Source organism: Streptomyces sp. NBC_01092 (genome assembly GCF_045039535.1).
Classification (GTDB): Bacteria; Actinomycetota; Actinomycetes; order Streptomycetales; family Streptomycetaceae; genus Streptomyces.
On the sequence record NZ_CP108659.1, the window covers coordinates 1,772,329 to 1,828,627 of the forward strand.

The following is a 56,299-nucleotide window of genomic DNA, read 5'->3' on the forward strand; positions in this document are numbered from 1 at the left end:
GCCCGCGCCACCGACAGCCGGCCGGCGTCGGCCGCCCTGCCCGCGGCGGCGCCGAGTTCCGCGGCGAGCCGCCCGCTGGGGCCGAGCGCGCCCGCGCCCCGGTGCCAGGAGCGCGACGGCGTCTCGCCGGCGCCGCGCAGCACGCGGGCCAGCAGCCGATGGATGTCGCGGCGGTCGGCCGGGGTCCCCGTCTCGTAGGCCGCGATCCGCGTCCACGGGTCGCGGAACGCCACCCCGCCCGCGCCGGAGTGCGCGAGCCCGGCCGCTTCGGCGGCGTCCAGGCACCGCGTGTCGAGGTGGGCCGCCACGACGGCACGCAGGAAGGCGTCGGTGGGGACCGGGTACTGGTCGGCCGCGGCGAGGAGCAGCAGGAGGCGGGTGTTGTCCGGCAACGCCTGTATCTCCGCGCGGCGTTCACGCAGCAGCACCGGGGCCAGTTCGGCCGGCGCGGTGGGAAGCGGGTCGACGCCCGTCGCCTGGCGGTCGGTGAGGCGCGGGACCAGCTCGGCGGCGGCGCGCGGATCGCCGCACACGGCACGCAGCACGCGCACGCGGACGCCCTCGGGGAGGGTGGCGGCCAGCTGCCGCCACGCGTCCGTGCGCTGCGGTGGCGAAGTGCGGTCAAGAGGTGGGGGGTTCACCGGAGTCACCACACAAATGACGTTACTGGCGGGTTACTTGAATCGTAAAGACCGGCGATTTCACCGATGCGGCGCGCGTAGACCCGGCTCGACACTCCTGACAACCCCACACGTTTCAGGAGGCATCATGCAGCGCTCCACGCGTCGCATCGCCACGGGTCTGACGGCCCTGGCGACCTCGCTCCTTCTGGCACTGTCCCTCTCCCCCACACCCGCGAACGCCGCCACCCACAACCCCGTCGTCTTCGTGCACGGCCTGAGCAGCTCGTCGAGCAGCTGGGACGACTGGGCCGGCTACTTCGAGGCGGACGGCTACTCCTCCGGTGAGCTGGACGCCTGGTCGTACGACTGGGCCCAGTCGAACGCCACCACCGCCCAGCAGCTCGCGACCGAGATCAGAAACGTGCTCGCCCGGACCGGCGCCTCGAAGGTCGACCTGGTCGTCCACTCGATGGGCACGCTGAGCGCCCGCTACTACCTCAAGAACCTCGGCGGGACGTCGTACGTGGACGACTTCGTCTCCACGGCCGGCGTGAACCACGGCACGTCCACCGCCTCGTGGTGCGCGTGGCTGTACACCTCCTGCGCGGAGATGAACACCGGCAGCTCGTTCCTGACCTCGCTGAACTCCGGCGACGAGACCCCGGGCAGCGTGTCGTACGCCAGCTACTGGTCGAACTGCGACGACGCGCTCACGCCCGACACCACGGCGGTCCTGAGCGGCGCGACGAACGTCGAGGTCGGCTGCGTCTCGCACACCGACATGAACAACGACCAGGGCGTGTACGAGCAGGTCCGGGCCTTCATCGGCTGAGGCCGGGCCCGCCCGGACGACAGCCACAGCGAACAGCGGGGGTGCGCGGACCCGGTAAGGGGGACAATCAGGGTGAGTCCCGTCCTGCCCGGGAGGTCCCCATGGCCCTGCGGTCCGCCGGTTCCGGCAAGGTGTCACGGGATGCCGTGCACCATCCGCTGTTCGCCCGTTTCTACGCCCGGATCAGCGTCAACGCCGAGACCCGGATGGGCATGGCCGACATCCGCGACCGGATGCTGGCCGGGCTGTCCGGCCGGGTGATCGAGATCGGCGCCGGCAACGGTCTGAACTTCGCCCACTATCCGAGCTCGGTCTCGGAGGTCGTCGCCATCGAACCGGAGCGTCTGCTGCGCACGATGGCGGTGGACGCCGCCCTGCGCGCCGATGTTCCCGTTGACGTGGTGCCGGGCGCCGCGGAGGCGCTGCCGGTCAAGAGCGAGGCCTTCGACGCGGTCGTGCTCTCGCTGGTGATGTGCAGCGTGCGGGACGTGCCGCGGGCCCTCGGTGAGGTACGGCGGGTGCTCAGGCCCGGCGGTGTCGTGCGGTTCTTCGAGCACGGCAGGGGCGGCGGGCGCGCGATGCTCCTCACGCAGCGGGCGCTGGACCGGACGGTGTGGCCGCTGGTGAGCGGCGGCTGCCATGTCTCGCGCGATCCGCTCGCCGCGCTGCGCGAGGCCGGGTTCGAACTCGGCCCCGTCCGGCGGGTGATGATGCCGGAACAGGGGCCGACGCTCCCGTCGTCGTACTGCGTGCTGGGCACGGCGTGGCGGCCGCCGGTCAGCGAGTAGTCACAGGCTCCATTGGCGCAGTTCCTGCGCGATGTCGTGCACGGTGGCCTCACCGCTCTTCACCAGCCGGGCCAGGTCGCGCACCTGCTCGGCCGAGGTGACCACCTTGAGGCCGCTGGCGACGAGGTAGGCGTAGGCGACGGCCGAGGCGAACATGGCGTTGGAGCGCTCCAACGCGGGGACGTGGAGCAGCAGTTGGAGCAGGGAGGCCGCTCGGGCGTGCGGGCTGTCGTATACGGGGACGTCGAATATCCGGGCCTCATGGCGTGCGACAGCGGCGACGAGGGCTCCCCAGTCGGTGACCTGGGGGTCCCCCGGCGTCCTCTTCTCGGCGAGCATGAGCAGCCAGGCAAGGTCGATGTTCAGTTCGCTCAACGGATCAGTGGCGACCTTCGCGCGTGCCCTCACGGTCGGCGCCGAACTCCTCGACGAACACCGACTCGTACTGCTTCATGAAATCGGCGGCGGCCTCCACGAAGGTGTGGCCGACCTCCCCGGTGTCCTGCTGGACCAGTTCCTCGATGTAGCGGTTGACGCTCATGCCGCGGGCCAGGGCACGCTCGCGGGCGGCGCGGGCCGTGCCCTCGTCCACTCTCACGTTCAGCTGGGTCTTCGCCATACCTCGAAGCTAGCGCGGTAGTGCTAGCACCCGCAAGGGTGTCGTCACGAAGTAGCACCCGCAAGGGCGTCGCCCCGAAGTCGGAGGGTGCCCCTTACACCGATGCCAGGGGCCCGACCTGGGGCGGAGAGCGACCGGGACCTCGGGGGGATACCCGGTGTGTGGTGGATCACATTACGCTCGACGGAACGAGAGTCGTCACGTCTGTCACGACGCCAGGAGGCGGTCTTGTCCGCAGCAGCTGCCCAGTACGTCCCCGGCCCCGCCCCGGCGGACGGGATCGCGGCCCGCGCCCGCGGTCTGACCAAGGCCTACGGCTCGGGCGAGACGACGGTGCTGGCCCTCGACTCGGTGGACGTGGACATCGCGCGCGGCCGCTTCACGGCGGTCATGGGGCCGTCGGGCTCGGGGAAGTCCACGCTGATGCACTGTCTGGCGGGCCTCGACAACGTCTCGGCGGGGCAGGTGTGGCTCGGCGACACCGAGATCACCGGGCTGAAGGACCGCGAGCTGACCCGGCTGCGGCGGGACCGGATCGGGTTCATGTTCCAGTCGTTCAACCTCATCCCGACCCTGAACGCGGCCGAGAACATCACCCTGCCCATGGACATCGCGGGCAAGAAGCCCGACGAGAAGTGGCTCGACCAGGTCATTGACACGCTGGGGCTGCGAGACCGGCTGAAGCACCGGCCGTCCCAGCTCTCCGGCGGCCAGCAGCAGCGCGTCGCCTGCGCCCGCGCGCTCGCCTCCCGGCCGGAGCTGATCTTCGCGGACGAGCCGACCGGCAACCTCGACTCGCGGGCCGGCCTCGAAGTGCTCGGCTTCCTGCGCGAGGCCGTCGACCAGCTGGGGCAGACCGTCGTCATGGTCACCCACGACCCGGGCGCCGCGGCCCACTCCGACCTGGTGCTGTTCCTGGGCGACGGACGGATCGTGGACGAGATGGAGCGGCCGACGGCCGAGGCCGTGCTGGAAAGGCTGCGCCTCTTCGCCGGCGGCGGCGCGTCCGCGTCGTCCGAGGAGAGCTGACCCAGTGCTGAAGGCGACGCTCAGGAGCTTCCTCGCCCACAAGGGACGGCTGCTGCTGTCCGCCCTCGCGGTGATCCTCTCCGTGGCGTTCGTCGCGGGCAGCCTGATCTTCTCGGACACCGTCAGCCGCACCTTCGACCGGCTGTTCGCCTCGACCGCCGCCGACGTCACCGTCACCCCGAAGGAGACCCTCGACGAGACGATCCCCTCGGGACAGACACTGACCCTGCCGGCCTCCCTCGCCGACCGCCTCGCCCAGGTCAACGGAGTCGCGACAGCACGCGCGGACGTGGACGTGGAGGGCATCACCGTCGCCGACAAGGACCGTGAGTCGGTGGGCCCGACCACGGGCGCCCCCACGATCGCCACCGCGTGGAACCCGACCGAGCGCAGCCCCGTGGAGCTCACCTCCGGCCACGCGCCGAAGGGCGACGGGCAGGTGATGATCGACGCGGACACCGCCGACGACAAGGACGTGCGGATCGGCGACCGGCTGACGGTGATCGGGCAGCAGGGCTCCTTCCCGGTCGAGGTCGTCGGCATCGTCACCTTCACGACCACCAACCCGGGCGCCGCACTGGTCTTCTTCGACACCCCGGCCGCGCAGACGAGGCTGCTGGGCGACCCGAAGGCGGCCACCAGCATCTCGCTCGACGCGGCCGACGGCGTCAGCGACCCGGAGCTCAAGCGGCGCGTGGCCGACGCGCTCGGCGGCGACAGCGGCGCCTACGAGCTGCGCACCGCCGATGAGCAGGCCGAGTCGGACGTCGAGCAGCTGGGCGGATTCCTCGACATCATCAAGTACGTCATGCTCGGCTTCGCCGGGGTCGCGGTCCTCGTCGGCGTGTTCCTGATCGTCAACACCTTCTCCATGCTGATCGCCCAGCGCACCCGCGAGCTGGGCCTGCTGCGGGCGCTCGGCGCGGACCGGCGCCAGGTGCGGCGCTCGGTGCTCACCGAGGCGCTGCTGCTCGGCCTGGTCGGCTCGACGGCGGGCCTCGCGGCCGGCATCGGGCTGGCCGCCGGACTCATCGAGCTGATGGGTCTGCTGGGCATGAACATCAGGACGGACGAGATGGTCATCGGCTGGGGCACGCCGGTGACCGCGTACGTCGTCGGCCTGGGCGTCACCTTCGTGGCGGCCTACCTGCCGGCCCGGCGCGCGGCGGGCGTCTCGCCGATGGCGGCCCTCGCGGACGCCGAGATCGCCGAGATCGGGCGGCCGCTGCGGCTGCGCGCGGTGGTGGGCTCGGTGGTCGGGGCGGCCGGGGCGGCGGCGCTGGTGGGCTGCACCGTGGCGTCGAAGACGTCGTCGGCGGCGTCCCTGCTGGGCCTCGGCGTCCTGCTGACCCTCATCGCGACGGTGATCGCGGGACCACTGCTGGTCCGGCCGGTGATCCGGGTCCTCGGCGGCGCCTTCCCCGCGCTGTTCGGCTCGATCGGCCGGATGAGCCAGCGCAACGCCCTGCGCAATCCCCGCCGCACCGGGGCCACCGCGGCCGCCCTCATGGTGGGCCTCGCGCTGGTCGGCGGGATGTCGGTGGCGAGCGCCTCCATGACGAAGTCGTTCGACGAGCAGATCGACAAGACACTGGGCGCCGACTTCGTGGTGCAGAACGGCAACTTCGTGCCCTTCCCACGGGAGGTCACCGAGCGAATCCGCGACACCGAGGGCGTCGGGCTCGTCGTACGCTCGCAGTTCACGACGATCGCCGTACGCCTCCCGGACGGCGACCGGGTGAAGACGACCGCCGCGGCCTACGAACCGCAGCTCGACAAGGTCGCCAACATCACCTACGCCCAAGGCGACTCCGCGGCCGCGCTCGCGGACGGACGCCTCGCCATGGACAAGGACTTCGCCGAGGACCACGGCGTCCGCATCGGCAGCACCGTTCCCGTCGAGTTCCAGGGCGGCCGCACGGCCGAGCTGACGGTGGGCGCGCTCACCGACCAGGAGTCCGCCGACGGGTTCGGCAGCCAGGGCGGCATCTACTTCGGCCTGGCCACACTCCAGAAGTACGCGCCGGGCGGGCAGGACGCGGCGGTGTACGTCAACGCCGCGTCCGGCACGAGCGCGGACGACCTGCGGGCCGCCCTGGAGAAGACGCTCGATGCGTACCCGCAGGTGCAGGTCCGCGACATCGCCGACTACAAGGACCTGGTGCACGACCAGATCGCCGTGCTGCTCTACCTCGTGTACGCCCTGCTCGGGCTCGCGATCATCATCGCGGTGCTCGGCGTCGTCAACACCCTCGCCCTGTCGGTGGTGGAGCGCACCCGGGAGATCGGGCTGCTGAGGGCCATCGGGCTGGCCCGGCGGCAGCTGCGCCGGATGATCCGGCTGGAGTCGGTGGTGATCGCCGTGTTCGGCGCGGTCCTGGGTCTCGCGCTCGGGCTGGTGTGGGGGGTGTGCACCCAGCAGGTGCTCGCCCTCCAGGGCATGACGGCACTGGCGATCCCGTGGAGCACGATCGTCGCGGTGATGATCGGCTCGGCCGTCGTGGGCGTGGTGGCGGCGCTGCTGCCGGCGTTGCGTGCATCGCGCATGAATGTGCTGGCGGCCATCGCGCACGAGTGATGAAATCGCGGCAGGCGCTCAAGTCCCGTGCAGGTGAGGAGAGTTCATGTCGCAACCAGAGTTCGCGTCGCAGCCGGTGAGCCCGCGGCCGTTCCGCTTCGGCGTCAACCTGATGACCCCCGCCCCGGCCGACGAGTGGCGGGCCAAGTGCCGCCGGGCCGAGGAGCTCGGCTACGACGTGCTCCTGGTCCCCGACCACCTCGGCATGCCCGCGCCGTTCCCGGCCCTGGTCGCCGCGGCCGAGGCGACCGAGCGGGCGCGCCTGGGCACGTTCGTGCTCAACGCGGGCCTGTGGAACCCTGCGCTGCTCGCCCGGGAGGTCGCGACCACCGACGCGCTGACGGGCGGGCGCCTCGAACTCGGGCTGGGCGCGGGGTATGTACAGGCGGAGCACGACTCGGCGGGTCTGCCCTTCGGCACTCCCGGCGAGCGTGTGGACCATCTGCGGCGCACCGTCGAGGAGCTTCGGCGACTGCTGGGGTCCGAGTCGTACCTGCCGCAGCCGGCACAGAAGCCCCGGGTGCCGTTGCTGGTCGGCGGCAACGGCGACCGGGTCCTGCGGCTGACCGCCGAGCACGCCGACATCGCGGCGTTCGGAGGCGCGTACCCGGACCCGCGGAGCACGACCGGCCGGCTGATCCCCGTCACGGCCGAGCGGCTCGACGAGCGGGTGGCCCGGTACCGGAAGTTCGCGGCGGACCGTGCGCAGCCGGCGGAGCTGAACCTGCTCCTGCAGATGGTGGCGGTGACGGAGGACCGCGAGGCAGTGCTCCAGCCCCTTCTCGACCGGGTGCCGGAGGTGACCCCCGAACAGGCCCTGGCCCTGCCCATCCTCCTGATCGGCACCCTGGACCAGATCACCGCCCAGGTGCTGGCCCAGCGTGAGCGGTACGGATTCTCGTATCTGACCGTCCTGGAGCCGTACATGGAGGCGTTCGCGCCGGTGATCGAGGAGTTGCGCGGCAAGTAGCCGTCCGGATGGTGGAATTCGGCGTCCCGCCGCGCCGCCCGTGATGGGATCACGGCATGACTGATCTGCGGATACGGGCCGCGACGGCCGACGACCTCGATGCCGTGCTGGCCTTCTGGAAGACGGCCGCCGAGGGCACCAGCATCAGCGACGACCGGGCCGGCGTGGAGCGGCTGGTCGCCCGCGATCCAGAGTCGTTGATCCTGGCCGAGTCGGACGGCGAGCTGGTCGGCACGGTGATCGCGGGCTTCGACGGCTGGCGCTGCCATCTGTACCGGCTGGCGGTGCACCCCGAGCGCCGGCGCCGGGGCATCGGCGCGGCGCTGCTCGCCGCGGCCGAGGAGCGGTTCGTACGGCTCGGCGGGCGCCGGGGCGACGCGATGGTGCTGCGGCGCAACGAGACCGCGCATCATGCCTGGCGCGCGGCCGGGTACACACCCGAGGAACACTGGCGACGATGGGTGAAGCCCCTCACCGACTGACCGCTTTGCCGATCCTTTACTATTGGGTGGACCGCTTCGGTCCTCCAATGAAAGGTGTGAGCGTCCGCCCATGGGCGAGCCTCCCAGTAGCAGACATCGAGCGATCCTCCCCACCCTGTCCGACCATGGGACGGAGGTGACCCGATGACCGAAGTGCTCCTCCTTCTGGTGGCGATCCTGCTGTCGCTCGCCTGCGGTGCCTTCGTCGCGGCCGAGTTCTCGCTGACCACCGTCGAGCGGGGCGAGCTGGAGCGGGCCGTGGAGCGCGGCGAGCGGGGTGCCGCCGGCGCCCTGAAGGCCGTACGGAATCTGACGTTCCAGCTCTCCGGCGCACAGCTCGGCATCACAGTCACCAACCTGGTCGTCGGCATGCTCGCCGAACCGTCGATCGCCGCGCTCATCGCGGGCCCGCTGGAGTCGCTCGGCATCTCCCGCTCGGCGGCGAGCACGATCGCCCTGGTGATCGGTACGGCCCTGTCGACGATCGTCCTCATGGTGGTCGGCGAGCTGGTGCCCAAGAACTGGGCGATCTCTTCGCCGCTGGCCGTGGCCAAGCGGGTCGGCAACGCCCAGCGCTGGTTCAGCGCGGTCTTCCGCCCCTTCATCTCGCATCTGAACAACACGGCGAACCGCATCGTGCGCCGCTTCGGCGTGGAGCCCACCGAGGAGCTGGCGGCCGCCCGCGGCCCCCAGGAGCTGGCCGCGCTCGCCCGGCACTCCGCCCGCGAGGGCGCCCTGGAGGCGGACACCGCCGAGCTCTTCGTACGGACCCTGAACCTCGCCGACCTGACCGCGGAGAACGTCATGACCCCGCGCGTCCAGGTCGTCGCCCTGGATGCCCAGGCGACCTGCGAGGACGTGGCGAACGCGACCCGGGCGACCGGCCTGTCCCGGTTCCCCGTCTACCGCGGCGGCCTCGACTCGGTCGTGGGCACCGCGCACATCAAGGACGTCCTGGCGGTGCCCGCCGAGCGTCGGCCCCGCGTCCCCGTCTCGGAGCTGATGCGCGAGCCGCTCCTCGTCCCCGAGACGCTCACCGTCGACCGCCTCCTCGACCGGCTGTCCGGCAAGCGCACCATGGCCGTGGTCATCGACGAGTACGGCGGTACGGCCGGTGTGGCCACGCTGGAGGACATCGTCGAGGAGGTCGTCGGCGAGGTCCGCGACGAGCACGACCCGCACGAAACGCCCGACCTGGCGCCCGCGGGCAGCGACGACGAGGGCCGGGCGCTGTTCTCGGCCGACGGTTTCGCGCGAGTGGATCAGCTCGCGCGCGTGGGGCTCAGGGCACCCGAGGGGCCGTACGAGACGCTGGCCGGTCTCGTCGCGAACGAGCTGGGCCGCATACCGGCCGAGGGTGACCGGGTCGAGGTCGCCGGCTGGCGGCTCGACGTCGTGGACGCCGCCGGCCGCAGGGCCGCGCGGGTGCTGCTGCACGCGCCGCTCCACGACGCCGCCGACAGCGAGAAGGAGGACGGGCGATGACCGCCGTACAGCTGTTCATCGGCTTTCTGACGCTGGTCGTCAACGCCTTCTTCGTGGGCGCCGAGTTCGCGCTGATCTCGGTGCGCCGCTCGCAGATCGAGCCGTACGCCGAGCAGGGCGACCGGCGCGCCAAGAGCGTGCTGTGGGGTCTGCAGCACGTGTCCGCGCTGATGGCGGCCGCGCAGCTCGGCATCACCCTGTGCACGCTGGTCCTCGGTGTGGTCGCCGAACCGGCGATCGAGCATCTGCTGGAGCCGGTGTTCCACGCGGTGGGTGTGCCGGAGGGCGCCGGGCGCGCGATCTCCTTCGCGATCGCCCTGGTGCTGGCCACCTATCTGCACATGCTGCTCGGCGAGATGGTGCCCAAGAACATCGCGCTGGCCGAGCCGGTGCGCAGCGCCCTGGTGCTCGGTCCGCCGCTGGTCACGCTGTCCCGGGCGCTGCGTCCGGTGATCTTCACGATCAACGCCTTCGCCAACGCGCTGCTGAAGCTGCTGCGCGTCGAGACCAAGGACGAGGTCACGGCGACCTTCTCGGACGCCGAACTGGCACGGCTCGTGCGGGACTCCGGCGAGGCCGGCCTCATCGACGACCGCGCGCGGGAGCGGCTGCACGACGCCCTGGAACTGGGCCGTCGGCCGGTGCGTGACGTGGTGCTCCCGCTGGAACGCGTCGTCTACGCGCGCGTGGGCGTCACGCCGGAGGAGCTGGAGCGGCTGTCGGCCGAGTCGGGCTTCTCCCGCTTCCCGGTCGTCGACGACGGTCGCCGCATCGTCGGCTATCTCCATGTGAAGGACGCCCTGGACGCCATCGAGCAGGACGTGCCGTTCGAGGTGGCCGACATGCGGCCCATCGCCCGCGTGCGGGAGAGCACACCGCTGGACGACGTGCTCACCGCGATGCGGGGCAGCCGTACGCATGTGGCGGCCGTGCTGGGCAGCGACGGGCTCCTGTCCGGGCTGGTGACCATGGAGGACGTGCTGCGCAAGCTGTTCGGCCGGCGGGTCTGACAGCCGGGCCGAGTGGGTGGCGTGCCCGGCTCCATGCCCGACCGACCGACGGGTATGGAGCCGGGATACCATTTCTGTCGCCATGGAGACGAACCCCACCTACAGCAGCCTTGTCGCGGTCGGCGACTCCTTCACCGAGGGCATGTCGGACCTCCTCCCCGACGGCTCCTACCGGGGCTGGGCCGACCTCCTCGCCGGGCGGATGGCCGCCCGCGCGCCCGACTTCCGGTACGCCAACCTCGCGGTGCGCGGGAAGCTGATCGGGCAGATCGTCGAGGAGCAGGTCGACGTGGCGGCCGCGATGGGCGCCGATGTGATCACCCTCGTCGGCGGGCTCAACGACACCCTGCGGCCCAAGTGCGACATGGGGCGGGTGCGCGGCCTGCTCGAGGAGGCCGTGGAGAAGCTCGCCCCTGCGTGCCGACAACTGGTCCTGATGCGCAGCCCCGGGCGCCAGGGCCCGGTCCTGGAGCGGTTCCGGCCGCGCATGGAAGAGCTGTTCACGTGCGTCGACGAGCTGGCCGAGCGACACGGCGCGGTCGTCGTCGACCTGTACGGCGCGCCCTCGCTCAGCGACCCTCGCCTGTGGGACGTGGACCGACTGCATCTGACGGCCGAGGGCCATCGCCGGGTCGCCGAGGCGGTGTGGCAGGGGCTCGGCCACGACCCCGAGGACACCGAGTGGCGCACGCCGATGCCGGCCGCGGCGCCGCCGGGCTGGGTCACCCGGCGGGTCACTGACGCGCGGTTCGCGCGTCAGCACCTGCTGCCGTGGATCGGCCGGCGGCTGACGGGACGCTCCTCCGGAGACGGGCTGCCGGCGAAGCGTCCCGAGCTGCTGCCGTACGAGGGGCCGGCAGCGTAGGTCCGCTCGATCCTGGACCTACGCCACCTCAACGGGCCGCCCCCGGACCCTGTGCGCTACCGACGGGACGCGGCCCGGCTTCGCCGGTACAGCACGGTTCCGGCGACGAGCAGCGCCCCACTGGCGGCAATGCCGCCGATGATGCCCTCGGCACCGACGCCGGTCTCGGGCATGTGGGGGTGGTCCGGCTTCCCCGGCGGCTTGGTCGGCGTGGGAGTGTGCGAGTCGCAGCCGTAGCCATGGCCATAGCCGCAGTCGTCGTCGTGCCCGTAGCCGTGGTCGTCGGGCTCTTCGGATCCGTAGCCGTGGTCGCTGGGCTTCTCGGAGCCGTAGCCATAGCCATGGTCACTCGGCTTCTCGGAGCCGTAGCCATAACCGTCGTCGCTCGGCTTCTCCGAGCCGTAGCTATAACCGTCGTCGCTCGGCTTCTCCGAGCCGTACCCGTAGCCATGGTCACTGGGCTTCTCGGAGCCGTAGCCATAACCGTGGTCGCTGGGCTTCTCGGAGCCGTAGCCGTGGTCGGTCGGCTTCTCGGAGCCGTACCCGTAGCCGTGGTCGCTGGGCTTGTCGCTGCCGTAGCCGTGGTCACGCGGCTTCTCGGAGCCGTAGCCATAACCGTGGTCACTGGGCTTCTCGGAGCCGTAGCCATAGCCATGGTCCTTCGGCTTCTCGGAGCCGTAGCCATAGCCGTGGTCCTTCGGCTTCTCATAGCCGTAGCCCTGGGAGCTCGGCGCGTCGGTGCCGTAGCCGGAGTTGCCATGTCCCGAGGTGTTCTCGTCGGAAGTGCTCCCCGGCAGATTCAGGTTGTCGAGCTTGTCCTTCACCCCCTCGACTTCCTCATTCGCCTCGCCGATTTGTTCGTGCACCTTGCCGAGTTTCTCGTCCAGCCCGTCCGAGTCCCAAGGGTCCTTGTGGCCCGGCAGCGCGGCGGCGGAGTTCACCATGGTCCCCTGCACGCGCGGGGCCGCGGACGCGCATGTGCCGTACAGGGACAGGGCGCTCGTCGCGGCGGCGGCCACGATCAATCCCCTGGTCAGAGCCTGTCGCATTCTCGTTTTCTTTCTCTCATGCGGAATGGGGAAGCCGACGTCGGTCATTGACGTGATGTTGTCGATTGCCGGGATTGGCGAGATCGTCGCAGGAGTTGTGATGCCGGGCGTTCACACTCGCCACGACTTGCAGACTATGAACGAAATGTGGAGGCCCGAGGAAACCGGGACGCGTCGACAGCCGGGGAATTCACCCGATCGCCCGCCGAAGACGTCCGTCTCGCGCAGCGGCGGCAGGACGGCGCGGACGGCACCTCTGACCTGGGTTGCTCCGCAGGGCACGGCCGACCGGGGGCCCCAGGGCGCCGGGTAAACTCCGTACACGTGACTTCTGCGCCCGCCAAGCCCCGCATCCCGAACGTCCTCGCCGGACGCTACGCCTCCACCGAGCTCGCCACGCTCTGGTCCCCCGAGCAGAAGGTGAAGCTGGAGCGCCGGCTCTGGCTCGCCGTACTGCGCGCCCAGAAGGACCTCGGCATCGAGGTGCCGGACGAGGCGCTCGCCGACTACGAGCGCGTCCTGGACACCGTCGACCTGGCCTCCATCGCCGAGCGCGAGAAGGTCACGCGCCACGACGTGAAGGCGCGGATCGAGGAGTTCAACGACCTCGCCGGGCACGAGCACGTACACAAGGGCATGACGTCCCGCGACCTCACGGAGAACGTCGAGCAGCTCCAGATCCGGCTCTCCCTGGAGCTGATGCGCGACCGCACGGTGGCCGTGCTGGCGCGTCTGGGCAAGCTGGCAGGTGAGTACGGCGAGCTGGTCATGGCCGGCCGCTCGCACAACGTCGCCGCGCAGGCCACGACGCTCGGCAAGCGGTTCGCTACGGGCGCCGACGAGCTGCTCGTCGCGTACGGCCGGGTCGAGGAGCTCCTTGCCCGCTACCCGCTGCGCGGCATCAAGGGACCGGTCGGCACCGCCCAGGACATGCTCGACCTGCTCGGCGGCGACGCGGCGAAGCTGGCGGAACTGGAGCAACGGATCGCCACGCACCTGGGCTTCTCGCAGGCGTTCACCTCGGTCGGCCAGGTCTACCCGCGCTCGCTGGACTACGAGGTCGTCACCGCGCTGGTGCAGCTGGCGGCGGCGCCGTCCTCGCTGGCCAAGACGATCCGGCTGATGGCCGGGCACGAGCTGGTGACCGAGGGCTTCAAGCCGGGCCAGGTCGGCTCCTCCGCGATGCCGCACAAGATGAACACGCGCTCCTGCGAACGCGTCAACGGCCTCATGGTCATCCTGCGCGGCTACGCCTCGATGACCGGCGAACTGGCGGGCGACCAGTGGAACGAGGGCGACGTGTCCTGCTCGGTGGTGCGCCGGGTCGCGCTGCCGGACGCGTTCTTCGCGCTGGACGGCCTGCTGGAGACGTTCCTGACGGTGCTGGACGAGTTCGGGGCGTTCCCGGCGGTCGTGGCCCGTGAGCTGGACCGCTACCTTCCCTTCCTCGCCACCACCAAGGTGCTGATGGGCGCGGTGCGCGCGGGCGTCGGTCGTGAGGTCGCGCACGAGGCGATCAAGGAGAACGCCGTCGCCTCGGCGCTGGCGATGCGCGAGCAGGGCGCCGAGCGCAACGAACTGCTCGACAAGTTGGCCGCCGACGAGCGCATCCCGCTCGACCGCGCCGGGCTGGACGCGCTGATGGCCGACAAGCTGTCCTTCACGGGCGCCGCGGCCGACCAGGTCGGCGTCGTCGTCGGCCGTGTCGAGGAGATCGTGAAGCAGCGCCCGGAGGCTGCCGGTTACACCCCCGGGGCCATCCTCTGACGCGCCTGCGAGCATGACGCGCTTCACGCCGGAGCAGCTGGAGGCCGCCCGCGACCGTCTCGTCCCGGACGTCGTCGCGGACGGTCTCCACGTGCTGTTCTGCGGCATCAACCCCGGCCTGATGACGGCGGCGACCGGCCATCACTTCGCCCGCCCCGGCAACCGCTTCTGGCCGGTCCTGCATCTGTCCGGCTTCACCCCGAGGCTCTTGAAGCCGTCGGAACAGGGCGAGTTGCTGTCGTACGGGCTCGGCATCACGAACGTCGTCGCGCGGGCGACCGCACGGGCCGACGAGCTGAGCGCGCAGGAGTACCGGGAGGGCGGGCGGCTTCTCGCGACGAAGGTGACGCGACTGCGGCCGCGTTGGCTGGCCGTCGTGGGGGTCACCGCCTATCGGGCGGCCTTCGACGCCCCCAAGGCCCAGGTCGGTCCGCAGGAACGGACCATCGGGGACACGCGGCTGTGGGTACTGCCGAACCCGAGCGGGCTGAACGCGCATTGGACGGCGACGACGATGGCGCAGGAGTACGGGCGGTTGCGGGTGGCGGCGGCCGGGGATTGAGAGGTCACGGTGGGGCCGTCTCCGTGGACATGGCGATGAGTTTCACGTCGTCCGTCTCGTCACGGTCGGCGACGGCCACCGCGACCCAGCGGCCCGTGCCCACTGCTTCCCAGACGTAGGCCACGCGGACGCGTGCGCTGAGGGAGGCCCAGGGCGCGGGTATGTCCTCGTGTTCGGTGCGCAGCAAAGTCGTCTGCCCGTTCCACGGAGGGCTGTCTCCCCAGCGGGCGGCGAGCGGGTCGTAGAGGGCGTCGCGGTACTTCTCGAACTGCTCCACCGTCGCAGCCCGGGTCGCACGGTCGCCGTGGCTCCTCTCTAACACCACGACGTGATACCCGGGTCCGCCCTCTCCGGCCTCCCACGGGCTGTGCTCCGCCCCGAACGGGCGGAGGCACAACTCGTCGATGAGGGCGATGTGCCGCGCGATGTTCATGTGGTCCAGTAAACCCGGAGGCACTGACATTTGGCGTGCCGTCAGGCGTCCCGGCGTCGCACGCTCCAAGCCCCCGCCAGCAGCGCCGTCGCGGTCCACAGCGCGGTCACCGTCAGGCCCGACCACGGGCCGAGGGTGCCGTCGTACGTCTGGTGCAGGGCGATCTGGCCGGCCTTGTCGGGGAAGAAGTCGGCCACGGTGCCCGCGGCGTCGCCGATGACGAAGGAGACCACGAGGATGAGCGGGATCAGGAGGGAGAGTGTGGCCACCGAGCTGCGGAGCACGGCGGTGAGGCCCGCCGCGAACAGGGCCATGAGCATGAGGTAGACACCGCAGCCCAGGACGCCACGCACCTGCTGCGCCGCGGTGAGCCCGCTCGCCGCCGTGCCGAGTCCCGCGCGTCCCACGACGAGTGCCGTGAGGGCGGTGACCAGGCCGACGAGCAGGGCCGGCACGGCGATGGCCGTCACCTTGGCGGCGAACCACGGCCCGCGCCGCGGCACGGCGGCGAGCGTCAGCCGGAGCGCACCCCCGTGGTACTCCGAAGAAACCGCCATCGCGCCGAAGGAGACGGCGGCGATCTGGCCCGGCAGGACCCCGGACAGCACGGTGAAGAGCGGGTCGAAGTCGGGGTCGGAGCCTCCGTCCGCGCCGGCCAGCGCGGAGAACGCGGTGGTCACGGCGAACAGCGCCAGCAGCGCGCCCGGCAGCGAGCGGAGCGTGCGGATCTTGAGCCACTCCGAATGGAGTGCGGGCGCGAATGCCATGGGTCAGGCCTCCTGGGGCTGTGCGGTGAACTCGGCCTCGGTGGCCGTCAGATCGAGGTAGGCCTGTTCCAACGTGCCTTCCTCCGCCGCGAGTTCGAGGATGGGGACGCCCGCCTGCGAGACGAGCCGGCCGATGTCGTCCACGCGCGCGTGGCGCACCGTCCAGTGCCCGTCCTCGTGCTGGACGGCTTCGTGCCCGTGCCGGGCGAGCGCCGCTGTGAGGGCGGTGGCGTCCGCGGTGCGGATCCGGACGCGGGGTTCCACACGCGCGTGGATGAACTCCCGCATCGGGGTGTCGGCCAGCAGGCGTCCCCGGCCGAGGACCACCAGGTGGTCGGCGAAGGACGCGGTCTCGTTCATGAGGTGACTGGAGACCAGGACCGTGCGCCCCTCCCCCGCAAGACGGCGCAGCAGCCCGCGGATCCAGATGATGCCTTCCGGGTCGAGGCCGTTGGACGGCTCGTCGAGCAGGACGACCTCGGGATCGCCGAGGAGCGCCGCCGCGATACCGAGCCGCTGGCGCATCCCCAGGGAGTACGTCTTCACCCGGCGCCGGGCCACCGACACCAGCCCCGTCTCCTCCAGCACCTCGTCGACCCGGCGGTTCGGGATGCGGTTGCTCGCCGCCAGGACGCGCAGATGGTCACGGCCGGTACGGGAGCCGTGCGCCGCCTGCGCGTCGAGCAACGCGCCCACATGGCGCAGGGGTTCTCGCAGGGTCGCGTAGGCGCGGCCGCCGATCGTGGCGGTGCCGGCGGTCGGCCGGTCGAGGCCGAGCACGAGCCGCATGGTGGTGGACTTTCCGGCGCCGTTGGGGCCGAGGAAGCCGGTGACCCGGCCGGGCAGGACGGTGCAGGTGAGGTCGTCCACGGCGCGCCGGTTGCCGTACTCCTTGGTGAGGGCCTGGACTTCGATGCTGGTCATGGCATCAGCCTGGCCGTCGAGGGTGGTCCGGGCCCTCCCCCGCCGGTGGAGATCGTCTCCCCCGTGCGGGGGAGGCCCGTTGTCAGTGGCGGCTGGCACGATGACGAAATGGTCCGCTTGCTGCGCCCGTTCGGTCGGGCGGTGACGTACACACGATGGCTGCATCTGTCGATCGGCATCGTGTGGCCGAGCTTGTGGCTGTTCATCCGGGAAGACTGGTGGATCTGGTTGGTGGCCGCCGCGGCGCTCGCCCCGGCCGGCCTGGTGCCCGCGATGCGGACCGCGGAGGGGCTCCAGGCACGCCTGCTGCTGACCGGTCACCGGCCCGACCGGGGCAGCACCGACATCGTCGTGGCACCGTCCGCGTCCTGGGGCGACCGGGGACGGGTCGTCGTGTGGCTGGAGGCACGGCTGCTGATCGGCTGTGTGACCGCGACCCTCACCGCCCAACTGCTCTTCGCCATGGTGGACTTGCTGTCGGCGCCGTTCGCCCGTGACGTCGAGGAGGCCGGGCCACTCCTCCCCGCCGGTCACCCCTGGTGGCAGGTGCTGCTGGTGCCCTTGGTGCTGGTCGCACTGGCGGTGACGGTGCTCGCCCCGGGCCACCTCATCACCGCGCTCGCCCTGCGCCTGCTCGGCCCCTCCCCCGCCGAGCGCCTCGCCGCCCTGGAGGAGCGCACCGAGCAACTCCTGGAGCGCACGCGTATCGCCCGCGAGCTGCATGACTCCATCGGCCATGCCCTGACCGTGGCGGTCGTGCAGGCGGGCGCGGCCCGCGCGGCCGGTGATCCGGCCTTCACCGACCGGGCGCTGAGTGCCATCGAGGAGACCGGCAGGGCGGCCTTGGAAGACCTGGAGCGGGTCCTCGGCATCCTGCGCGAATCCGAGCGGCCGGTCAGCAGCCGGCCGACGCTCACGGACGCCGACCGCCTGCTGGAGTCCGCGCGGGCCTCCGGCGCCAAGGTCGACGCTGACATGACGGGCCCGTTGGACACCGTCCCGGGGCCGGTCTCCCGGGAGGGCTACCGCATCCTCCAGGAGTCGCTGACGAATGTGCTGCGGCACGCGGGCTCCGTCCCGGCCCGGGTGCACATCGCCGTCGCGGACGGCACCCTCACCCTCGACATCCGCAACGCGCTCACCGCCGACATACCCGGGCCCGGCAGAGGCAGCGGCCTGCGCGGCATACGTGAGCGCGCCGCCCTGCTGGGCGGACACGCGCGGACCGGTCCCACCGAAGGTGACTGGCAGGTACATGTGGAGCTTCCGTTGAGTTGATCTAGGCTGGCCGGATGCCGGTCACCGTTCTCCTCGTCGACGACGAACCCCTCGTACGCGCGGGTCTGCGGGCCGTGTTGGAGGCGCAGCCCGACATCGAGGTCGTCGGAGAGGCGGCCGACGGGGCGGCGGTGATTCCGCTGGTGCGGCAGCTGCGGCCCGACGTGGTGGCGATGGACGTACGGATGCCGCTGCTGGACGGGATCGAGGCCACGCGCGCGGTACTGAGGACGATCGACGAGCCCCCGAAGATCCTCGTCGTCACGACCTTCGAGAACGACGAGTACGTATACGAGGCGCTGCGGGCCGGCGCCGACGGCTTCCTGCTGAAGCGGGCCCGGCCGGCCGAGATCGTGCATGCGGTGCGGCTGATCGCCGAGGGCGAGTCGCTGCTGTTCCCCGCCTCCGTACGGCAACTCGCCGCGCAGTACGGCGACGACGGAGGAAACCGTGCGGCGCGCGCACTCCTCGATCGGGCCCGGCTGACCGAGCGGGAGGCCGAGGTGCTGCGGCTGATGGCGCGCGGGCTGTCGAACGCGGAGATCGCCGCCCGGCTGGTGGTCGGGACGGAGACGGTGAAGTCGCATGTGAGTGCCGTCCTGGCGAAGCTGGGGGCGCGGGACCGCACCCAGGCGGTGATCACGGCGTACGAGTCGGGGTTCGTGGCGCCGGGCTGACCCCGACTCGCCGAGGGCGGGCGGAGGTCACGTCGCCGCCGGGCGGGTGGCACGTCGTCGGAAGCCGGGGCAGGTCATCGGTGCCCGCCACTCGCCGGGGTCCGTCCCGGCGAGTAACATCCGCCCAACATGCGCACGAGCTGGGAGGACGGACCTTTGGGGCAGCTGACGGGCGGGGATCCCTCGCTGCTGCGAAGGATCAACTCCGCGGTGGTGCTGCACGCGCTGCGTGCCACGGACGCCGCCACGCTGACGGAGATCACCCGGGTGACCGGCCTGTCCCGGCCGACCGTCGAGGGCGTCGTCGAGGGGCTCATCGAGGCGGGGTACGTCGTCGAGAAGGCGGCGGACGAGAGCGTCGTGCGGCGTCAGGGCCGGCCCGCGCGGCGGTTCCGGTTCCGGGCGGAGGCGGGGCATCTCCTGGGCGTGGACGTCGGCGCGCATCGGGTCGCCGCGCTGCTGGCCGACCTTGACGGCCGGATCCTCGGTTCGATCACCAAGGACGTCGACGAGGCTGCTGCGGCGGACGAGCGGCTGGAGCGGGTGCGCACGGCGGTGGCGGAACTGCTGCGCCGGGCCGGGGTCGCACGCGGCTCGCTGCGGGCCGTGGGGGTCGCTACGCCGGGCATCGTGGAGGCGGACGGCACCGTGCGACTGGGCGCCGCGCTGCCGGAGTGGACCGGGCTGCGGCTCGGCGAGCGGCTGAGCCGGTCCTTCAAGTGCCCGGTCCTGGTGGAGAACGACGCCAACGCGGCGGCGGTCGCCGAGCACTGGAAGGGTGCCGCGACCGAGTCCGACGACGTGGTGTTCGTGCTGGCCGGGCTGAGCCCGGGCGCCGGCTCGCTGATCGGCGGGCAGTTGCACCGCGGCTTCGGCGGGGCGGCCGGCGAGATCGGCGCGCTGCATCTGCTGGGCCGTGAGGCGACCCCGGAGACCCTGCTGTCGACGACGGACGAACCGCTGCGCCCCCTCGACGAGCACGCCGTCGCCAAGGTCTTCGCCCAGGCCCGCGAGGGCGACCAGGGAGCCCGAGCGGCGGTCGACCGCTTCATCCAGCGCCTCGTCCACGACGTGGCCGCGCTCGTCCTCGCCCTCGACCCGGAGCTGGTCGTCGTCGGCGGCTGGGCGGCCGGACTGGACGGCGTACTGGAGCCGCTGCGGGACGAACTCGCCCGCTACTGCCTGCGCCCGCCGAACGTCGCCCTGTCCCTCCTCGGCGAGGCGGCCGTGGCGACGGGCGCGCTGCGGCTCGCCCTCGACCATGTCGAGGAGCAGCTGTTCGCGGTGGAGGGCACGGTGACCGGGCGGCGCTGACCGACACCGGGCCGGGCGTCGGTCAGCGCCCTTGGCACTCCGCGTCAGGCATCGGCCCAGCGCGGTTCGCACGCCGGATCAGGCACCGGTCCAGCACCGTACGCCCGCCGTGACATGTGCGGTCCGTGCCGAGGAACGCGACGCGCCCCGGAGGAGATCCGGGGCGCGAGGTGTATGTCGGTCGCTGCGGCGGTCAGGACGCCCGGCGCTCCGGGTCCTCGTGGATCTCCACTCCACCGGAGTCACCGAAGGTCAGCCTGCAGGTGTCCGCGCGGTAGGTGGCGACGGAGAGCGCGGCGGTGCGGCCCTCGGCCAGGTAGCGGGTGGTCACGACGAGGACGGGCGCCCCGGGGAGGCGGTCCAGCGCCTTGGCGTCGTCCGCCCGCGCAGAGCCCAGCTCGACGGCCTTCTCCTGACCCTCCAGCTCCAGGCGGTGCAGCTCGCGCAGCACGGCACGCGCGCGTGCGGCACCGGACGGGGCGTCGATGCCGGAGAGGTCGGGCACCGACGACTGCGGGATGTGCAGCAGCTCGGCGGCGACGGGCTGGCCGTGCGTCACGCGCGAGCGGCGCACGGTGTGCACGGGCTCGTCCCGGCCGCTGTCCAGGGCGTCGGCCACCGAGGCGGGCGGTACGAGCAGTGCGCAGTCGGTGGCCTGCCAGACGTCGCCGGCCGCACCCGGCCAGGCGTGCTGCTCGGTGCCGACGGCTACGCCCACGCGCGGCGGCGCGACGGTCGTACCGACACCGCGGCGGCGCTGGAGCCTGCCTTCCAGTTCAAGCTGTTCGAGAGCCTGGCGCAGCGTGGCCCTGGCGACGCCGAAGCGGGCTGCCAGGTCTCGCTCGTTGGGCAGGATCTCGCCCACGGAGAACTCCGAGTCCAGTGCCTCGCTGAGCACGGTCCTCAGATGCCAGTACTTCGGTTCCGGCACCGATTCCAGTTGCGTGGTCCCCACCCTGTCCTCCGCAATCGCCGTGGCCCGGCGGCGTTTTAGCGCCCTTGTTTATTAAAGGTTGTTGCACTTATCTGCGACCATAGGGCGGCCCTCACCCTTGGTCAATACCAATCCTGCATCCCATGGCCACGCGCGCGCGTGGCGCCCGGGAACGTTCACGGCACGTTCGTACAGAACGGCATTTGTTACATGCAGGCAAAACCCCCGTCGCATCGACGGGGGCTTCGCCGGGCGGGCCCGGTGGTGTGGTCTAGGCGGTGGCCAGCGACCGCAGCTTGTCGGGGTTGCGGATGATGTAGACGGCCTGGATGCGGCCGTCCAGCACGTCGAGTTGGAAGACGGAGTCGGGCTTGCCGCCGGACAGGGCCAGCACCGCGATGCCGCCGTTGATCTCCAGGAACCGCCAGGACAGGTCTTCGACACCCTTGCGCGCGGCGCCCACGAGGAAGCGGCCCACGTGGTCGGCCGTCTCCAGGACCCGCAGCGGGGCCTTCGCCTTGCCGCCGCTGTCGCCGACCAGCCGGACATCCGGGGCCAGCAGCGACATGAGCCCCTCCAGGTCGCCCTCCGCGGCCGCGGCCAGGAACCGTTCGGTGAGATCGCGTCGCTGGGTGGGGTCGACCTCGTAGCGCGGGCGCCGCTCGTCGACGTGCTTGCGGGCCCGTCCGGCCAGTTGCCGTACCGCCGCCTCGCCGCGGTCGAGCATGACGGCGATCTCGCCGTACGGGTAGCCGAAAGCCTCTCTGAGCACGAACACCGCGCGCTCCAGGGGTGACAGCGACTCCAGGACGACGAGGACGGCGAGCGAGACGGAGTCGGCGAGGACGGCGCGCTCCGCGGTGTCGGGGACGGTGTCCCCGAAGTCGGTGACGTACGGCTCGGGCAGCCAGGGGCCGGTATACGTCTCGCCCCGCGCCTTGACCTGGCGGAGCCGGTCGATGGCGAGGCGGGTGGTGACGCGCACCAGATAGGCGCGCGGCTCGCGCACCTCGGACCGGTCGGCGCCCGACCAGCGCAGCCAGGCCTCCTGTACGACGTCCTCCGCGTCGGCGACGCGGCCGAGCATGCGGTAGGCGACGCCCAGGAGGACGGGGCGGTGCTCTTCGAAGACGTCGGTCTGAGTGTCGGTGGTCACCGCACCATCCCAGCCCACCCGTCCGCCCCTGTCCAGGCGGAATCGATGCGGCGCACAGGGCACACCGCCAAGGTCTACCCGTCGGTAGCAATTGCTGACAGGCTGTCTACCCGACGAAAGCCCGTGAGCCCCCGCGAGGAGCAGCATGTCCGCCACCGTCTCCTTCAAAGTCCCCACTCCGCACGGCCCGAAGAGCATGACCGTCTCCTACGCGCGCGTGGGCACCGGCGAACCACTGGTCCTGCTGCACGGCATCGGCCACCACCGTCAGGTGTGGGACCCGGTGATACCCGTCCTGGAGGGCGAGCGCGATGTCATAGCCGTGGACCTGCCGGGGTGCGGCGAGTCCCCGGGGCTGCCGGAGGGGCTGGGGCACGACCTGGCGTCGATGAGCGTCGTGCTCGGAGCGCTGTGCGAGGCCCTGGAGCTGGAGCGGCCGCATGTCGCGGGCAATTCGCTGGGGGGACTGCTGGCCCTGGACCTCGGCCGGGCGGGGCTCGCGCGCTCCGTCACCGCTCTGTCCCCGGCCGGCTTCTGGTCGCAGCTGGAGCGGCAGTACGCCTTCACCGTGCTCACGGGGATGCGGCGGACCGCCGAGCGCATGCCGCTGCCCCTCGTGGAGTGGCTGTCGCGCTCTGCGGCCGGCCGCGCCGCCCTGACGAGCTCCATCTACGCCCGCCCCGGCCGCCGTTCGCCCGAGTCCGTGGTCGCCGAGACGGTCGGGCTGGCCCGGATGGAGGGCTTCTTCGAGACCCTCCGGTCGGGCCGGGAAGTGCAGTTCGCCGACGATGTGACGGGGATTCCGGTCACGGTGGCGTGGGGCAACAAGGACCGGCTCCTGGTGCCCCGGCAGGGGATCCGGGCGAAGCGGATCATCCCCCGGGCCCGGCTGGTGCGGCTGCCCGGCTGCGGTCATGTGCCGATGAGCGACGACCCGGCGCTGGTCGCCCGGGTGTTGCTGGACGGCAGCCGCTGAGCGCGGCGCGGGATCAGCCGGCCAGCGCTTCGAGGACCACCTTCAGGACGGTCGGGTTGTAGGGCATGGCGACGTGCGCGGTGTGGTCGTCGGGGTCGAGGTCCTGAAGGACGACGTTCCTGACGTGGCGGCCCTCGGTCTCCGCGAGCGCGCAGGAGGTGTACGGCGTGACCACGTCGTCGTACCGGGTCGCGATCACCGTGTGCCGGACGTCCTGCGCCGTCTCGCCCAGGCCGGCGAGTTCGCGCTGGAAGGGATGGTCGTGCTGGAGCTGGGGCCAGGCCGGGACGACGGTGCCGACGGCGCCCTGCTCGACCAGCTCCGTGGCGCCCGGGATCTGGCGCGCGAGTTTCATCAGGCCCTCGGCGGTGATGCCGTGGTTGCTGGGGGCGATGCCGACGAAGCTGTGCACCTTGGGGGCGCCGCCGAGGGCGTTGAGGTAGTAGCGCGGCATCATGCCGCCCTGCGAGAAGCCGACGAGGTCCACCTGCCGGGCGCCGGTTCGCCGCAGGACCTCATCGACGAACTCGGCCAACTGCCGGGCGGAGTCCTTGATGTCGCCGAGCCCGAAGAGCACGGGGTGCAGGTGCCGGCCGTAGTCGAGGCGGAAGACCCGGTGGCCGCTGCGCCGCAGCAGTGGGGCGGCCTCGGTCCAGGTGTAGCCGCGGTTGCCGAACGTGCCGTGCACGAGCACCACCGGGCGTGGATGTTCCTCGGTCAGGGGCAGCTCCCAGTCGTCCTGCCCCGCCTCCACGTCGGCGCTGGCGGCGACTGCGGCGAAGGCGGCCTGTCCGAGCCCGGCCGCCCGATGCGGTGCCTCGGTGAGGTCGGTGGTGACGTCGTCCGTGTTGAAGCCGGGGATCTTCGGTTGCGGGAAACTCACGACGGTCTGCCCTTCGTCCGCGTGGCCTGCGTTCGCCCGGTGTTACGGCCCCGGCCCGGCCACCCCTGATCCGGACCGGTCCGCCGGCCGGGGCGCCAGGCGGGCGGTCGCGGCGCGCAACAGCCTGACGTACCAACCCCACTTCACCGGGCACGCCACCCGTCCGGTGAGCGCGTGCTCGGCGCAGTCCAGGCTGTGCCGGAAGGCCGCGTCGTGCAGGGGCCGGAAGAACAGCAGCCAGCCCAGCCAGCGCACTCCGCGCGGGCGCAGGACGAGGATGTTGCGCAGGACGGTCCGTTCCGCGTCGAGGGCCTCGACGCTGAACTCGTGGAAGCCGTCGAATCCGCGCGGGCCGGTGAACCGGAAGCGCACCCAGTGGCCCGGCACGTAGTGGCTCACCACATAGCGCACCGGGCCGTGACCGCCGCACGCCCCGACGGCCAGCGGCCCGTCGAAGCGCACCGGCGGCCAGCCGGGCGGCCACAGCCGGTCATCCACGGCTCCCAGGCCGTCGATCAGGGCGCCGACCGCCTTCCGGGATGCGGGGAGCGCGCGTTCATGGATGTTCAACACGGTGATCACCGTGTCTGGCTGCCCGGTCCCCGCATCCGGCAACTCCCCCGAAAGGGGACACGAAGAGCACGCCCGGCGCGCGATGCCCTCGTCCCGCGCCGGGTCAGTCGTCCATGAGCCGGAGCAGGGGGCCCGTCATGGCGGTGGTGGCGAGCGCCATGACCACCAGCATGGCGAACAGGGCCGACGACAGCAGTCCGGCCGCGAGTCCGGTGTTGAGGATGATGAGTTCGGTCAGGCCACGGCAGTTCATCATCGCGCCGAGCTGCGCCGACTCCCGCCAGGAGAAGCGCAGCAGGCGGGCGGGCACGACCGTGGCGACGAACTTGGCCGCCGCGGCGGCGGCCAGGACGGCCAGGCAGATGAGCCAGCCGGTCGCCCCGTGCACCGCGCCGAGGTGGGTGCTGAGACCCACGGCCATGAAGAACGACGGCAGCAGCATCCAGCTGGTGAGCCCCTCCACCCGCCAGGCGATCTGCTCCACCGCCTCCGTGCGCGGCATGGCGAGGCCGGCGGCGACCGCCCCGAACAGCGCGTGCACGCCGATCTGTTCGGTGGCGAGCGCGCACAGCAGGACGGTCACGAGGACGATGGACGCCGTGCGGGCCGCGGCCATCGGGCCGTCGGGGCGCTTCGCGGCGAGCAGGCGCACGAGGAGCGGGCGCAGCACGCACCACACGACGAGGCCGAACAGGACGACCCAGCCGACCGTGACGGCCGCCGCCGTCAGGGAGCCACCGCTCGCGATCGCCAGGACGAGCGCCAGCAGGCACCAGGCCGTGACGTCGGCGACGCTCGCCGACGCCATGGCGAGCGTGCCGATCCGGGTGTTGAGCTTCCCCTCGTCGGAGAGCAGCCGGGCCAGTACGGGTACGGCCGTGACGCTCAGGCTCAGTCCCAGGAAGAGCACGAAGGGCACGGTGCCCACGCCGGCGGGGCGGTAGGAGTTCGGGAGGGCCAGGGCGACGAGCACGCCGGTCAGAAAGGGGATGGCGATGCCGGAATGGCCGATAAGTGTCGAGGCGGACAGGCCGTCACGACGCAGCACGGTCAACGACAGTTCGCGTCCCACGGTGAACATGAAGAGGGTCACGCCGAGTTGCCCCAGCGTGTTGAGGAACGGGAACACCTCGGGGGGCAGCAGCCAGCGCTGGGCGTCTGGCAAGAGCGCGCCGAACACCGAGGGGCCGAGCAGCAGCGCGGCGGCGATCTCCCCGACCACGCGCGGCTGTCCGATCCGCCGGGCCAGTGCACCGCCCGCTGCGGCGCAGGCGGTCACCAGGGCCAGCGCGCCGAGGATCCGGTACAGGGGCACGGCGCCGGAGTCGGCGGGCGCGTGCCCGGTGGGGCCCGCGTAGCCGACCGAGGCGAGGATCAGCGCCGTCAGGCCAACGGGTATCGCGACGAAGGCGCCGTAGCCCAAGAGCATGCGGCGCGGGGGAAGGGTGGCTGTCGGTTCCGTGGTCGTGGACGAACTGGCCTTCACGGGCGGCTCCTTGTCGAGCACGGCGGCGGCTGGTCAGTGCGTTCATCCCTGCCCGGGTTCGCCGGGTTCGCGCCCGGCCGTATCCGCGTTCGACGCTGCGAGGGCGAAGATCGGCCAAGGTCCGGGCGGTGGCCGGACAGGGGCAGGGGGATGCCGGATCCGGGCGTAAAGAGAAGAGACAGGCGCAACCGACACATCGCATATGCGAGAGGAGTTCGTCATGTCCGCGAAGCCGCACGACCTTTCCGCAGGGCCGCACGACGTACCGCGCCCCGGTGCGGACGAGGGCGGTCCACGTCGTACGGCGCCCAAGGCATGGCGTCCGCTGCTCGCCGAGCCGTCCGTCGAGGGGCTGCTCGGGGATCGGCTGGTGGCGGCGGCCCTGCGCGAACTGCACCGGCTCGTGCCGCCGCGCACAGCCCTGCACTCCTTGCGTACGTTCCTGCTGGCCGACGCCTTCGCGCAGGCCCGCGGGATCCACTACGACCGGGCGGGGCTGTTCGTCGCCACGGCGTTCCACGACACCGGGCTGACCCGGGGTGGCGCGCCGCTGCGGGGCGGATTCCCGGGCCGTTCGGCCGCGTTGCTCGACCGCTTCCTGGCCGGGCACGGCGTGGACGACGCGCGGCGCGCGGCGCTGACCCGGGCGGTGCGCGAGCACATGCGGCCCCGGCCCGCGCGCCGCGCCGGGCCGGAGGAGCGGCTGCTGCACTTCGGGGCCTGGCTGGACGTCACCGGACGCGGCGGCCGCCAACTGCCGGGCGAGCGGCGGCGGTTGGCGGCGCTCGCGCCCACTCCCTGGTTCGCCCTGTCGTTCTCCGCCCGGGTCGCCGCCTGCGGGCTGCGCCGGGCACTGCCGGGCCCGGCGGCCGTCTGAGGACCGCCCGAACTCCGGCTACGCACAACGCATTTCCCGTCGCGAAAGGACGAAGACGTGCAAGACGACCAGCGTGTGTTCGATGTCGCCATCGTCGGAGGCGGCATCGGCGGGACGATGCTGGCGGCGATCCTCGCCCGCCACGGCGTGCGGGTGCTGCTTCTGGAGGGAAGCGGTCACCCCAGGTTCGCCATCGGAGAGTCCACCGTCCCCGAGACCACCTTCGGCCTGCGGGTCCTGGCCCGCCGCTACGACGTCCCCGAGCTCGAGCACCTCGCGACCAACGGGGCCGTGCGCCGTCATGTGTCGTCGAACTGCGGCGTCAAGCGCAACTTCAGCTTCATCTACCATCGCGAGGGAGAGCCCACCCGCGCCGAGGAGTGCACCCAGTACCCCACCTGGGGGCCGCCTCTCGGACCCGACTCGCACTATCTGCGCCAGGACGTCGACGCGTACCTGTTCCATGTCGCCGTCTCCTACGGCGTGACCGCCCACACCCACACCGTCGTGGACGACGTGAAGTTCGACGAAAACGGAGCCACCCTGGTCACCCGGGAGAAGGGCACCTTCCAGGCGTCGTACGTCGTCGACGCCGGCGGCATGCGCGCGCTCCTGCCCGAGCGACTCGGGCTGCGTCAGGAGCCGCCGTACCGTACGCGCTCGCGCACGATCTTCACGCACATGGTGAACGTGCGGCCCTTCGACTCCGTGGCGCCGCCACGTGAACAACACGGGATGCCCAGCCCGTTCAGCCAGGGGACACTGCACCATCTCTTCGAGGGCGGCTGGTTCTGGGTCATCCCGTTCGACAACCACAGCACCAGCACGAGCGAGTTGTGCAGTGTGGGCGTCAATCTCGATCTGGACCGCCATCCGCGTCCCGAAGGGGTGTCCGCGGAGGACGAGTTCTGGCGCCATGTGGGGCGGTTCCCCAGCGTGGCGCGGCAGTTCGAGGGGGCGCGGGCCGTGCGGCCGTATGTGTCGACCGACCGCACGCAGTTCTCGTCGCAAACGGTGGTCGGCGACCGGTGGTGTCTGCTGCCGCACGCGAGCGATTTCATCGACCCGCTCTTCTCCAGCGGTCTTGCGGTCACGGTGATGGCGCTCAACGCGCTCAGCCACCGGCTCATCGCCGCGGTGCGCGAGGACGATTTCGACACCGCCCGGTTCGCGTATCTGGAGCAGTGGATCAAGCGGATGTTCCGGTTCTACGACGACCTGGTCTCGTGCAGCTATCTGTCGTTCGACGACTTCGAGTTGTGGAACGCGTGGAACCGGGTGTGGACCATCACGACGCTGTATGGCACGAACGCACAGAACCAGGTGGCGGTGGCATTCGAGAAGACGGGTGATCCTGCCGTTTTCGACGCGCTGGAGACAGCGCCCTATCGAGGGCTTCAGGGGGTCGACAATCCCTGGGTCGGGCAGCTCTTCGAGCAGGCCCGGGATGCCGTACTCGCCTATGGCGCAGGGGAACTGACGAAGGAACAGGCAGCGACGCGCATCTTCGACCTGCTGCGCGAGAGCGGGCTGTGCCCGGACGTGTGGGGCACCCTCGACCCCGAGGACCGCTGCCCGTCCGGGGTGTTCACCCTGTTTCCGCTGATGAGGATCCTGCTGTGGGGCAGGTTCCGCTCGCCCCAGCACGTCCGGGGCATGTACTTCACGGGGGGCGCGCGGCTCGTGGGCAAGGAGGCGGTCCAGGCCCTCACCACCGACGTGCGGCGCGGCTCCTCCCTGGTGCAGCAGACCGTGCGGGACATGTGGGTCAACTGGAACCGCGACTGGACGCGCCGGGAGATTCGCGCCCGAAAATAAGAGCGGTATGCGCCCGGAAAATCATTCCTGCGCATTTCACAGGACAGATTTCCGGTTTGCCGTCCCGGCAGCTCGGGTAGGAAAAAATTGGGGCCCACAAATCTGAATTGGGCCACCATTCCCCCTGCTCGATCGAGAGACAACGGGCTGCATTCCATATGGCGCGAAATTCCACCTGCCCTTCGCCCGCCCAATGCTCCTGGGATGACATATCCCAGCACCGGGACCGCCTCATGCGGCTGGTCCGACGACGACTCCCGAGCCATCAGGACGCCGAGGACTGCGTGCAGGAGACGCTGACCCGGGCGGCCGCGCACTCCGCCCTGGACGGCAGCCGGCTGGGGGCCTTCCTCACCTCGGTGGCGCTGCGCTTGTGCACGGATTTCTATCGTGACCTGGAACGACGCAGACGTCTCTTACAGCGGACGGCCTTCCTGGACGACCCCGGGACGACCGAGGAGGACGTCTGCGACGAGGAGTTCGGCAAATGGCTGCTCGACCAGGTCCAGCAGCTGCGGGGGCGTGAGCAGGAAGTAATAATCGCCCGGTCCAAGGGAATTTCCACGGCGGAATTCGCCCGTATGCACAACATCTCCCTCAAGGCAGCCGAGGCCGCTTTCACCAGAGGGCGGGCACGCCTCAGAACGGCCTGTGTGAAGGCCATGGAAGATGCCACGGGATAACCAACCGAAGGGAAACTCGCTCATGTCCGACAAGAACATGCAGGACATCCTCAAGGACTTCATGGGCAATATGGCCGACAGCGGAAAGGAGGCGTTCGACGAGATTCTCAACCGGCCCGAGAAGTCGTCGTCCGCCGCCGGTCAGGTCGCGGCCCTGGCCGGGCTGCCCGCGAGCACCCTGGCGGCCCTGGCCGGCGCCGCCAACCCGGCCGCGCTGCTCGCGGGCGCCGCGAATCCGCTGGGGGCGCTCGCGGGCGCGGCGGGCAATCCGCTGGCCGCGCTGACTGGGGCGGCGGGAGGGGGCGGGGCCGTCAATCCGCTCGCCGCGCTCACCGGAGCGGCGGGCGCCGCGGGGGCGGCCAACCCGCTGGCCGCGCTCGCCGGGGCGGCCGGCGCGGCCGGGGCCGCGGGCCCCCTCGCCGCGCTCACCGGTGCCGGGGGCGCCGCCAACCCCTTGGCCGCGCTCGGCGGGCTCGGTCAACTGGCCGGAGGAATGGGCCAGTTGGCGGGGGGTGTCGGACACGCCGCCCAGGGCGTGGGCGACGTGCTCGCGCTCCCCGCCCAGCTCGCCCAGCTCCTCGAACTGATCCCGAAGCTCATCCAGGCGTTGCAGCCCCCGGCCGGCAAGGCAGGCAAGGCCTCCTCGGCCTGACGGCGAACGGGCTCGAACGACTCGCGGTCACCGGCTCGCGGGTCTCGGGCTCGCGGTGACCGGCTCGGCACGTACATCCCGCTGGGCCGGTCACCGGACCGGTCCTGGCGACCCGCTCTACCTGAGGAGATCACTCACGATGGCGTCTGTCGTCGGGGATCGGTTGCGGCTGGTGGTCAAGGTCCTGGGGAACCTCGTCGTCGACGAGGTCGGGCAGGCCACGCGGCTGCGCAGACGTACGAGACGGGGGCAGGAGGGGCTGGCGGAGGGCGGCGCGGGCTCCGCCGGAGCCGAGGAACGCCGGGCCAAGGCCGTGCGGCACGCCCTGGAGAGTCTCGGTCCCTTCTATGTGAAGCTCGGGCAGATTCTGTCCACCCGCCCCGACATGGTGCCGCAGTCGATCCGGGACGAGCTCCAGAACCTGCACGACGAAGTGGACGTCCAGCCGTTCCCGGCCTTCGAAGCCGTGTTGGCCGGCGATCTCGGCCCCGACTGGAAGCGGCGGTTCGACGACATCGACACCAGCGCCCCGCTCGGCGCCGCCTCCCTCGCCCAGGTGTACCGGGTGACGCTGCCCGGCGGCCGGCCGGCCGTGGTCAAGATCCAGCGCCCCGGCATCCGCGAGGGCGTGCTCGCGGACATGGCGCTGATGCGCCGGGCCTCCCGGATCGTGGCCCGGGCCGCACCCCGCTTCAACGAGGTCATCGACATCGAGGCGATGCTCGGCTCCGTCTTCGACGCGATGGAGCCGGAGCTGGACTTCACCGGCGAGGCCCGCAACATGGACGAGGCCCGGCAGTTCGTACGGCCCTTCCGCACGCTGGAGGTGCCCAGGGTGCTGCACGCGAGCCCCCGGGTCCTCGTCCAGTCGCTGGCCCCGGGAAAGTCGGTGCGGCACATCGACCGCGCCCACTTCACCGACGACGAGCGCATCGAGATCGGCAGGGATCTGCTGCGCTTCATGTACCACGGGTACTTCGTGCACCGCGTCTTCCACGCCGACCCCCACGCGGGCAACGTCTTCGCGGTGCCGGGCGGGCCCGCGACGCTGATCGACTGGGGCATGGTCGGCCGCCTGGACCGCCGTACCAGTCTGCAACTGCTGCCGCTGTTCATGACGTTGGCGCAGAACGACGGCGCCGGGCTCGCGCACCACTGGGCCGAGATGGGCCGGGTGACGTCGTGGTCCAACATGCCCGCGTTCGCCGCCGACATGGCCGCCTTCGTGCCGAAGGTCTCCCATCTGTCGCTGGAGGACATGAACTTCGGGGTGTCCCTCACGACCGTCCTCGCGAAGGCGACCAAGCGGGGCATCGGCTCACCGCCGGCGGTCTCGCTGCTCGGCAAGTCCTTCGCCAACCTCGACGGCTCTGTGCGCTGCCTCGCCCCCGAGATCACGCTGCCGGAGGTGTTCCAGGGCGAGGTGCCGAAAATCCTGTTCTCGCTGGGCCGCGAGTTCCTCGGGCGGCACCAGTTCGCCCGCAATTCCATGGAGTTGCTGCTCGCCGCGGTCACCAGCCCGGAGCAGCTGCGCGGTGTGCTCGGCGACATCGCGAACCGACAGTTCGCCTTGCAGGTCCACGAGCCGCGTACCACCGCCGCGATGGGCGGCCAGCGCCCGACGCGCCCCTCCGGCGGCCTCGTCGCCCTGGGCGCACTGGCGTACCTGGTCGCCCGCCGCCGCTCCCGCTGACCTACGGGCCCACCAAACCCACCGAACCCACTGACCATACGGAGGTTCTCCTTGCCCGAGACCACACACCCACAGCCCGGCTCGGCGCCGGACGACACCCTTGCCGAGGGCGCCTCACCGTCGTACGGCCTCCCGCGCGTCGCGCTGTGGACGGCCGCCGCGCACGCCGCCGAGTGCGGCCGGGACACGCCGTACGTGCTCGATCCCTGGGCCGCGGACTTCCTGCACGCGGCCCGGTTCGGCGGCGCGCCGCCCGGCGACGGCCCGATGCAACGGCTGCTGCCCGACTGGGCGGTGGTGCGCACGCGATTCTTCGACGAGCACCTTCTGACGGCGTCCCGGTCCGGCTGCCGTCAGGTGGTGCTGCTCGGTGCCGGTCTCGACACCCGCGCCTTCCGGCTGCACTGGCCGGCCGGTGTGCACGTCTTCGAGGTCGAGGCCCCCGCCGTGCTGGAGTTCAAGGACCGTGTGCTGGAGGGGACGCACCCCACCTGTGGCCGGCGCAGCACCGTCGGCGTCGATCCAACCGGATCCTGGGCCGAGGACCTGCTCGCGGCGGGCTTCGATCCGCGCCGGCCCACCGCGTGGCTGGCCGAGACGCCCCTGTACTTCCTCCAGCCCGATACCGTGGCGTCCATCGTCGGCACGATGACGGAACTCTCCGCGCCCGGCAGCACGTTCGGCGCCGAGTGCGTGAACGCCGAGGCTGTCTCGACGGCGTTCGTCGCGCCCTTCCTGGAGGCTCTGTCCACCATCGGCATCGCCTGGCACTGGCAGCTCGCCGACCCGGAAGGCTGGTGGGCGGAGCAGGGTTGGAAGGCCGGCGTCGCCGATCTCTTCACGCTGCCGTACGTCATCCAGCGGCTCTCCCCCCTTCTGCCGCTGCTCCCCGAGGGCGCTGCCACGTGCGCGTTCCTGACGACCGGCACACTGAAGAAGTGACCGGCAAAGGGAGGAGCCCCGGGCGGTCCTGCCCGGGGCTCCTCCCTTTACCGCCGTACGGCGCGCTATGCCCGCTCCAGTTCCAGCAGCGCGGCCAGCCACAGGTCCGGGAGTTCGTCGGCGGTGGCCAGCGTTGCGTCGTGCACGATCGTGAGGCAGGAGGTGTCGTGCTGGCTCGTCAGCGTCGTCAGACAGCGGATCCCGGCCGCCAGGCCGGTGAAGACCGCGGCGCTGTCGGACGCGGCCCCCCGGTGGACGAGCGCGGCACCGAAGTTCACGCTGCTGGCCGGTCCGGAGACGACGTCACCGTTGACCATCCGGGTGCCGACGCGCGCGCCGAGGGCCCGTGGCGTTGCCGCGAGGAGCATACGGACGGCGTCGCGGCGCCGGGTGGCGCGCCAGCGGGCGGTGGCCGCCGCGACCCGGGCGAGGGCGAGGCGCGGTGACGGCTCGTCGCAGGGCAGCAGGAGCCGGGCGGTGACCATCCGGTTGCCGGGGGCGCATTCCTCGCCGGGCTCCCGCATCGACATGGGGACCGCTACGGGCAGCGGCGGATGCGGCGCTCCGGTCGCCTTCATGTGCCAGGTGTGGACGGCGTGGGAGAGGGCGGCGAGGTAGACGTCGTTGACGGTGCCGCCGTGTGCGCGGGCGATGGCGCGCAGCCTGGCCAGCGGGGTGTGCACCCGGCACAGCGTGGTGCGGCCGCTGCTCGCGCCGTCGAAGGCCGGTTTGGCGGTGGGCGCGCCGAAGCCGCCCACGGCGTCCGCGAGGGCGTCGGCCAGGCCGCGGCCGGTCGGCCTGCCGGGGTGGTGGGCCGCGGGGCCGCCCTGGGGGTGGTCGTCGAGGAGGTCCCGGACGGTGTGGGCCGCGCCGACGCCGTCCTGGATGGTGTGGTCGCTCCGGTAGCACAGGCTGTGGCCCCCCGTGGGCCCGTGGACCAGCCACACGTCCCAGGGCGGCCGTTCACCCGTGTTCATGGGCCGGGTCAGCATCATCCGCGCCGCCTCCGCCTCGACGGCGTCCTCGGGCAGCCACACCTCGTGCACGTGATGTTCCACGGCGATCCCGTCGACGCGCCGGAACGCCGGGCGGTCCCGGTCGATGCGGTAGCGCAACGCCGGGATGCGGTGGGCGCGTTCGGCCACGCGCGCGCGTACGGCGTCCAGGGTCGGCGCCCGGCCGCCGAACGTGAACACGAAGCCGACCGGCAGCGGCCTGCCGCGCATGGCCAGGTGGTAGGCGACGTCGGCGGTGCCCATCCGGAGCGTCGGCGGCAGGCAGCCGCCACTGCCGAGGGAACGTCGGGTCATGGAACGACCTCCGTGTGGGGAGAACAGGGCTGTGAGGATCAGCAGGTGCGCCGCGTGGCCCGGCCGAGGGCGTCGAGGTAGGTCCGCAGCAGGGGGCGGGCGGGTCCGCTCACCGGCATGCGCGGGGCGGCGCGGCGGTGCCAGGGCAACGGGTCCGTGGGTTCCGGCTCGCCCGAGAGGGCCGCGGCGACGTGTGCGCCGTGGGCCACGGACATCGCCAGGCCGTGGCCGCAGCAGCCGCCGATGTACCAGACGTCGGGCAGGCCGTGGACGGGGCCGACCACCGGCAGCCCGTCGCCGGTCATGCCGACGCGGCCCGACCATCGGTGGGTGACCGGCAGGTGGGCCAGCTCGGGGTGCAGGGACCGCACCCAGCGGCCCAGCCACGCCCAGGCGCGCTCGCGCGCGGCGCGCAACCGAGGGCCGCCGAGGCCGGCGGGCAGGGTGACCGTGCCGCCGCCGGCCACCAGCCCGCCGTCGGGCAGCGGCCGGAAGTACGGGGCCATCGGCAGGGCGTCGACGACGGCGTACCCCTCGTGCCCGCCCAGCGCCTCGTACGCCGCGTCGCTCACGGGCGCGGTGGCGACGGCGTACACCTCCAGCGGCAGGATCGTGCCGACCGGCAGGGCGAGGGACCGGGCGGCGGAGTTGACGGCCAGTACCGCCTGCCGGGCGCGGAGCCGGCCGTGCGGGAAGAGCAGCTCGCAGCCGCCCCGCTCCCCCGCGCGCACGGCCAGCAGCGGGCTGCGCCCGTGGAACCGCACGCCTTTGGCGGCGCAGGCACGGGCGAGGGCACTGGTGAGGGCGGCCGGGTCGAGGGTGGCGGCGGTGCGGTGCAGCAGCCCCGCGGTGTACGGGACGCCCACGCGCGCGCGTACCTGGGCGCCGGACAGCTCCGGCACGTCCAGGCCCAGCGCTCGGTAGGCGCGGGCCTGCCGGTCGAGCGACGCCAGGCCGGCCGGTGCGCGGGTCGCCATGATCTGCGCGCCGGGCCGCACTGCGCACGGCACGTCCAGCCGCCCGCACAGGTCGAGGACCTCCTGCACCGCCCGTACGCTCGCCAGATGCATCCGGCGTGCGGCCCAGGGCCCGTGCCGGCGTACGGCGCGGTCGATCGCGGGCCCGGCTCGTGGGCCCAGCAGCCCCGTGCCCCGGCCGCTGGCCCCGGCGGCGGGGCCCTCGGCGTCGATCACCGCGATGTCGCGGCCCGGGGTGCGTTCGGCCAGGTGGTAGGCGCAGGCGAGGCCGGCCAGACCGGCCCCGACCACCGCCACGTCCGCCGTGACGGTGCCGTGCAGCGGGGGCTGGGCGGGCAGGTCCGGTAGGTCCCAGGCCGGGGTTCCGTGTGCTGACGGCGTCATTCGGCGCCCTCCGGCACGAGTGCGCAGAGAGTCCTGAACCGGCGGTCGTGCCACAGCAGCGGGCGCCCGCCGCCCACGTGCACGGCGGCGACCTGTCCGACGACGAGGTGGTGGTCGCCGTAGCGGCGTACGTCCTTCACCAGGCACACCGACCAGGCCAGCGCGCCCGCGATCACCGGGACGCCGAGGACCTGCCGGGTGTCCGTGCCGGCGAAGCGCTGGTCGGCGGGTGTCGTCGGGTTCGCGAACCGGCCTGCGAGGGCGTGCTGTTCCTCGCGCAGCAGGTGCACCGCGAAGGCGCCGTGGGACCGGACGGCGGCGAGGGTGCGGGAGCCGTCGCGCAGGCAGGCCAGGAGCAGCGGCGGCCGCGCCGACAGCGAGGTCACGGCGGAGACCGTCATCCCGAGCGGCCCGTCCTCGCCCCGAGCCGTCACGACGCTGACGCCGGCGGCGAGTTTGGCGTAGAGGCCGAGACAGCGGGCGGCGCCGGGGCCGGGTTCGTCGTGCAGGGGGTCGTCGTACGGGGAGGGGTCAGCCGTGAGTGGTGACGGCGCACTCATCGATCACCTCCGCGCCCACCAGGCCCGCCAGGATGCGGGCGATGTTCGTCCGCAGGGTGGACTCGGCGACGGGGTCGAGGATCTCCGAGAGGGTCGGGATGCCGAGGTCGAAGGCGGCGGTGAACACGACGAGTGTGCCCTCGTCGCGCGGTTCGCAGCGCCAACTCCCCTCGAAGGTCTGGAAGTCGCCGCTGAGCTGCTCGAAGGTGAGCGTGAGTGTGTCCGGCGCGAGCGTGTCGCGTTCCCGCCAGCGCATCAGCCCGTCGCGGAAGGAGACGGTCCAGTCCGACACCACCGAACCGTCGGCCAGCGTGTCCACGCGGACCTCGCGCACGGTGTCGGTGAGTTCGGGATAGCGGCGGAAGTCGGTGATGCGGTGGTAGACGGCGGCCGGTTGCGAGCCGTGGGCGATCGCGTGCAGGACCACATGACGCATGGGTCGTTCGGTTCCTTTCCGGGGTTGGTTCCGGTTCCGGTACGACGAGTTGCCGGGCCGCGGCTCACTCGGCCATACGGGCGGCTGTCGTGTGCAGTGCCTCGGCGAAGCTGGTGAAGAACAGATCGAGCGCGTCGTCCTCCACGGCGGCGGGCGGAGTCAGGCGCAGCACGCGGGTGGAGTTGAGGGAGTGGTTGACGAGGACGCCGCGTGCGATGAGTTCCAGCAGGAGTTCGCCGACCGCCCGGTCCTCGGTGAACTCGATGCCGATCAACAGCCCGCGTCCGCGCACGTCCTGGACGAGGATCTCCCGGTACGGCTCACAGGTGGCCCGCACGCCGGCCAGGATGCGCGCGCCGAGGCGCGCCGCGCGGGCCACGGTGTCCTCGCGCTCCATGGTCTCGACGGCGGCGAGGGCGGCGGCGCAGGCGATCGGGGAGGCGCCGAAGGTGGAGGTGTGCAGATAGGGGTCACGGCTGAAGGGGGCGTACGCCTCGGCCGTCGCGACCATCGCGGCGACCGGTACGACGCCGCCGCTGAGCCCCTTGCCGGCCAGCAGCATGTCCGGGCGGATCCCCTCGGCGTCCACACCCCACCAGGTGCCCAGCCGGCCCATCCCGGTCTGGATCTCGTCGACGACGAGGAGCGCGCCGAACTCCCGGCACAGGGCCGCGACTTCGGTGAGATAGCCGGGCTCCGGGATGTGGACGCCGCCCTCGCCCTGCACCGGTTCGAGGATGACGCACGCCCGGTCGCGCCGGGCGGCCAGCGCCTGCTTGAGATCGCCGGCGTCACCGTAGGCGACCTGGGTGGTGTCGGGCAGCAGCGGCTGGAAGGGCGTCTGGTAGGTGGCGTTGGCGGTGACGCTGAGGGCGCCGAGCGTCTTGCCGTGGAAGCCCTTGCGGGTCGTGACGATCGCGTTGCGGCCGTGCGCGCGGGCCAGCTTCAGGGCGGCTTCCGTGGCCTCGGCACCGGAGTTGACGAAGTGGACGTAGTCCAGACCGGGCGGGGTGTGGGCGGCCAGCGCCTGAGCGGCGCGCGCGGCGACCGGCTCCAGGAAGACCCGGCTCGCCAGCGGGTGGACGTCGATCTGCCGGTGCACCGCCTCGACGACGGCCGGGTGCCGGTGGCCGAGGATGAAGACGCCGTAGCCGCCGAAGTCGAGGAGCCTGCGGCCGTCGTCGGTGTGGATCCAGGGGCCTTCGGAGCGCACCTCGGACATGCCGCCGAGCACCCGGCCCATGACGGCTCGGCCGGAGCCGATGTGGCGCAGGTACAGGTCGAGGGTGGTGGACTCGGCTGTGACGTCCTGTGCGGGTGCGGCCGTCGTGTCCGGGGAGATCGTCATGAGGCCACCTCGGTCGGGGTCGCACGGGCGGTGCGGTGGCGGGCGAGGAGGGCCGGGTGGTCGTCGGCCCAGCTCTCCAGGTTGCGTACGAGCGCGGCCCGGATGTCGGCGTGGCTGAGGCGGGTGCCGCAGTGCGGGCGGCCGAGCGAGGTGTCGAAAGGGAGCTCGCGCTGGAAGACCAGCAGGAGCTCGGCGTAGTGCTGGAACCTGCGGCGGGTGGCCTGGGGCAGTGCGGTGCCCTCCAGCATGGGCAGCAGCAGCCGGTGCACCGCCTCGACGGGGATGAGCCGGGGCCGGTGCGGTGCGGGCAGGCCGCGGCGTACGGCGAACTCCGCGCAGGTGTCCGCGATCTCGCGCAACCGGGGCGCGTCCTGGCCGGCAGTGAGCCAGAACTCGCCGCTGCTCACCCCGCCGCGGACGAGGTCGCCGACGGCCCGGGTGACGTAGTCCTGCGGGACCATGTCGACGCGGGCCTCGGGCGCGCCGGGCAGCACCGGCACCTGTCCCAGGACCATCGAGCCGAGCGTCTTGGTCAGGCCCTGCTGGCCGGCGATCCGGCCGGTCGTGGAGTCGCCCATCACGACGGACGGGCGCACGATCGCGCCGGGCAGGTCGGCCTCGCGCACCAGTTGTTCGGCCCTGGTCTTGGAGGCCAGATAGGCGGCGGCCCCCGGGAAGCGCCGCGCGTCCTCCTCGCTCGGGGCGCTGGCCACGAACGCGGTGCTCACCAGGTACAGGGGCGCGTCGGCGCGGGCGGCCAGGTCGAGCACGGCCTGAGTGCCGAGGATGTTCGTCCGCTCGATGTCGGCGGGCGGCATGCGCCAGTTGGTCTCGGCGGCGGAGTGCAGGACGACGTCCACTTCGAGGGCGAGCTCGTGCCAGGCGAGCGCGCTCAGGCCGAGGCGGGGGGCGAGGAGGTCGCCCCGCAGCTCGCGCACCCGCGGGTCGCCCAGGGGGCGGTTACGGCGCAGGCAGAGCAGGTCGAAGTCGGCCGCCAACTCGTCGACCAGGGCCCGCCCGAGGACGCCGGTCCCTCCGGTGAGCAGCAGGGTCGGGCGGTCGCGTGCGCTGGTCCTCGGGGCGGGTGGGGCGGTGGGACGCGGGAGGTGTCGCGGCATTGGGTGTGCTCCCTCAACAGGTCTCGGCCCGCGCGGGGCGGTGGGTGCGGGCGCCGGTCAGGCGATCGCGAGCGGCCGGTCGGCCAGGTAGTCGGCGAAAGGGCCGGTCATCCTGGCCCGGGACGGCGGGTGCAGGGACAGTCCGTTGGCGCAGGCCGCGAGATGGCCGACCTCGTCGGACGTCATGAAGCTGAGCCCGCCGAGCAGTTCGACCGCGCGCGGGGCGACCCGGGCGATGACGTCCTGGACGCCGTAGCGGACGTACAGCGCCTGGGCGAGCGCGGACTCGCCGTGGTCTCCGTCGTCGACGCGGCGGGCGAGGCCCTCGGCGCAGGCCGCCGCGGCCTCGGTCTCCACGAAGAGCCGTACGCGCTCGTGCTCGGGGATCCGGTCGTTGAGCAACACCCGTTCGACCAGGGCGGAGGCGGCGCCGAGGTAGCTGCCCGTCATCAGCAGCTGGAACCAGATCAGCCCGGCCGTCTGGAGCTCGTCGATCCCCCCTTGGGCGGTGGCCGCGGTACGCAGCAGCAGCTCCGGCGGTACGACGACGTCGGTGAGGGTGACCTGGTCGCTCTCGGCGCCGGCCAGGAAGGCGCTGGACCAGAAGCTACTGACACTGACGCCTTCGCTCTCGGCGGGCACCAGAGCGACCGCGAGCTCGTCCCCCTGTCCGTCCTCGCGGGGCACGAGGACACTGGCGGTCAGCACGTCCATGGAGCGGGCCAGGCTGCACGGCCGTTTGACGCCGCTGATGTGTACGCCGTCCTCGGTGACCTTGGCGGTCATCGTCGGTTCGAGGATGCCGGCGCCGCGGCGTCCCTCGGCGAAGCCGGAGGCGATGAGGCGGTTGTCGGCCGCCACACCTTCGATCAGCAGCCACTCCAGTCCTGTGCCCCGGTCGCCCAGGCCGACGAGTGTGGCCATGGAGAAATGATGCATGGTGGTCGCCACGGCCAGCGACGGCGAGCGGCTGCCGATGGCCCGCTGCACCCGCACCGCGTCCAACGCCGTGGCTCCCCGGCCCTGATGGGCCTCGGGGACCAGCAGCCCCGGCCCGCCGCTGTCCCGGAAGAACCGGATGCCGGGGCTGTCCCGTCGCTCCAGCTCCATGAGCGGTGTCTCGCGCAGGGCCGGGTCCAGGTCCGGCAGCAGCTTGGCCAGGGTGGTGCGTTCGCGCTCGAGGAATCTCATGCGGATGCGGTCCTCCGGGGTGGGGGGTGGTCATCAGGCATACGGCGGCGCGGGAGGGCGGCCTGGTGGCGTGGCCGTGCGCCGGTGGGCCGAGTGGCGTCAGACGGCGTTGGTGGCGCGCAGCAGTTGCCACACTGCGGGGATGCGCGGCCTGCCCAGGAAGGCGATGTACTCCGGAAGGACCACGTGCGGGGCCCACTTCTCCTTGTATTCGAGCTGGGAGGCGGCGGGGTAGATCGCCTTGCCGCGCTCGGCGAGCAGTCGGGCGAACCGGGCGAACATCCGGCTGTGGCCGGGTACTTCGTGTTCCTCGTCGAGTCCGGTGAACGGGGTGAAGCCGAAGTGCAGCCAGGCGGCGTCGTCGGCCACGAGACGTTCCATGACGGTGGCGTTGAGTGCCTCCATCACTCCGGGCGGCGCGTCGGGCCTGCGCCGGCTGAGGTCGTGCAGCCAGCCGGGGCGGCTGCCGTAGACGGGCGAGTAGTTGATGTAGCCGACCGCTTCGCCGTCGACGCGCCCGACGAAGAGCCGGCGGTGGCGTTGCAGCGGCCCGGTCCGCTGGCCGACGAGGAACTGCAGCTCCTTGACGTGCCGGCCCTTTTCGCGGAGCCAGGGCTCGTCGACCCGGTCCAGTTCGGCGCCGTCGTCGCCGGGGTGGACCTCGGCCACTTCCAGACCCGCGCGCCGGGCCCGCGAGATCTTGTTCCGCAGCCGCACGAACCGTGAGCCGCGCAGGGTGAAACGGGCCAGGTCGACGGCGTACGACGCCCCGATCTGGTTGACCGTGAAGCCCTGACCGGCGTACAGCTCGGCGTCCTCGCGCTGGAGTTGCACGGCGACCAGGCGTCGTCCCGCGTGGGTGACGAAGGAGTCCAGCAGCCGCGCCCGGTGTTCGGGGGCGGTGAACGGGCCGCCGAATTGCAGGACATGGCGTCCGGCGCGGCGATAGGCGCACACGCCGTCGACCGGCTCGTCGCGGAAGTATTCGTTCCCGCTGTTCAGGGCGAGAAAGGAACTGGGGTTGTCGCTGTGTTCGGTGAGGGTGTCAAGCACGGACGACATGTGAGCCCTCCTCCTGACGCCGGGCCTCTTCGGCGAATTCGGTCCGGTATTGTTGATCGAACCGTCGATAGGCGGGATGTGTTTCCGGTTCGAAGGCGACACCGAAGGGTTTGAACGAATTCCCGAACAGGGCTCGGTCCCCCAGGAGGTGGATGGGCAGGGCGAGCAGGGCCCATTCCGGCCCGGCGAACAGGACCCACGCCCCGGCGATGGCACCTGCCGTGACCAGGCTGTGCATGACGTTGTAGGCCACGTAGTAGCCGCGTGCGATGCGCTTGCCCGGGCTGCACCGGTAGGCAATCGCGCCGGGAATGTATCCGATGACGTCGATCACCGCGAAGAGCGCCACGAAGACGCCCCAGCGGATTTCCGAAAGGTGCTGAAAAGCGAGCACGAGGGAAACGATCAGAAAGGCCAGCCATTCCATTCGGGACAATGCGAAGGTGGTCTTCGTCTCGAATCGGTTCTTGGCGTCCACGAGGCTCCAGGAATGCGCGTGCGATGCGAGGGGCGGGCTTCAGCCGGCTCCTTCCCTGCGGGCTTTCATACCTGTTTACGCGCCAACGCGGGCAACCCCTCGTATCGCGGGGGCGACGGGCGCGTACGGCATCCCAGGACGACTCCGGCGCCGACCAGCGCGCTGCCCACGGCCTGCGGTACGCCGTAGGAGCCGGTTCCGACGAGCGGGGCGGTGCAGGCGGCGGCGACGGGGATGAGTCCGGAGAACAGCGTGGCCCGTTCGGCGCCGATCCGCTGCATGCCCATGTACCAGCACACGAAGCCGACGACGGTGACGATCGCCGCCTGCCACAGCAGGGCCGCGGTCTCGGTGGCGTCCGGTCGGCGCAGCCAGGCGGCGCCGTCGAGCATCACCCCGGCCGCCGCCGACTCGACGGCCGCGACGCCGCACACGGTGGCGGACAGCAGACGCGGGCCGAGCGGCCGCAGGACGGGCACGGCGAGCACGGCGAACGCCACCTCGCCCACCAGCGCGCACACCGAGAAGGCGATGCCGGTGCCGTCCGTGCGCCCCCAGCCCTGGACCGCGCAGGCACCGGCCACGACGAGCAACGCGCCGCTCAGGACGACGCGTTGGGGCCTGCGCCCCTCCAGGAGCGGCACGAGGACGGCCACGACGACGGGCGCGCACCCGACGAAAACGCCGGGGACGGCCGGTTCGGCGGTGCGTTCGGCGGCGATGACGGCGAGGTTGAAGCCGACCATGCCGAGGGCCGCGAGCAGCGCGAGGCGGGCCCACTGGCGGGGCGTGAGCGCGCGGAGCCGGGCCCCGGCACCCGGCCCGGCGAGCGGCAGGAGCAGCAGGCACGCCAGGGCGTAGCGGAGGAACTGGCCGCCCGCGTACGGGTAGTCGCCGAGCAGGCTGTTGGCGGTGAAGGACCCTCCGACGAGGACACAGGCGAACGCGGCGAGCAGGGCGCCGCGCGTGGAGTTGGCGTTCATGGCAGCGACGCTAGGAAGCGCGGCGGTCCGGATTAAGGTCCACATTCATGACGTCATCGCAGACCAATCCGGACCCGCGCGACGGGTCCCCCGCCTGGGAGCTGTTGCTGCCGGCCGCGTCGGCGCCCGCACGCGCGCGTGGACGTGCCCTCCAGGAGGCGCTGCGGGAGGCCGTGCGGTCGGGGCGGCTGGTGCCGGGGACGCGGCTGCCGTCGAGCCGGGATCTGGCCGCCGACCTGGGGGTGTCGCGCGGGCTGATCACCGAAGCGTACGAGCAGTTGACGGCGGAGGGCTATCTGCGCAGCGGCCGGGGCGCCGGGACATGGGTGGGCGATGCCGTACGGGCCGCCCGGCCACGCGCGCGTGACCTCGCGCCACGCTCCACCGGCGCGCGGGCCGACTTCGTCCCCGGGACGCCGGACGTGTCGCTGTTCCCGCGCGCCGCGTGGGCGGCTGCGCAGCGCGGGGTGCTGGCCGAGCTGCCGCACCAGGAGCTCGGCTATCCCGACCCGCGCGGGCTGCCCCGGCTGCGCACGGCGCTCGCCGAACTGCTGGCGCGCCGCCGGGGCGTGGTCGCGGACCCCGAGCGGATCGTGATCGTCTCCGGGGTGTCGCAGGCGACGACGGTGCTCGGCTTCGTGTTGCACGCGCGCGGGATGCGCGAGGTCGGCGTCGAGAACCCGGGGAGTCCGCAGCACGACTCGCTGTACGCGGCCGCCGGCGTGACCACCGTGCCCGTGCCCATGGACGACGAGGGGCTCGTCATCGGCCCGCTGCGGGAGTCGGGCGTGCGTTCCGTCGTCACGACGCCGGCCCATCAGTTCCCCACCGGCATCGCCTACTCCGCCGATCGCCGTGCCGAACTGCTCGACTGGGCACGGTCCGTCGACGGGTTCGTCCTGGAGGACGACTACGACGGAGACTTCCGGTACGACCGCGCTCCCGTGGGCGCGCTCCAGGGACTCGATCCGGAGCGCGTCGCGTACGCGGGGTCGGTCAGCAAGTCGCTCGCGCCGGGACTGCGGCTCGGCTGGCTGCTCGTACCGGAGGCGCTGGCCGAGGACGTCGTCGAGCGCAAGCGGACCATGGACCTCGGTCATCCCACCCTGGACCAGGCGCTGTTCGCCCGGTTCGTGGAGCGCGGCGACTACGACCGTCAGCTGCGGCGCTGCCAGCGCGCGTACCGGGAGCGTCGCGACACCCTCGTCGCCGCGCTGGAGGAGCACTTCCCGGGCGCGCAGGTGACCGGGATCGCGGCAGGCCTGCACGTGATCGCCGCGTTGCCGGAGTCGTACGGGCATCAGGAACGGTTCCTCGCGCGCGTGGGTGCGGCCGGTGTGGCGGTGCGGCCGCTCACGGACTATGCACACGCGCGTGCCGACCATGTCAGGGAGCCGGGCGTGCGGCTGGTGCTGGGATACGCCCAACTGTCGCCCGCGCGGATCCGGGACGGCGTACGGCTGATGGCCCGTGCGGCGGCGATGGGTCGGCGATGAGCAGGATCGCCCGCGCGCCCGTCGTGTTTTGCGTGTGACGTACGTGTTCCCTTGCGTATGCGGTCAGTTGTTCACTTGTGGTTTCCGTGTGCGCTGCGGCGCACCAGTAGTTGTGGCTCTGCACACTGGCCGGATCCCGCCACTGGAGGCCCCCATGTCACACCGTCCGTTCCCGGGTCGCCGCAGCGTCCTGCGCGGCTCGCTCGCCGCGTCGGCGGCCCTGACCCTGCCCACGGCACTCGGCTCTGCGCCGGCGTTCGCCCTGTCGGGGCGTCCCAGGGCGGGCTGGGGCGTGCAGACGGGCGACGTGACCGGCGACTCGGGGCTGGTGTGGGTGCGCTCCGACCGGCCCGCCAGGATGATCGTCGAGACGTCCGCGACCGAGTCGTTCCGTAACCCCCGCAGATGGCGCGGCCCGCTGCTCGGCGCGGACACGGACTTCACCGGCACGACCCGGCTGCGCGGCCTGCCGTCCGGCGAGCAGATCCACTACCGCGTGCTGCTCGCCGACCCGGACGACCCGCGCCGCACGGGCGAGCCGGTCACCGGCACCTTCCGTACCGCCTCCGCGCGGCGGCGTGACGGCATCCGGTTCGTCTGGTCCGGCGACCTGGCCGGGCAGGGCTGGGGCATCAACCCCGAATTCGGCGGCTACACCATCTACAACGCGATGGGCGCGCTGGACCCGGACTTCTTCCTGTGCAGCGGCGACAACATCTACGCCGACGGGCCGATCACGTCGTCCGTCGCGCTGCCCGACGGCAGCACCTGGCGGAACATCACCACCGAGGAGAAGTCCAAGGTCGCCGAGACCCTGGCGGAGTTCCGCGGCAACTTCCGGTACAACCTGCTCGACGACAACCTCAAGCGGTTCAACGCCCAGGTCCCCTCCATCATCCAGTGGGACGACCACGAGGTGACCAACAACTGGTACCCCGGCGAGATCCTCGGCGACACCCGCTACACCGAGAAGAGCGTCGACGTCCTGGCCGGGCGGGCCCGCCAGGCGTTCTCGGAGTACTTCCCCATCTCGACGCTGCGCCGCCCGGAGGGCAGGGTGTACCGCACGGTCCACTACGGGCCGCTGCTGGACGTGTTCGTCCTGGACATGCGCACCTACCGCAACGCCAACTCCACGGACAACCAGACCACCGACGCACAGGGCATCCTCGGCGCGGAGCAGCTCAAGTGGCTCAAGGGCGAGCTGTCCCGCTCCCGGGCGGTGTGGAAGGTGATCGCCTCGGACATGCCGCTGGGCCTGGTCGTGCCGGACACCGGCGACGGCAAGCCGAACATCGAGGCCGTCGCCCAGGGCGACCCGGGCAACCCGCTCGGCCGTGAACTCCAGATCGCCGAGCTGCTGCGGTTCATCAAGCACCGGCGGATCACCGGCACGGTGTGGCTGACGGCCGACGTCCACTACACCTCCGCCCAGCACTACCAGCCGGCGCGGGCTGCCTTCTCCGACTTCGAGCCGTTCTGGGAGTTCGTGTCGGGCCCGCTCAACGCGGGTGCCTTCCCGGCCAACACGCTCGACGAAACCTTCGGTCCGGAGCGGGTGTTCGTGAAGGCGCCGACCACCGCGAACGTCTCCCCCGCCGGCGGCTACCAGTTCTTCGGCGAGGTCGACATCGACGGCCACAGCGGTGAGCTGACGGTGCGGCTGCGCGAGCAGGACGGCACGGTGCTGTTCACCCAGGTGCTCCAGCCGGGACGCGTCGGCCAGTAGATCCCGTACGCTCGTGACAGTGCCGCGTACCTGAGTCATCCCCTGGTGCGCGGCACTCACACGTCGCGGCGTGGGTCTGCGCCAACTCGCCCCCCGCCGGGGCGTTTTCGCAGGTCAGGGTGGATTGTCAGTGGCCGCCTCTACGGTTTTTCCATGACGCGATCTATGCAGGCCGTGGCTTATCGGCGACCCTCCGTGCTGGAGTCCGCAGCAGGCGGACAGCTGCTGGGGCTGGAGACTTCCCGGGGTGCGACACCCTCGGGAGTGAAGGACCATCCGCAGTTCTTCGCAGGCTTCCTGACGACCCCTCAGGTGGCCTCGGCCGCTCTGCTCGCGGTGGCCGACGTGGCGGCCGCCCGGTACTACCAGCGGCAGCGGCCGGCCTCGCTCGACCCGGTGGTGACGGGCAACGGCGACCGGCTGCGCTTCGAGTCCTTCTCCGGCTGCTGCGGGGTGTACGCCCGCCTGGACGTGCTGGAGCCGGGTCTGGACGGCGGCGAGGTGGGGCACGGCACGACGAACGTCGACGTCAACAACCCGCTGCGCGAGGCCCTGTCCAGGATCGGCTCGGACGATCCGCTCCATCTGCGGGTGGGCCCCGAGGAGTTGGCGGTGACCACGCTGGACGGGCCGGTCGTGGAGAAGAAGGTGCCGCTCCCGGACCGCTGGCTGCGGGGCTTCGCGGAGGCGCAGGTGATAGCGGCCGGCTTCGACCTGCGGGCCGAGCTGCCGGCCGCCGAGGCGGTGCGGTTCCTGCGGGCGCTGCCGCGGGGTGGGGCGCGCGGCGCCTCGGGCGGCCCGCGGTGGGTGGTGCCGTCGGGGAGCGGACTGCGGCCGACCACGCGCGCGGTGCCCGGCGCGGTGTGCCTGCCGGGTCCGGAGCGGCTGGTCGCGCTCCAGCGGGTGCTGCGGCATGCCACGGCCCTGCGGGTGTACGGCCCGGCGGTCACCGGCGGTGCGCCCGGCACGGCGAGTGCCTGGGAGGTGGTCCTGCCCGGCATGCGGCTGACCCTGACGCTGTCGCCCGACGCCTCGCGCGGCTTCTCGGGTGAGGGCGGCGTCCTCGACGCGCTCGCTACCGACGAGGCCGCACAGGACGCGGAGCTGATCGCGGTGCTCCTGGCGTGGGAGCCCCGCGTCGACGTCGCCGACCTGGCCGCGGCCTCGGGCCTCACACCCGACCGCGTCCGGGCGGCCCTCGTCCGCCTCGGCACATCGGGGCGGGTCGGATACGACACGGCGGAGGCGGCCTACTTCCACCGGGAGCTGCCCTACGACGCCGAGCGGGTGGAGCGCCACAACCCTCGCCTGCGTTCGGCGCGGGCGCTGGTGGCGGCGGGCGCGGTCGCGCTGGACGGCGCCTTGGGGACGGTGACGGCCGAGGACGGGCATGTGCACCGGGTGCGCGACGAGGCGGGGGTGCTCAGCTGCAGCTGTCTGTGGTGGGCGAAGTACCGGGGCGGGCGCGGGCCGTGCAAGCACGCGCTGGCGGTACGCATGGTGCGGCGGGGGCGGCAGGGCGTCGCCGCGGCTGAGCGGGACATGGCACGAGTCGAGGGGGATGCGCGATGACATCACTGATGGACGCGGTGCGGGAGGGACGGACGGCCGAGGTGGTGAGCCTCCTGGACGGCATGACGGACGCCGAACGACGCGCGCTCTTCCCCGAGTTGAGGCAGTTGCGCAAGGAGCTGAGGGCGGACCAGTGGACCCCCGAGGCCCGCCGCGCCTATCCCGCGCTGCATGCGGCGGGGGCTGCCTGCCAGACCGGTGCGGCCGCGGTGGCGAGTTGGCTCGCCGCCTCCGACATGCGCTGGTGGCCGGCGTCGCCCGGCGTGCTGCTAGACGTCCTGGGCGACCGAGCCCCCGCCTGGCTCGGCGATGTGGCACACCGGATCGCCGAGCGTCCGCCTTCCGCGCGGGTGCCGTACGAGCTGACGGCGGGTCTGGTCCGGCTCTCCGGCTGCCCGGTGCCGACGACGGAGGCCTATGTCCACGGCTGGGTGGAGCACATCGGCCATGTCTGGCAGCGCGGCGACACCATCCTGGCCCGGCTGCGCAGGGACCCGCACCTGGCTCGGCTGGTGGCGGCGCTCTTCGAGACGGACGACATCGGCAGCCGTCTGGCCTGGACCGCCGTCGAGGGACCGAACAGCTGGAACGAGTCGATCGCCCAGCTCACCGTCGACGGCGTCCTGGACCGGAAGGCGACGGTCGACGCGTGCCTGGCCCGGCTGCTGCGGGGGCGGTCCGGCCGCCGACCACCGGGTGTTCCTACGGATGCTGCAGGCGTTCGACCTCACCCGTCAGGAGCAGCGCGAGCGCACCGCGGACTGGCTCGCGCTGGCCGCCGACGCCGTGTCCGTCGTGGCCGCGCACGCGCAGTCGGTGCTGGCCTCGCTGGCCCTGCACGGTGAGGTGGCCGCGCGCCAGCTGGTCGAGATGTCGGGCGCGGTCCTGTTCCGCACCGAGAAGAAGCTCGTGCGCGCCCAGCTGGTCCTGCTCGGCAAGGTCATCGCCCGCGACCCGTCCACCACCGAGGAGCTGCTGCCCGCGGTCGCCCAGGCCTTCGGGCACGAGGACGCGGAGGTGCAGGAGCGGGCGCTCAAGCTGGTGGAGCGGCATGTGGGCAAGCCGGGCGCGGCCGAGGTGCGGGAGGAACTCGCCGTGGCCGCGGACCAGTTGATTCCGACGCTTCGCAAGCGGGCGGCCGAGAGCCTGGGCGCCTCCCCCGTGCCGTCGCAGCCGGTGACCTACGAGGAGGTCCTGCCGCCCGCACCGGAGCCGGTGCGTGTGGCGCCTGCGCCCGAGTCGGCGGCGGAACTCGCCGAGGAGGTCGGCGCGTTGCTCGTGGCCGGCGGTGACGTCGCGGCGTTCGAGCGGGCCCTGGACGGACTCGTGCGTCATGCGTACGGCGACCGGGACGCGCTGCTGGAGGCGCTGGAACCCGTCGTCGCACAGCGCTGGTGGGCGCAGCCCGAGCCGCGGCACGGGTCGAGCGGGGACGACTACTTCACCGGGCACCACGCCCTGACCAACCCGGCGCACGGACTTGAGCTCCTGCTGGCGACGCTGCTGGGCAAGGTGCGCACCGCCAGGCTCCACCACGCCGTCCAGCACGGCACCGTCAGCGGCGAGTGCGCCCACAGCCCGCTCAGCCGGGCCTTCGAGGTCCGCCTCCGGGAGGTGGCGTACCGGATCCGTACCGAGCCCCTGCCGTTCCTGCTGTCTACGCCCACCTGGGGCACGGGACTGCTGGAGCCGGACGAACTGGTGGCGCGTCTGGCCGAGTACGGGCGCCTCGGGGCGCGGGTGTCGGCGGCCGACTTCGCGCAGGCGCTGCTGCGGGTGCGGCGCGAGGAGCGTGGGCCGGCCGAGGCGGCCGCCGAGCGTGCGGCGACGCTCGGCACGACGGAGGGCAGGCGTCTGGCGCAGTGGCTGCTCAGCGGCGGTTGGGCCGCGCCGGTGTCCCGACGCCGGACTTCGGGGAAGCGCATATTCGTCGAATCCGGGGAGATCGCCGAGCTACAGGGTGACTTCCCGCCCGGCCTGCGCCTGTTGGGACAGTCCGTCAGCTTCTTCCGGGACCGCTGGCACTGCTACCACTGGAACGACGGCATGGAGCCGCACTGGCTCGCCCTGCTGCCCGAAGAGCGCGAGCTGGTGGCGGTCAGAATGCTGAGCGATCTCTCGGCGGTCGCCGTCGAAGACTCACGCGGCGAAGCGGCGATACTCCCCCTGTTGGCCGAGGCGGGCGGCGAGGCGGGCGAGGCCGTGCACCTGTGCGTGGCGTACGGGCTGGGCGCACGGCATCCGGAGGACCGGCTCGCCGCCGTGGACGCCCTGCTGGTGCTGGCGGCGCAGGGGCAGCTCGACGCGGACCGACTCGGCGCGGATCTGGGGCAGTTGGTGCAGTGCGGTGCCGTGAAGCCGTCGCGGCTGGTGGAGTCGGTGCGGACGGCGGCGGCCACGGGGGCGAACGCCACGGTGTGGGGAGTGCTCCGGCGCACGCTGCCGATCCTGCTCGCGGACCTGGCGAGCGACGGGGCGGTCGCTCCGGCGCGGGGGCTGGCGGATCTCCTGGCCGTCGCTGCCGAGTGCGCGGAGCGAACGGGGGCACGCGAGGAGCTGCCGCACCTGGCGCCAACGGCGGAGCGCCGTGGCTCGTCGCGGCTCGTGGCGCAGGCCCGGCGACTGCACAGCGCGCTGGCGGAGGGTGTGGCCGCCTGACACGGTTGAATAAGTCACAATTGCGACATAGCGGCTCTTTACCGCCCGGTCACAATACGTTCGTGATCACGCAACACCGTTCCTTCACAGTGGGTGCATGACTCGAGAAATGTCTGATGTGAGGCGTGCGAAGCACGGGCGTCCCGTACACCACTGGCGGCGCGACGTCATCGAACTCGCCGCGCTCTTCACGGCGGTGACGGTGGCCGACGGCGTGGCGAACCTGATCGGTCACGGACCCGACGGACCGACGCTGCTGCTGGTTTCGGCGGCCGCGCTGGTCGCCACCGCCGGGTTCCACACATGGTGGGCACGCCGCCACGGTCACGCACCGCCGACCAGTGATACCGGCGCCCCGCCGCGCTCCGAGGAGTCGGCCGGGCGGTCGGACCAGCCGCGCGACACGGCGGCGACGGTGTCCGGGGAGGGTGCGCTGTGGCGGATGCGGACGACGGTGAAGGACGAACCGGGTTCGCTGGCCGCGTTGTGCGCGGCGCTCGCGGAGCTGCGGGTCGACATTCTGAGCCTGCAGACGCATCCGCTGGCCGACGGCACGGTGGACGAGTTCCTGCTGCGCGCGCCCGGCGGGATCGCGGCGGCCGAGATCAGCAGGGCGGTCTCGGTGGCCGGCGGCTCCGGCACCTGGATCGAGCGGGCCGACGCCCATGACCTGGTGGACGCGCCGACCCGGGTCCTGGGCCTGGCCACCCGTACCGCCCTGGACGCGGCGGAACTGCCGCTGGCGCTGCGGCAGTTGCTGGGACGGTGCACGATCCGGTCGCTGCCCGCGGTGCCCGCCGTGGGCGGTCGGGGACCCGAACCGGTGCCGGTGGAAGGGGTTCTGGAGGACACCGTGATGCGGCTGCGGGCACCGGAAGGTGGAGTGATCACCGTGGAGCGGCCGTATCTGCCGTTCACGCCGACCGAGTTCGCGCGGGCGCGGGCCCTGGTGGAACTGGACGCCCGGCTCGGCCCGCGCGTGCCGCGCAGCCAGGACGTGCTGACGCTGCCCCAGGGCAACGACATCACCGTGCGCCGCGCGCACAACGGTGACCTGGAGGCCGCGAAGGAGATGCACGAGCGGTGCTCGCCGCGGACGCTGGGCATGCGGTACCACGGTCCTGTCGGTGACGCGGACCGCTACCTGAAGCACCTGCTGAGCCCCCGATTCGGGCGGACGCTGGCCGTGCAGACGGCCTCGGGGCGCATCGTCGGCCTCGGCCATCTGCTGTGGGACGGGGACGAGACCGAGGTCGCGCTGCTCGTCGAGGACGCGTGGCAGCGGCGCGGCATCGGCGGCGAGTTGCTGCGCCGGCTGGTGGCGATGGCGGTCGAGGCGCGCTGCGAGAGCGTGTACGCCGTGACGCAGTCCTCCAACACCGGGATGGTCGCCGCGATGCGCGCCCTGGGGCTCCCCCTCGACTATCAGATCGAGGAGGGGACCCTGGTGATCACGGCCCGGCTCGGTGCTCCGCTGGAGGCCGAGAGCGCCGTGGGGATTACCGGACGGGTGTCGAGCGCGAGTGAGCCGGGGAGGGCCGAGGCGCCGTAGGGGTTATCGGCCGGCCACCGCGGGTGCGTGGTGGCCGGCCGCGCCCCGCGGCGGAGCCGCATATCGATCCAGCCCCGCGCCCCTGGAGGTGCGCTGCCGCGCCTCCAGTGCCTGATCCAGGTCGCCCCACAGGTCGTCCACGTCCTCCAGCCCCACCGACATCCGCAGCAACTGGTCGCTGACCCCGGCTCCTCGCCGGTCGTCGGCGTCCACGATGCGGTGGCTGATGGACGCCGGGTGCTGGATGAGCGTGTCGACGCTGCCGAGGCTGACGGCGGGGGTGATCAGGCGGACGCCGGCAATGACCTCGTGCGGGTCGCCCTGCACCTCGAAGGCGATCATGGCGCCGCCGATGCGCGGGTAGTGGACGCGGGCCACACGCGGGTCGGCGGCGAGGCGGCGGGCCAGTTCGGCGGCGCTCGCCGAGGCCGCCCGCACCCGGACGGGGAGGGTCGAAAGGCCCCGCAGCAGCAGATAGCCGGCCAGCGGATGCAGGACGCCGCCCGTGGCGAACCGTATCTGCCGCAGCCGTCCCGCGAACTCCTCGTCGCAGGCCACCACGCCCGCCATCACGTCCCCGTGCCCGCCGAGGTACTTGGTGGCGCTGTGCAGCACCAGCCTGGCGCCCTGTTCGACGGGGCGCTGGAGCACGGGTGTGGCGAAGGTGTTGTCCGCGAGCAGGGGAACCGAGCCGCATGCGTGGGCCAGCGCCCGCAGATCCACCTCGGCGAGCGTGGGATTCGCCGGGGACTCGACCATGACCAGGCCGGTGTCCGGGCGCAGCGCCTCCGCGATGCCGGCCGGGTCGGTCCAGGTCACTTCCGATCCCAGCAGCCCGGCGGTGAGCAGATGGTCGCTGCACCCGTACAGCGGGCGTACGGCGACGACATGGCGCAGGCCCATCGAGGCCCGTACCAGCAGGACCGCGCTCAGTGCCGCCATCCCGCTGGCGAAGGCGACCGCGGACTGCGTGCCCTCCAGACGGGCCAGGGCGGTCTCGAAGCGGGCGACCGTCGGATTGCCCAGGCGGCCGTAGACGGGCGGGCCGTCCGGCTCGGCGCCGGTGGTGGCGAAGGCATCGATGCGGGCGGCCTCGCCGCGGCTGTCGTAGGAGGGGTAGGTGGTCGACAGGTCGATCGGCGGGGCGTGCAGGCCCTGCCGGGCCAGATCGTCACGGCCGGCGTGCACGGCCTCGGTGGCGAGTGCTCTCGGTGCGGTGCGTGCGTCGTCGTACCCGGTCATGCGGTTCTGCGCCTCCCTGCTCGCTGGGTCCATGGCCGGAAGAGTGAACAGTGACCGGGATCAGGTGTGCGAATCCCGTGTTACGTTCGGCCAATGGCCGAATCTGTCGTACTGGATCCGGTCGATCTGCAGCTGCTGCGGCTGTTGCAGAACGACGCCCGGACCACCTATCGCGACCTCGCCACGCAGGTCGGGGTCGCGCCGTCGACGTGTCTTGACCGGGTGACGCGGCTGCGCCGCTCGGGCGTGATTCTCGGCCATCAGCTCAGGCTGGACCCGGCAAAGCTGGGCCGAGGTCTTCAGGCGCTGCTGTCGGTGCAGGTCAGGCCGCATCGGCGGGAGCTGGTGGGGCCGTTCGTGGAGCGGATCCGGGCGCTGCCGGAGTCGCTGACCGTCTTCCACCTCACCGGTCCGGACGACTATCTGGTGCATGTCGCGGTCTCGGACATGGCCGATCTTCAGCGGCTGGTGCTGGACGAGTTCACGTCCCAGCGGGAAGTCGCGCGCGTGGAGACACGGCTGATCTTCCAGGAGTGGCACTGCGGGCCGCTGCTGCCACCCGACACACCGGGAAACACGCCCTCAGCGAAATCGGGCTGACTTGGGACAAGGGCCGGAGAAACCGGGCTGACGCGGCAGCGGTCGCCGTATGAGGATGGACCGCATGTCTGAGACCAACAGCCCGCTTCCCCGTGAGGTCGCCGACGCGTACGTCGACGAGCTCATCGCCCTCGACCCGGTCACCGGTACGTATCTCGGCGTGAAGGAGAGTTCGAGCAAGCTCCCCGATCTCTCTCCCGCGGGCCAGGAGGCGCTCGCGCAGCTCCAGCGGGCCACGCTCGCCCGGCTCGACGAGGCCGAAGCCCGGCCCGGCGCGGACAGTGACATCGAGCGCCGGTGCGCGCGCCTGCTGCGCGAGCGCCTGACCGCGGAACTGGCCGTGCACGACACCGAGGAGGGTCTGCGCTCGGTCGGCAACATGGCCACGCCCGCACACTCGGTTCGGGAGATCTTCACCGTCACGCCGACCGAGACCGACGAGGACTGGGCGGCGATCGCCGAGCGGCTGCGGGCGGTGCCTGCCGCGTATGCGGGCTACCGCGAGTCACTCGCGCTCGGCCTGGAGCGCAAGCTGTACGCGGCGCCGCGCCCGACCGCCACCTTCGTCGAGCAGCTCACCGAGTGGTCCGACACCGGCGAGGGACGCGGCTGGTTCGAGGACTTCGTCTCGGCCGGTCCGGAGGCGCTGCGCGCCGAGCTGGACGAGGCAGCCCGCGCGGGGACGGCCGCCGTGATGGAGCTGCGGGACTGGATGCGCGACGTGTACGCGCCGGCGATCGAGGGCGCGTCGAACACGGTGGGCCGCGAGCGCTACGCCCGCTGGGCGCGCTACTTCAACGGCATCGACCTGGACCTCGACGAGGCGTACGCGTACGGCTGGTCCGAGTACCACCGGCTGCTCGGCGAGATGAAGAAGGAGGCCGAGAAGATCCTCCCGGGCGCCGCGACCCCGTGGGTGGCGCTGGCGCACCTCGACGAGCACGGCAAGCACATCGAGGGCGTCGACGAGGTCCGCGACTGGCTGCAGAGCCTGATGGACGAGGCCATCGAGAAGCTGGACGGCACCCACTTCGAACTCGCCGAGCCGGTACGGAAGGTGGAGTCCCGCATCGCCCCGCCCGGCGGCGCGGCGGCCCCGTACTACACGGCTCCGTCGGAGGACTTCTCCCGTCCGGGCCGCACCTGGCTGCCGACGATGGGCCAGACCCGTTTCCCGGTCTACGACCTGGTCTCGACCTGGTACCACGAGGGCGTGCCGGGCCATCACCTCCAGCTCGCCCAGTGGACGTACGTCGCCGGGAACCTCTCCCGCTACCAGGCCACCATCGGCGGGGTCAGCGCCAACGCCGAGGGCTGGGCGCTGTACGCGGAGCGGCTGATGGACGAGCTCGGCTTCCTCACCGACCCGGAGCACCGGCTCGGCTACCTCGACGCGCAGATGATGCGGGCCGCCCGGGTCATCGTCGACATCGGCATGCACCTGGAGCTCGAGATCCCGGCCGACTCCCCGTTCCATCCGGGCGAGCGCTGGACTCCCGAGCTGGCGCAGGAGTTCTTCGGTTCGCACAGCAGCCGTCCGGCGGACTTCGTGGAGAGCGAGCTGACCCGGTATCTGACGATTCCGGGCCAGGCCATCGGCTACAAGCTCGGCGAGCGGGCGTGGCTGCAGGGCCGGGAGAAGGCACGCGAGCGGCACGGCGACGCCTTCGACCTGAAGGCGTGGCACATGGCGGCCCTGTCGCAGGGTTCGCTGGGTCTGGACGACCTGGTGGACGAACTGTCGGCCCTCTGATCAGCGCCTTTCGATCCGGCCCTGTGATCAGCGCCGGAATCCGCCCTCGGAGTCGATGACCTGACCGGTGATCCAGCCCGCCTCGTCCGTCGCCAGCCAGGCGATGAGGCGGGCCGGGTCGTCGGGCATGCCCCACCGGCCGGCGGGGAAGCGGGCCGCCACGGCCTCGTACTCCTCGCCGGTCAGGTAGTCCGTGTCGACGGGCCCGGGGTTGACGGTGTTCACGGTGATGCCCTGTTCGACGAGCGTGGTCGACAGGGAGCGGGTGATCGAGGCGAGGGCGCCCTTCTGGAGGGCGTAGGCGATCTCTCCGGGCATGCCGCCGGCGATGTCCTGCCCCGAGGTCATCATCACCACGCGCCCGCCGGGACCGGCCGGCCTGAGCCGGGCGTGGGCCTGGACGAGCAGCAGCACCGAGCGGGTGTCCACGGCCCAGTGCGTGTCGAGCATCCCGGCGTCGATCTCGTCGAGGGTGCCGTCGAAGCCGCTGACCGCGTGGTTGGCGATCAGGATGTCGAGCCGTCCGCCGAGGGCCGAGGCGGCCGTGGCGATCAGTTCGGCGGGCGCGGCCGGGTCGGAGAGGTCGCCCGGACCGGCGAGGACCTGGGCGGCGGGATCGCCGAGCGCCTCCCGCACGGAGGCCGCGACCTCCTCGGGCCGGTCGGCTCCCCAGGGCATGGCGGCGTCGTGCGGCACATGGTGGTGCAGATAGACACTCGCGCCGTACGCGGCGAGCCGCCGGGCCACGGCATGTCCGATGCCGGCGCGTCTGCTGGCCCCCGTGACCAGAGCGGTCCGGCCACGCAGGGGCAGCGGGTCGCGGAGCAGGTCTTGTGGGGCGGGGTGCGGGAATGGCGGCATGGCAGATCATGATGATGAACGGCCGCCTCCGGCGCACCCGGTTATTCGGGGTGGTCGTGTGTGACGGCTGTTCGCACGGCCCCGTGCGGCGCCCCGCGGGTCAGTTCGGCAGCCGGCGCAGCTGGACGAGTCCCACCCAGGTCTCGGGGCCGGGCTGCACCTGGGCGGCGCGGACCGCGTACGCCCCGGGCTCCAGGGCCACCCGCAGATGCTCGGTGCGCTCGGTGTCCCGTCCCGGCCAGGCCGAGTCGAACAGCACCACCG

Annotated in this window: 52 protein-coding genes and 1 pseudogene (2 of these 53 running past the window's edge); 28 read left to right on the top strand and 25 right to left on the bottom strand. The window is 72.2% G+C overall.

All coding sequences use genetic code 11. From position 1 onward, the window contains the following. On the bottom strand, positions 1–650 hold the 5' end (the start) of the coding sequence (locus OG254_RS07725; RefSeq protein ID WP_405594883.1) for a LuxR C-terminal-related transcriptional regulator. The gene continues 1,624 nt to the left of window position 1, outside the view; only the first 650 of its 2,274 coding nucleotides appear in the window; its start codon is at positions 648–650; the stop codon falls past the left edge of the window. Between the two features lie 118 nt (positions 651–768). On the opposite strand from OG254_RS07725, the gene OG254_RS07730 reads away from it, so the two are divergent. Together OG254_RS07730 and OG254_RS07735 are read left to right on the top strand one after the other, a co-directional pair. Then, positions 769–1,455, top strand: a complete 687-nt coding sequence (locus OG254_RS07730) for an esterase/lipase family protein (RefSeq protein WP_405578735.1) — start codon at positions 769–771, stop codon at positions 1,453–1,455. A 101-nt stretch (positions 1,456–1,556) separates the two neighbouring features. Beyond that, the gene (locus OG254_RS07735) at positions 1,557–2,243 is read left to right on the top strand and encodes a class I SAM-dependent methyltransferase (protein WP_405578738.1); all 687 of its coding nucleotides are present in this window, start codon (positions 1,557–1,559) and stop codon (positions 2,241–2,243) included. Here OG254_RS07735 and OG254_RS07740 read toward each other — a convergent pair whose 3' ends face one another. Together OG254_RS07740 and OG254_RS07745 are read right to left on the bottom strand one after the other, a co-directional pair. Next, a complete protein-coding gene (locus OG254_RS07740; RefSeq protein ID WP_405594885.1) occupies positions 2,244–2,618 on the bottom strand; it encodes a fic family toxin-antitoxin system, toxin component in 375 nt (124 codons plus the stop codon). It abuts the gene before it with no gap. A 4-nt stretch (positions 2,619–2,622) separates the two neighbouring features. Further along, positions 2,623–2,862 (bottom strand): toxin-antitoxin system HicB family antitoxin, encoded by a 240-nt coding sequence (locus OG254_RS07745; RefSeq protein ID WP_383419440.1) that lies wholly within the window; start codon positions 2,860–2,862, stop codon positions 2,623–2,625. Positions 2,863–3,090: 228 nt separating this feature from the next. On the opposite strand from OG254_RS07745, the gene OG254_RS07750 reads away from it, so the two are divergent. From OG254_RS07750 to OG254_RS07780, 7 genes are all read left to right on the top strand, one after another. Then, complete coding sequence (locus OG254_RS07750) at positions 3,091–3,891, top strand: ABC transporter ATP-binding protein (protein ID WP_405578740.1); 801 nt, start codon at positions 3,091–3,093, stop codon at positions 3,889–3,891. A gap of 4 nt (positions 3,892–3,895) precedes the next feature. Beyond that, positions 3,896–6,469 (top strand): ABC transporter permease, encoded by a 2,574-nt coding sequence (locus OG254_RS07755; protein WP_405578742.1) that lies wholly within the window; start codon positions 3,896–3,898, stop codon positions 6,467–6,469. Positions 6,470–6,515: 46 nt separating this feature from the next. After that, positions 6,516–7,439 carry an LLM class F420-dependent oxidoreductase gene (locus OG254_RS07760; RefSeq protein WP_405578745.1) on the top strand — a complete coding sequence of 308 codons (924 nt, stop codon included), beginning with the start codon at positions 6,516–6,518 and terminating at the stop codon, positions 7,437–7,439. 56 nt (positions 7,440–7,495) lie between these two features. Beyond that, positions 7,496–7,921 carry a GNAT family N-acetyltransferase gene (locus OG254_RS07765; RefSeq protein WP_405578748.1) on the top strand — a complete coding sequence of 142 codons (426 nt, stop codon included), beginning with the start codon at positions 7,496–7,498 and terminating at the stop codon, positions 7,919–7,921. 144 nt (positions 7,922–8,065) lie between these two features. After that, a complete protein-coding gene (locus OG254_RS07770; RefSeq protein ID WP_405578751.1) occupies positions 8,066–9,406 on the top strand; it encodes a hemolysin family protein in 1,341 nt (446 codons plus the stop codon). After that, positions 9,403–10,416, top strand: coding sequence for a hemolysin family protein (locus OG254_RS07775; protein WP_351195588.1), 1,014 nt, complete (start codon positions 9,403–9,405; stop codon positions 10,414–10,416). Before OG254_RS07770 ends, OG254_RS07775 begins: the two co-directional genes overlap by 4 nt. 82 nt (positions 10,417–10,498) lie before the next feature. Then, positions 10,499–11,281: an SGNH/GDSL hydrolase family protein gene (locus OG254_RS07780; RefSeq protein ID WP_405578754.1), complete on the top strand. Its 783-nt coding sequence runs from the start codon at positions 10,499–10,501 to the stop codon at positions 11,279–11,281. A 56-nt stretch (positions 11,282–11,337) separates the two neighbouring features. On the opposite strand, the gene OG254_RS07785 is transcribed toward OG254_RS07780, so the two are convergent. After that, on the bottom strand, positions 11,338–12,330 hold the full coding sequence (locus OG254_RS07785; RefSeq protein WP_405578757.1) for a hypothetical protein: 993 nt from the start codon (positions 12,328–12,330) through the stop codon (positions 11,338–11,340). 324 nt (positions 12,331–12,654) lie between these two features. On the opposite strand from OG254_RS07785, the gene purB reads away from it, so the two are divergent. Continuing rightward, the gene (gene purB / locus OG254_RS07790; RefSeq protein WP_405578760.1) at positions 12,655–14,097 is read left to right on the top strand and encodes an adenylosuccinate lyase; all 1,443 of its coding nucleotides are present in this window, start codon (positions 12,655–12,657) and stop codon (positions 14,095–14,097) included. 13 nt (positions 14,098–14,110) lie between these two features. Then, complete coding sequence (gene mug, locus OG254_RS07795) at positions 14,111–14,659, top strand: G/U mismatch-specific DNA glycosylase (protein WP_405578763.1); 549 nt, start codon at positions 14,111–14,113, stop codon at positions 14,657–14,659. Between the two features lie 4 nt (positions 14,660–14,663). Here the strand turns inward: mug and OG254_RS07800 are convergent, their stop codons facing one another. From OG254_RS07800 to OG254_RS07810, 3 genes are read right to left on the bottom strand one after another with little or no spacing between them, the layout of a single operon-like run. Next, positions 14,664–15,092, bottom strand: a complete 429-nt coding sequence (locus OG254_RS07800; protein ID WP_405578766.1) for a hypothetical protein — start codon at positions 15,090–15,092, stop codon at positions 14,664–14,666. 41 nt (positions 15,093–15,133) lie between these two features. Further along, positions 15,134–15,859 (bottom strand): ABC transporter permease, encoded by a 726-nt coding sequence (locus tag OG254_RS07805; protein WP_405578768.1) that lies wholly within the window; start codon positions 15,857–15,859, stop codon positions 15,134–15,136. Positions 15,860–15,862: 3 nt separating this feature from the next. Beyond that, positions 15,863–16,783 carry an ABC transporter ATP-binding protein gene (locus OG254_RS07810; protein ID WP_405578770.1) on the bottom strand — a complete coding sequence of 307 codons (921 nt, stop codon included), beginning with the start codon at positions 16,781–16,783 and terminating at the stop codon, positions 15,863–15,865. A gap of 108 nt (positions 16,784–16,891) precedes the next feature. Between OG254_RS07810 and OG254_RS07815 the strand changes: the two genes are divergently transcribed. From OG254_RS07815 to OG254_RS07825, 3 genes are all read left to right on the top strand, one after another. Then, complete coding sequence (locus OG254_RS07815) at positions 16,892–18,061, top strand: sensor histidine kinase (RefSeq protein WP_405578772.1); 1,170 nt, start codon at positions 16,892–16,894, stop codon at positions 18,059–18,061. Positions 18,062–18,075: 14 nt separating this feature from the next. Further along, positions 18,076–18,738: a response regulator gene (locus tag OG254_RS07820; RefSeq protein ID WP_405578774.1), complete on the top strand. Its 663-nt coding sequence runs from the start codon at positions 18,076–18,078 to the stop codon at positions 18,736–18,738. 156 nt (positions 18,739–18,894) lie between these two features. Continuing rightward, positions 18,895–20,052, top strand: coding sequence for an ROK family transcriptional regulator (locus OG254_RS07825; protein ID WP_405594887.1), 1,158 nt, complete (start codon positions 18,895–18,897; stop codon positions 20,050–20,052). A gap of 193 nt (positions 20,053–20,245) precedes the next feature. Here OG254_RS07825 and OG254_RS07830 read toward each other — a convergent pair whose 3' ends face one another. Beyond that, on the bottom strand, positions 20,246–21,007 hold the full coding sequence (locus tag OG254_RS07830) for a GntR family transcriptional regulator (RefSeq protein WP_405578776.1): 762 nt from the start codon (positions 21,005–21,007) through the stop codon (positions 20,246–20,248). Between the two features lie 250 nt (positions 21,008–21,257). Beyond that, a complete protein-coding gene (locus tag OG254_RS07835; protein ID WP_147997379.1) occupies positions 21,258–22,142 on the bottom strand; it encodes an RNA polymerase sigma-70 factor in 885 nt (294 codons plus the stop codon). A 145-nt stretch (positions 22,143–22,287) separates the two neighbouring features. Between OG254_RS07835 and OG254_RS07840 the strand changes: the two genes are divergently transcribed. Then, positions 22,288–23,118 carry an alpha/beta fold hydrolase gene (locus tag OG254_RS07840; RefSeq protein ID WP_351195602.1) on the top strand — a complete coding sequence of 277 codons (831 nt, stop codon included), beginning with the start codon at positions 22,288–22,290 and terminating at the stop codon, positions 23,116–23,118. Between the two features lie 13 nt (positions 23,119–23,131). Here OG254_RS07840 and OG254_RS07845 read toward each other — a convergent pair whose 3' ends face one another. The 3 genes from OG254_RS07845 to OG254_RS07855 all read right to left on the bottom strand — a co-directional run bounded on the left by OG254_RS07845 (position 23,132) and on the right by OG254_RS07855 (position 26,060). Continuing rightward, positions 23,132–24,001 (bottom strand): esterase/lipase family protein, encoded by an 870-nt coding sequence (locus OG254_RS07845; RefSeq protein WP_405578780.1) that lies wholly within the window; start codon positions 23,999–24,001, stop codon positions 23,132–23,134. Between the two features lie 42 nt (positions 24,002–24,043). Then, positions 24,044–24,580: an SRPBCC family protein gene (locus OG254_RS07850; protein WP_405594889.1), complete on the bottom strand. Its 537-nt coding sequence runs from the start codon at positions 24,578–24,580 to the stop codon at positions 24,044–24,046. 97 nt (positions 24,581–24,677) lie between these two features. Beyond that, a complete protein-coding gene (locus OG254_RS07855) occupies positions 24,678–26,060 on the bottom strand; it encodes a cation:proton antiporter (RefSeq protein ID WP_405578783.1) in 1,383 nt (460 codons plus the stop codon). 220 nt (positions 26,061–26,280) lie between these two features. On the opposite strand from OG254_RS07855, the gene OG254_RS07860 reads away from it, so the two are divergent. From OG254_RS07860 to OG254_RS07885, 6 genes are all read left to right on the top strand, one after another. Next, on the top strand, positions 26,281–26,937 hold the full coding sequence (locus OG254_RS07860) for a hypothetical protein (protein ID WP_405578785.1): 657 nt from the start codon (positions 26,281–26,283) through the stop codon (positions 26,935–26,937). A gap of 57 nt (positions 26,938–26,994) precedes the next feature. Continuing rightward, positions 26,995–28,755 carry an NAD(P)/FAD-dependent oxidoreductase gene (locus tag OG254_RS07865; protein WP_405578788.1) on the top strand — a complete coding sequence of 587 codons (1,761 nt, stop codon included), beginning with the start codon at positions 26,995–26,997 and terminating at the stop codon, positions 28,753–28,755. 233 nt (positions 28,756–28,988) lie between these two features. Further along, entirely contained in the window at positions 28,989–29,438 is a 450-nt protein-coding gene (locus OG254_RS07870; RefSeq protein WP_405578790.1) for an RNA polymerase sigma factor, read from the top strand. 22 nt (positions 29,439–29,460) lie between these two features. Then, positions 29,461–30,090, top strand: coding sequence for a hypothetical protein (locus tag OG254_RS07875; protein WP_405578793.1), 630 nt, complete (start codon positions 29,461–29,463; stop codon positions 30,088–30,090). Between the two features lie 139 nt (positions 30,091–30,229). After that, positions 30,230–31,783 (top strand): ABC1 kinase family protein, encoded by a 1,554-nt coding sequence (locus OG254_RS07880; RefSeq protein WP_405578796.1) that lies wholly within the window; start codon positions 30,230–30,232, stop codon positions 31,781–31,783. 51 nt (positions 31,784–31,834) lie between these two features. Then, a complete protein-coding gene (locus OG254_RS07885) occupies positions 31,835–32,725 on the top strand; it encodes an SAM-dependent methyltransferase (RefSeq protein WP_405578798.1) in 891 nt (296 codons plus the stop codon). Between the two features lie 65 nt (positions 32,726–32,790). Here the strand turns inward: OG254_RS07885 and OG254_RS07890 are convergent, their stop codons facing one another. The 10 genes from OG254_RS07890 to OG254_RS07935 form a co-directional block, all read right to left on the bottom strand. Then, on the bottom strand, positions 32,791–34,035 hold the full coding sequence (locus OG254_RS07890) for a wax ester/triacylglycerol synthase domain-containing protein (protein WP_405578801.1): 1,245 nt from the start codon (positions 34,033–34,035) through the stop codon (positions 32,791–32,793). A gap of 38 nt (positions 34,036–34,073) precedes the next feature. Next, positions 34,074–35,396 carry an NAD(P)/FAD-dependent oxidoreductase gene (locus tag OG254_RS07895; RefSeq protein WP_405578804.1) on the bottom strand — a complete coding sequence of 441 codons (1,323 nt, stop codon included), beginning with the start codon at positions 35,394–35,396 and terminating at the stop codon, positions 34,074–34,076. Beyond that, positions 35,393–35,956, bottom strand: coding sequence for a flavin reductase family protein (locus OG254_RS07900; protein WP_405578806.1), 564 nt, complete (start codon positions 35,954–35,956; stop codon positions 35,393–35,395). Before OG254_RS07900 ends, OG254_RS07895 begins: the two co-directional genes overlap by 4 nt. Then, positions 35,928–36,392: a type II toxin-antitoxin system RatA family toxin gene (locus OG254_RS07905; protein WP_405578809.1), complete on the bottom strand. Its 465-nt coding sequence runs from the start codon at positions 36,390–36,392 to the stop codon at positions 35,928–35,930. The genes OG254_RS07900 and OG254_RS07905 overlap by 29 nt, the downstream gene beginning before the upstream one ends. A 64-nt stretch (positions 36,393–36,456) precedes the next feature. Beyond that, positions 36,457–37,740 carry an aspartate aminotransferase family protein gene (locus OG254_RS07910; RefSeq protein ID WP_405578812.1) on the bottom strand — a complete coding sequence of 428 codons (1,284 nt, stop codon included), beginning with the start codon at positions 37,738–37,740 and terminating at the stop codon, positions 36,457–36,459. Beyond that, positions 37,737–38,858, bottom strand: coding sequence for an SDR family oxidoreductase (locus OG254_RS07915; protein ID WP_405578814.1), 1,122 nt, complete (start codon positions 38,856–38,858; stop codon positions 37,737–37,739). The genes OG254_RS07910 and OG254_RS07915 overlap by 4 nt, the downstream gene beginning before the upstream one ends. 57 nt (positions 38,859–38,915) lie before the next feature. After that, positions 38,916–40,049, bottom strand: coding sequence for an acyl-CoA dehydrogenase (locus tag OG254_RS07920; RefSeq protein WP_405578817.1), 1,134 nt, complete (start codon positions 40,047–40,049; stop codon positions 38,916–38,918). A 99-nt stretch (positions 40,050–40,148) separates the two neighbouring features. Continuing rightward, complete coding sequence (locus OG254_RS07925; protein ID WP_405578819.1) at positions 40,149–41,111, bottom strand: bifunctional lysylphosphatidylglycerol flippase/synthetase MprF; 963 nt, start codon at positions 41,109–41,111, stop codon at positions 40,149–40,151. Beyond that, complete coding sequence (locus tag OG254_RS07930; RefSeq protein WP_405578822.1) at positions 41,095–41,589, bottom strand: hypothetical protein; 495 nt, start codon at positions 41,587–41,589, stop codon at positions 41,095–41,097. Before OG254_RS07930 ends, OG254_RS07925 begins: the two co-directional genes overlap by 17 nt. A gap of 65 nt (positions 41,590–41,654) precedes the next feature. Further along, complete coding sequence (locus OG254_RS07935; RefSeq protein ID WP_405578825.1) at positions 41,655–42,572, bottom strand: DMT family transporter; 918 nt, start codon at positions 42,570–42,572, stop codon at positions 41,655–41,657. A gap of 47 nt (positions 42,573–42,619) precedes the next feature. On the opposite strand from OG254_RS07935, the gene OG254_RS07940 reads away from it, so the two are divergent. The 5 genes and pseudogenes from OG254_RS07940 to OG254_RS07960 all read left to right on the top strand — a co-directional run bounded on the left by OG254_RS07940 (position 42,620) and on the right by OG254_RS07960 (position 51,579). Further along, the gene (locus tag OG254_RS07940) at positions 42,620–44,068 is read left to right on the top strand and encodes a PLP-dependent aminotransferase family protein (protein ID WP_405578827.1); all 1,449 of its coding nucleotides are present in this window, start codon (positions 42,620–42,622) and stop codon (positions 44,066–44,068) included. Between the two features lie 154 nt (positions 44,069–44,222). After that, complete coding sequence (locus OG254_RS07945; RefSeq protein WP_405578830.1) at positions 44,223–45,797, top strand: alkaline phosphatase D family protein; 1,575 nt, start codon at positions 44,223–44,225, stop codon at positions 45,795–45,797. Positions 45,798–45,950: 153 nt separating this feature from the next. Continuing rightward, the gene (locus OG254_RS07950; RefSeq protein WP_405578832.1) at positions 45,951–47,369 is read left to right on the top strand and encodes an SWIM zinc finger family protein; all 1,419 of its coding nucleotides are present in this window, start codon (positions 45,951–45,953) and stop codon (positions 47,367–47,369) included. Next, positions 47,366–50,027: pseudogene (locus OG254_RS07955) on the top strand (DUF6493 family protein). Before OG254_RS07950 ends, OG254_RS07955 begins: the two are co-directional and overlap by 4 nt. A gap of 109 nt (positions 50,028–50,136) precedes the next feature. After that, positions 50,137–51,579 (top strand): GNAT family N-acetyltransferase, encoded by a 1,443-nt coding sequence (locus tag OG254_RS07960; protein ID WP_405578835.1) that lies wholly within the window; start codon positions 50,137–50,139, stop codon positions 51,577–51,579. A gap of 3 nt (positions 51,580–51,582) precedes the next feature. On the opposite strand, the gene OG254_RS07965 is transcribed toward OG254_RS07960, so the two are convergent. Next, complete coding sequence (locus OG254_RS07965) at positions 51,583–52,821, bottom strand: trans-sulfuration enzyme family protein (protein ID WP_405594891.1); 1,239 nt, start codon at positions 52,819–52,821, stop codon at positions 51,583–51,585. Between the two features lie 93 nt (positions 52,822–52,914). On the opposite strand from OG254_RS07965, the gene OG254_RS07970 reads away from it, so the two are divergent. Together OG254_RS07970 and OG254_RS07975 are read left to right on the top strand one after the other, a co-directional pair. Beyond that, complete coding sequence (locus OG254_RS07970; protein WP_405578839.1) at positions 52,915–53,421, top strand: Lrp/AsnC family transcriptional regulator; 507 nt, start codon at positions 52,915–52,917, stop codon at positions 53,419–53,421. A gap of 64 nt (positions 53,422–53,485) precedes the next feature. Next, on the top strand, positions 53,486–55,174 hold the full coding sequence (locus OG254_RS07975; RefSeq protein WP_405578842.1) for a DUF885 domain-containing protein: 1,689 nt from the start codon (positions 53,486–53,488) through the stop codon (positions 55,172–55,174). A 27-nt stretch (positions 55,175–55,201) separates the two neighbouring features. Here the strand turns inward: OG254_RS07975 and OG254_RS07980 are convergent, their stop codons facing one another. After that, on the bottom strand, positions 55,202–56,035 hold the full coding sequence (locus OG254_RS07980) for an SDR family oxidoreductase (protein ID WP_405578845.1): 834 nt from the start codon (positions 56,033–56,035) through the stop codon (positions 55,202–55,204). A gap of 100 nt (positions 56,036–56,135) precedes the next feature. Continuing rightward, positions 56,136–56,299, bottom strand: partial view of an immunity 21 family protein gene (locus OG254_RS07985; RefSeq protein ID WP_351195648.1) — the final stretch only. It continues 352 nt past the right edge of the window; only the last 164 of its 516 coding nucleotides appear in the window; its start codon lies beyond the right edge, outside the window — the gene reads right to left on this strand; its stop codon occupies positions 56,136–56,138.

Bases quoted from the DNA above. Each gene is read 5' to 3' on its own strand.
- OG254_RS07815 (WP_405578772.1), top strand. From the start codon at position 16,892: ATGGTCCGCTTGCTGCGCCCGTTCGGTCGGGCGGTGACGTACACACGA.
- OG254_RS07820 (WP_405578774.1), top strand. From the start codon at position 18,076: ATGCCGGTCACCGTTCTCCTCGTCGACGACGAACCCCTCGTACGCGCG.
- OG254_RS07910 (WP_405578812.1), bottom strand. From the start codon at position 37,740: ATGACGATCTCCCCGGACACGACGGCCGCACCCGCACAGGACGTCACA.
- OG254_RS07770 (WP_405578751.1), top strand. From the start codon at position 8,066: ATGACCGAAGTGCTCCTCCTTCTGGTGGCGATCCTGCTGTCGCTCGCC.
- OG254_RS07945 (WP_405578830.1), top strand. From the start codon at position 44,223: ATGTCACACCGTCCGTTCCCGGGTCGCCGCAGCGTCCTGCGCGGCTCG.
- OG254_RS07915 (WP_405578814.1), bottom strand. From the start codon at position 38,858: ATGCCGCGACACCTCCCGCGTCCCACCGCCCCACCCGCCCCGAGGACC.
- OG254_RS07870 (WP_405578790.1), top strand. From the start codon at position 28,989: ATGCGGCTGGTCCGACGACGACTCCCGAGCCATCAGGACGCCGAGGAC.
- OG254_RS07785 (WP_405578757.1), bottom strand. From the start codon at position 12,330: ATGCGACAGGCTCTGACCAGGGGATTGATCGTGGCCGCCGCCGCGACG.
- OG254_RS07765 (WP_405578748.1), top strand. From the start codon at position 7,496: ATGACTGATCTGCGGATACGGGCCGCGACGGCCGACGACCTCGATGCC.
- OG254_RS07780 (WP_405578754.1), top strand. From the start codon at position 10,499: ATGGAGACGAACCCCACCTACAGCAGCCTTGTCGCGGTCGGCGACTCC.
- OG254_RS07960 (WP_405578835.1), top strand. From the start codon at position 50,137: ATGTCTGATGTGAGGCGTGCGAAGCACGGGCGTCCCGTACACCACTGG.
- mug (WP_405578763.1), top strand. From the start codon at position 14,111: ATGACGCGCTTCACGCCGGAGCAGCTGGAGGCCGCCCGCGACCGTCTC.
- OG254_RS07920 (WP_405578817.1), bottom strand. From the start codon at position 40,049: ATGAGATTCCTCGAGCGCGAACGCACCACCCTGGCCAAGCTGCTGCCG.
- OG254_RS07890 (WP_405578801.1), bottom strand. From the start codon at position 34,035: ATGACCCGACGTTCCCTCGGCAGTGGCGGCTGCCTGCCGCCGACGCTC.
- OG254_RS07965 (WP_405594891.1), bottom strand. From the start codon at position 52,821: ATGACCGGGTACGACGACGCACGCACCGCACCGAGAGCACTCGCCACC.
- OG254_RS07810 (WP_405578770.1), bottom strand. From the start codon at position 16,783: ATGACCAGCATCGAAGTCCAGGCCCTCACCAAGGAGTACGGCAACCGG.
- OG254_RS07940 (WP_405578827.1), top strand. From the start codon at position 42,620: ATGACGTCATCGCAGACCAATCCGGACCCGCGCGACGGGTCCCCCGCC.
- OG254_RS07775 (WP_351195588.1), top strand. From the start codon at position 9,403: ATGACCGCCGTACAGCTGTTCATCGGCTTTCTGACGCTGGTCGTCAAC.
- OG254_RS07735 (WP_405578738.1), top strand. From the start codon at position 1,557: ATGGCCCTGCGGTCCGCCGGTTCCGGCAAGGTGTCACGGGATGCCGTG.
- OG254_RS07900 (WP_405578806.1), bottom strand. From the start codon at position 35,956: ATGAGTGCGCCGTCACCACTCACGGCTGACCCCTCCCCGTACGACGAC.
- OG254_RS07950 (WP_405578832.1), top strand. From the start codon at position 45,951: ATGACGCGATCTATGCAGGCCGTGGCTTATCGGCGACCCTCCGTGCTG.
- OG254_RS07935 (WP_405578825.1), bottom strand. From the start codon at position 42,572: ATGAACGCCAACTCCACGCGCGGCGCCCTGCTCGCCGCGTTCGCCTGT.
- OG254_RS07880 (WP_405578796.1), top strand. From the start codon at position 30,230: ATGGCGTCTGTCGTCGGGGATCGGTTGCGGCTGGTGGTCAAGGTCCTG.
- OG254_RS07805 (WP_405578768.1), bottom strand. From the start codon at position 15,859: ATGGCATTCGCGCCCGCACTCCATTCGGAGTGGCTCAAGATCCGCACG.
- OG254_RS07905 (WP_405578809.1), bottom strand. From the start codon at position 36,392: ATGCGTCATGTGGTCCTGCACGCGATCGCCCACGGCTCGCAACCGGCC.
- OG254_RS07980 (WP_405578845.1), bottom strand. From the start codon at position 56,035: ATGCCGCCATTCCCGCACCCCGCCCCACAAGACCTGCTCCGCGACCCG.
- OG254_RS07760 (WP_405578745.1), top strand. From the start codon at position 6,516: ATGTCGCAACCAGAGTTCGCGTCGCAGCCGGTGAGCCCGCGGCCGTTC.
- OG254_RS07970 (WP_405578839.1), top strand. From the start codon at position 52,915: ATGGCCGAATCTGTCGTACTGGATCCGGTCGATCTGCAGCTGCTGCGG.
- OG254_RS07730 (WP_405578735.1), top strand. From the start codon at position 769: ATGCAGCGCTCCACGCGTCGCATCGCCACGGGTCTGACGGCCCTGGCG.
- OG254_RS07860 (WP_405578785.1), top strand. From the start codon at position 26,281: ATGTCCGCGAAGCCGCACGACCTTTCCGCAGGGCCGCACGACGTACCG.
- OG254_RS07975 (WP_405578842.1), top strand. From the start codon at position 53,486: ATGTCTGAGACCAACAGCCCGCTTCCCCGTGAGGTCGCCGACGCGTAC.
- OG254_RS07745 (WP_383419440.1), bottom strand. From the start codon at position 2,862: ATGGCGAAGACCCAGCTGAACGTGAGAGTGGACGAGGGCACGGCCCGC.
- OG254_RS07840 (WP_351195602.1), top strand. From the start codon at position 22,288: ATGTCCGCCACCGTCTCCTTCAAAGTCCCCACTCCGCACGGCCCGAAG.
- OG254_RS07800 (WP_405578766.1), bottom strand. From the start codon at position 15,092: ATGAACATCGCGCGGCACATCGCCCTCATCGACGAGTTGTGCCTCCGC.
- OG254_RS07875 (WP_405578793.1), top strand. From the start codon at position 29,461: ATGTCCGACAAGAACATGCAGGACATCCTCAAGGACTTCATGGGCAAT.
- OG254_RS07925 (WP_405578819.1), bottom strand. From the start codon at position 41,111: ATGTCGTCCGTGCTTGACACCCTCACCGAACACAGCGACAACCCCAGT.
- OG254_RS07895 (WP_405578804.1), bottom strand. From the start codon at position 35,396: ATGACGCCGTCAGCACACGGAACCCCGGCCTGGGACCTACCGGACCTG.